Source organism: Streptomyces sp. DSM 106670, assembly GCF_055792845.1.
Map to the genome: position 1 here is coordinate 3126581 of NZ_CM147704.1, position 56999 is coordinate 3183579.

48 protein-coding genes and 1 tRNA gene (1 of these 49 cut by a window edge) are annotated in these 56999 nt (G+C 72.8%); 24 read left to right on the plus strand and 25 right to left on the minus strand.

All coding sequences use genetic code 11. The features are described 5' to 3' along the window. On the minus strand, positions 1-1116 hold the beginning of the coding sequence (gene mfd / locus ACSMXR_RS13800; RefSeq protein ID WP_473171974.1) for a transcription-repair coupling factor. The gene continues 2418 nt to the left of window position 1, outside the view; 1116 of the gene's 3534 nt are visible here — the first part of the coding sequence; it begins with the start codon at positions 1114-1116; its stop codon lies beyond the left edge, outside the window. A 446-nt stretch (positions 1117-1562) separates the two neighbouring features. Here mfd and ACSMXR_RS13805 point away from each other — a divergent pair, with 446 nt between their 5' ends. Continuing rightward, a complete protein-coding gene (locus ACSMXR_RS13805; protein ID WP_364884568.1) occupies positions 1563-2570 on the plus strand; it encodes a helix-turn-helix transcriptional regulator in 1008 nt (335 codons plus the stop codon). A gap of 140 nt (positions 2571-2710) precedes the next feature. On the opposite strand, the gene ACSMXR_RS13810 is transcribed toward ACSMXR_RS13805, so the two are convergent. Next, entirely contained in the window at positions 2711-2965 is a 255-nt protein-coding gene (locus tag ACSMXR_RS13810; RefSeq protein ID WP_376184107.1) for a hypothetical protein, read from the minus strand. Next, on the minus strand, positions 2962-4380 hold the full coding sequence (locus ACSMXR_RS13815; protein WP_473171975.1) for an amidohydrolase: 1419 nt from the start codon (positions 4378-4380) through the stop codon (positions 2962-2964). The genes ACSMXR_RS13810 and ACSMXR_RS13815 overlap by 4 nt, the downstream gene beginning before the upstream one ends. Positions 4381-4576: 196 nt before the next feature. Here ACSMXR_RS13815 and ACSMXR_RS13820 point away from each other — a divergent pair, with 196 nt between their 5' ends. Together ACSMXR_RS13820 and ACSMXR_RS13825 are read left to right on the plus strand one after the other, a co-directional pair. Beyond that, positions 4577-4753: a thiazolylpeptide-type bacteriocin gene (locus tag ACSMXR_RS13820; RefSeq protein WP_003968635.1), complete on the plus strand. Its 177-nt coding sequence runs from the start codon at positions 4577-4579 to the stop codon at positions 4751-4753. Between the two features lie 145 nt (positions 4754-4898). Further along, positions 4899-5075, plus strand: a complete 177-nt coding sequence (locus tag ACSMXR_RS13825; protein ID WP_218526155.1) for a thiazolylpeptide-type bacteriocin — start codon at positions 4899-4901, stop codon at positions 5073-5075. A 77-nt stretch (positions 5076-5152) separates the two neighbouring features. Here the strand turns inward: ACSMXR_RS13825 and ACSMXR_RS13830 are convergent, their stop codons facing one another. The 13 genes from ACSMXR_RS13830 to ACSMXR_RS13890 form a co-directional block, all read right to left on the minus strand. After that, positions 5153-7105 carry a TOMM precursor leader peptide-binding protein gene (locus ACSMXR_RS13830; RefSeq protein ID WP_473171976.1) on the minus strand — a complete coding sequence of 651 codons (1953 nt, stop codon included), beginning with the start codon at positions 7103-7105 and terminating at the stop codon, positions 5153-5155. Further along, positions 7102-7857, minus strand: coding sequence for an ABC transporter permease (locus tag ACSMXR_RS13835; RefSeq protein ID WP_137234309.1), 756 nt, complete (start codon positions 7855-7857; stop codon positions 7102-7104). The genes ACSMXR_RS13830 and ACSMXR_RS13835 overlap by 4 nt, the downstream gene beginning before the upstream one ends. 61 nt (positions 7858-7918) lie before the next feature. Further along, positions 7919-8929 carry an ABC transporter ATP-binding protein gene (locus ACSMXR_RS13840; protein WP_473171977.1) on the minus strand — a complete coding sequence of 337 codons (1011 nt, stop codon included), beginning with the start codon at positions 8927-8929 and terminating at the stop codon, positions 7919-7921. 61 nt (positions 8930-8990) lie between these two features. Next, the gene (locus ACSMXR_RS13845; protein WP_473171978.1) at positions 8991-10112 is read right to left on the minus strand and encodes a metalloprotease; all 1122 of its coding nucleotides are present in this window, start codon (positions 10110-10112) and stop codon (positions 8991-8993) included. After that, on the minus strand, positions 10109-11146 hold the full coding sequence (locus ACSMXR_RS13850) for a lantibiotic dehydratase C-terminal domain-containing protein (RefSeq protein ID WP_473171979.1): 1038 nt from the start codon (positions 11144-11146) through the stop codon (positions 10109-10111). The genes ACSMXR_RS13845 and ACSMXR_RS13850 overlap by 4 nt, the downstream gene beginning before the upstream one ends. Next, entirely contained in the window at positions 11143-13941 is a 2799-nt protein-coding gene (locus ACSMXR_RS13855; protein WP_473171980.1) for a lantibiotic dehydratase, read from the minus strand. The genes ACSMXR_RS13850 and ACSMXR_RS13855 overlap by 4 nt, the downstream gene beginning before the upstream one ends. Positions 13942-13954: 13 nt before the next feature. Further along, a complete protein-coding gene (locus ACSMXR_RS13860; protein WP_473171981.1) occupies positions 13955-15544 on the minus strand; it encodes a SagB family peptide dehydrogenase in 1590 nt (529 codons plus the stop codon). A gap of 82 nt (positions 15545-15626) precedes the next feature. Further along, complete coding sequence (locus ACSMXR_RS13865; RefSeq protein WP_473171982.1) at positions 15627-17717, minus strand: TOMM precursor leader peptide-binding protein; 2091 nt, start codon at positions 17715-17717, stop codon at positions 15627-15629. After that, positions 17707-19950: a TOMM precursor leader peptide-binding protein gene (locus tag ACSMXR_RS13870; protein ID WP_473171983.1), complete on the minus strand. Its 2244-nt coding sequence runs from the start codon at positions 19948-19950 to the stop codon at positions 17707-17709. The genes ACSMXR_RS13865 and ACSMXR_RS13870 overlap by 11 nt, the downstream gene beginning before the upstream one ends. Positions 19951-19954: 4 nt before the next feature. Continuing rightward, complete coding sequence (locus ACSMXR_RS13875; RefSeq protein ID WP_473172379.1) at positions 19955-21862, minus strand: AfsR/SARP family transcriptional regulator; 1908 nt, start codon at positions 21860-21862, stop codon at positions 19955-19957. Positions 21863-21876: 14 nt separating this feature from the next. Continuing rightward, the gene (locus tag ACSMXR_RS13880) at positions 21877-22125 is read right to left on the minus strand and encodes a hypothetical protein (protein WP_381851445.1); all 249 of its coding nucleotides are present in this window, start codon (positions 22123-22125) and stop codon (positions 21877-21879) included. 345 nt (positions 22126-22470) lie between these two features. Next, positions 22471-25056 carry an ABC transporter permease gene (locus ACSMXR_RS13885; protein WP_473171984.1) on the minus strand — a complete coding sequence of 862 codons (2586 nt, stop codon included), beginning with the start codon at positions 25054-25056 and terminating at the stop codon, positions 22471-22473. Further along, positions 25053-25841, minus strand: a complete 789-nt coding sequence (locus ACSMXR_RS13890; RefSeq protein WP_137234299.1) for an ABC transporter ATP-binding protein — start codon at positions 25839-25841, stop codon at positions 25053-25055. Before ACSMXR_RS13890 ends, ACSMXR_RS13885 begins: the two co-directional genes overlap by 4 nt. A gap of 473 nt (positions 25842-26314) precedes the next feature. Here ACSMXR_RS13890 and ACSMXR_RS13895 point away from each other — a divergent pair, with 473 nt between their 5' ends. The 9 genes from ACSMXR_RS13895 to ACSMXR_RS13935 all read left to right on the plus strand — a co-directional run bounded on the left by ACSMXR_RS13895 (position 26315) and on the right by ACSMXR_RS13935 (position 34574). After that, complete coding sequence (locus ACSMXR_RS13895; protein ID WP_473171985.1) at positions 26315-27961, plus strand: MFS transporter; 1647 nt, start codon at positions 26315-26317, stop codon at positions 27959-27961. Between the two features lie 23 nt (positions 27962-27984). Then, entirely contained in the window at positions 27985-28302 is a 318-nt protein-coding gene (locus ACSMXR_RS13900) for a hypothetical protein (protein WP_473171986.1), read from the plus strand. Positions 28303-28355: 53 nt separating this feature from the next. Further along, the gene (locus ACSMXR_RS13905) at positions 28356-28745 is read left to right on the plus strand and encodes a VOC family protein (RefSeq protein WP_218526144.1); all 390 of its coding nucleotides are present in this window, start codon (positions 28356-28358) and stop codon (positions 28743-28745) included. A 53-nt stretch (positions 28746-28798) separates the two neighbouring features. Next, complete coding sequence (locus ACSMXR_RS13910; protein ID WP_376184094.1) at positions 28799-29353, plus strand: ATP-binding protein; 555 nt, start codon at positions 28799-28801, stop codon at positions 29351-29353. Positions 29354-29877: 524 nt separating this feature from the next. Further along, a complete protein-coding gene (locus tag ACSMXR_RS13915) occupies positions 29878-31821 on the plus strand; it encodes an ATP-binding protein (protein ID WP_473171987.1) in 1944 nt (647 codons plus the stop codon). A gap of 129 nt (positions 31822-31950) precedes the next feature. Continuing rightward, positions 31951-32367: a roadblock/LC7 domain-containing protein gene (locus ACSMXR_RS13920; RefSeq protein ID WP_103508449.1), complete on the plus strand. Its 417-nt coding sequence runs from the start codon at positions 31951-31953 to the stop codon at positions 32365-32367. Next, positions 32364-32720 carry a DUF742 domain-containing protein gene (locus ACSMXR_RS13925; protein ID WP_381851458.1) on the plus strand — a complete coding sequence of 119 codons (357 nt, stop codon included), beginning with the start codon at positions 32364-32366 and terminating at the stop codon, positions 32718-32720. The genes ACSMXR_RS13920 and ACSMXR_RS13925 overlap by 4 nt, the downstream gene beginning before the upstream one ends. Beyond that, a complete protein-coding gene (locus ACSMXR_RS13930; RefSeq protein ID WP_103508447.1) occupies positions 32701-33315 on the plus strand; it encodes a GTP-binding protein in 615 nt (204 codons plus the stop codon). Before ACSMXR_RS13925 ends, ACSMXR_RS13930 begins: the two co-directional genes overlap by 20 nt. Further along, entirely contained in the window at positions 33312-34574 is a 1263-nt protein-coding gene (locus tag ACSMXR_RS13935) for a cytochrome P450 (RefSeq protein ID WP_473171988.1), read from the plus strand. The genes ACSMXR_RS13930 and ACSMXR_RS13935 overlap by 4 nt, the downstream gene beginning before the upstream one ends. 87 nt (positions 34575-34661) lie before the next feature. On the opposite strand, the gene ACSMXR_RS13940 is transcribed toward ACSMXR_RS13935, so the two are convergent. The 4 genes from ACSMXR_RS13940 to ACSMXR_RS13955 form a co-directional block, all read right to left on the minus strand. Continuing rightward, positions 34662-35813: a cytochrome P450 gene (locus ACSMXR_RS13940; RefSeq protein ID WP_473171989.1), complete on the minus strand. Its 1152-nt coding sequence runs from the start codon at positions 35811-35813 to the stop codon at positions 34662-34664. Positions 35814-35998: 185 nt separating this feature from the next. Then, positions 35999-36904: a cellulose-binding protein gene (locus ACSMXR_RS13945; protein WP_473171990.1), complete on the minus strand. Its 906-nt coding sequence runs from the start codon at positions 36902-36904 to the stop codon at positions 35999-36001. Between the two features lie 303 nt (positions 36905-37207). After that, on the minus strand, positions 37208-39802 hold the full coding sequence (locus ACSMXR_RS13950) for an SUKH-4 family immunity protein (RefSeq protein ID WP_473171991.1): 2595 nt from the start codon (positions 39800-39802) through the stop codon (positions 37208-37210). Positions 39803-39807: 5 nt separating this feature from the next. Then, positions 39808-40785 (minus strand): SMI1/KNR4 family protein, encoded by a 978-nt coding sequence (locus tag ACSMXR_RS13955; RefSeq protein WP_137234287.1) that lies wholly within the window; start codon positions 40783-40785, stop codon positions 39808-39810. A 235-nt stretch (positions 40786-41020) separates the two neighbouring features. Here ACSMXR_RS13955 and ACSMXR_RS13960 point away from each other — a divergent pair, with 235 nt between their 5' ends. Both ACSMXR_RS13960 and ACSMXR_RS13965 read left to right on the plus strand, forming a co-directional pair. Continuing rightward, positions 41021-41545 (plus strand): YwqJ-related putative deaminase, encoded by a 525-nt coding sequence (locus ACSMXR_RS13960; protein ID WP_030086269.1) that lies wholly within the window; start codon positions 41021-41023, stop codon positions 41543-41545. Between the two features lie 10 nt (positions 41546-41555). Beyond that, complete coding sequence (locus ACSMXR_RS13965) at positions 41556-42056, plus strand: SUKH-3 domain-containing protein (protein WP_137234286.1); 501 nt, start codon at positions 41556-41558, stop codon at positions 42054-42056. A gap of 188 nt (positions 42057-42244) precedes the next feature. Here ACSMXR_RS13965 and ACSMXR_RS13970 read toward each other — a convergent pair whose 3' ends face one another. Further along, positions 42245-43576: a sensor histidine kinase gene (locus ACSMXR_RS13970; protein ID WP_103507386.1), complete on the minus strand. Its 1332-nt coding sequence runs from the start codon at positions 43574-43576 to the stop codon at positions 42245-42247. Positions 43577-43732: 156 nt separating this feature from the next. Here ACSMXR_RS13970 and ACSMXR_RS13975 point away from each other — a divergent pair, with 156 nt between their 5' ends. From ACSMXR_RS13975 to ACSMXR_RS14005, 7 genes are all read left to right on the plus strand, one after another. Beyond that, the gene (locus ACSMXR_RS13975) at positions 43733-44626 is read left to right on the plus strand and encodes a hypothetical protein (RefSeq protein WP_473171992.1); all 894 of its coding nucleotides are present in this window, start codon (positions 43733-43735) and stop codon (positions 44624-44626) included. Further along, a tRNA-Gln gene (locus ACSMXR_RS13980) sits at positions 44627-44698 on the plus strand. 108 nt (positions 44699-44806) lie between these two features. After that, a complete protein-coding gene (gene glmU, locus ACSMXR_RS13985; protein ID WP_364884629.1) occupies positions 44807-46255 on the plus strand; it encodes a bifunctional UDP-N-acetylglucosamine diphosphorylase/glucosamine-1-phosphate N-acetyltransferase GlmU in 1449 nt (482 codons plus the stop codon). Between the two features lie 120 nt (positions 46256-46375). Next, on the plus strand, positions 46376-47353 hold the full coding sequence (locus ACSMXR_RS13990) for a ribose-phosphate diphosphokinase (RefSeq protein WP_007455203.1): 978 nt from the start codon (positions 46376-46378) through the stop codon (positions 47351-47353). Positions 47354-47562: 209 nt separating this feature from the next. Next, positions 47563-48153 (plus strand): 50S ribosomal protein L25/general stress protein Ctc, encoded by a 591-nt coding sequence (locus ACSMXR_RS13995; RefSeq protein ID WP_137234283.1) that lies wholly within the window; start codon positions 47563-47565, stop codon positions 48151-48153. A gap of 130 nt (positions 48154-48283) precedes the next feature. Then, positions 48284-48877: an aminoacyl-tRNA hydrolase gene (gene pth, locus ACSMXR_RS14000; RefSeq protein WP_473171993.1), complete on the plus strand. Its 594-nt coding sequence runs from the start codon at positions 48284-48286 to the stop codon at positions 48875-48877. Positions 48878-48999: 122 nt separating this feature from the next. Continuing rightward, positions 49000-49470, plus strand: a complete 471-nt coding sequence (locus ACSMXR_RS14005) for a hypothetical protein (protein ID WP_137234281.1) — start codon at positions 49000-49002, stop codon at positions 49468-49470. A 45-nt stretch (positions 49471-49515) separates the two neighbouring features. Here ACSMXR_RS14005 and ppc read toward each other — a convergent pair whose 3' ends face one another. Next, positions 49516-52245: a phosphoenolpyruvate carboxylase gene (gene ppc, locus ACSMXR_RS14010; RefSeq protein WP_030086285.1), complete on the minus strand. Its 2730-nt coding sequence runs from the start codon at positions 52243-52245 to the stop codon at positions 49516-49518. 402 nt (positions 52246-52647) lie between these two features. Between ppc and ACSMXR_RS14015 the strand changes: the two genes are divergently transcribed. Both ACSMXR_RS14015 and ACSMXR_RS14020 read left to right on the plus strand, forming a co-directional pair. Next, positions 52648-53643 (plus strand): acyl-CoA desaturase, encoded by a 996-nt coding sequence (locus ACSMXR_RS14015; protein WP_137234280.1) that lies wholly within the window; start codon positions 52648-52650, stop codon positions 53641-53643. After that, on the plus strand, positions 53640-54326 hold the full coding sequence (locus ACSMXR_RS14020) for a TetR/AcrR family transcriptional regulator (RefSeq protein WP_137234279.1): 687 nt from the start codon (positions 53640-53642) through the stop codon (positions 54324-54326). The genes ACSMXR_RS14015 and ACSMXR_RS14020 overlap by 4 nt, the downstream gene beginning before the upstream one ends. Positions 54327-54404: 78 nt before the next feature. Here the strand turns inward: ACSMXR_RS14020 and ACSMXR_RS14025 are convergent, their stop codons facing one another. Both ACSMXR_RS14025 and ACSMXR_RS14030 read right to left on the minus strand, forming a co-directional pair. Further along, the gene (locus ACSMXR_RS14025; RefSeq protein ID WP_137234278.1) at positions 54405-54782 is read right to left on the minus strand and encodes a VOC family protein; all 378 of its coding nucleotides are present in this window, start codon (positions 54780-54782) and stop codon (positions 54405-54407) included. Then, positions 54782-55591 (minus strand): trans-aconitate 2-methyltransferase, encoded by an 810-nt coding sequence (locus tag ACSMXR_RS14030; protein WP_364884635.1) that lies wholly within the window; start codon positions 55589-55591, stop codon positions 54782-54784. The genes ACSMXR_RS14025 and ACSMXR_RS14030 overlap by 1 nt, the downstream gene beginning before the upstream one ends. Positions 55592-55680: 89 nt before the next feature. Between ACSMXR_RS14030 and ACSMXR_RS14035 the strand changes: the two genes are divergently transcribed. Further along, a complete protein-coding gene (locus tag ACSMXR_RS14035) occupies positions 55681-56178 on the plus strand; it encodes a MarR family winged helix-turn-helix transcriptional regulator (protein ID WP_137234276.1) in 498 nt (165 codons plus the stop codon). Here the strand turns inward: ACSMXR_RS14035 and ACSMXR_RS14040 are convergent. Further along, a complete protein-coding gene (locus ACSMXR_RS14040; RefSeq protein WP_137234275.1) occupies positions 56134-56919 on the minus strand; it encodes a response regulator transcription factor in 786 nt (261 codons plus the stop codon). The genes ACSMXR_RS14035 and ACSMXR_RS14040 overlap by 45 nt on opposite strands. Positions 56920-56999: the final 80 nt, after the last annotated feature.

Consider the following 56999-nt stretch of genomic DNA (forward strand, 5'->3'; position numbering starts at 1 on the left):
GGCGGCCTCGGCCGCGAACGGCGAGATCGACCACCACATCATGTCCAGCTCACGGGCCCGGTCCCGGACGTCCGCGATGCCCCACAGCGAGGCCGCGCCCACGTCGATCGGGGCCTCGCCGCCGCCCGCGCTCGCCGCCCACGACGCCTGCAGGAACTCCTGGCTGGTGGCGACCAGGTCGGCGGCCCGGGTGCGGACCCGCTCCGGGTCGCAGACGATCGCCATCGCGTCCTTCGGCAGCACGTCGAGCAGCAGCTCCATGTCGTCGACCAGCACCGGGGCCAGCGACTCCATGCCCTCGACCGCGATGCCCTCGGCGATCTTGCCGAGCAGTTCGCCCAGCTCCGGGTGTTCCTCGGCGAGCGCGGCGGCCCGCTCGCGGACCTGGTCGGTCAGCAGCAGTTCGCGGCAGGGCGGGGCCCACAGCCCGTGCGCCGCGACCTCCAGCGACCGCTGGTCGGCGATCTTGAAGTAGCGGATCTCCTCGACCTCGTCGCCCCAGAACTCCACCCGAAGGGGGTGCTCCTCGGTCGGCGGGAAGACGTCCAGGATGCCACCGCGTACGGCGAACTCGCCGCGCTTCTCGACCAGTTCCACCCGGGAGTACGCGGCGGCCGCCAGCGCGTCCACCACCTCGCCCAGGTCCGCGCTCTGCCCGCCGGCCAGCGCCACGGGCTCCAGCTCGCCGAGCCCCTTGACCTGCGGCTGGAGCACGGAGCGGATCGGCGCGACGACGACGGACACCGGGCCGGTCTCCGGGTCGTCCGCGCGCGGATGCGCCAGGCGGCGCAGCACGGCGAGGCGGCGGCCCACGGTGTCCGAGCGGGGCGAGAGCCGCTCGTGCGGCAGGGTCTCCCAGGACGGGAACTCCGCGACCGTGTCCGGCGGCAGCAGCGTGCGCAGGGCGGCGGCCAGATCCTCGGCCTCCCGGCCCGTGGCGGTGACGGCCAGCACGGTCCGGCCGGTCTGCCGGGCCAGCGCGGCCACCGCGAACGGCCGCGCACCGGGCGGGCCCACCAGGTCGACATGCGCCCGGTGCCCGTCCCCGGCGGCCTTCACCGCCTCGGCGAGCGCCGGGTCCGTAACGACGACATCCAGCAGACCGTGCAGACTCATGAAGTTTCCGTCCGGGATCAGATCAGGGGCAACGCGAAGGGCCCGACACGTGGGACGCGCCGGGGGTTCCAGGTTACGACCCGGGGGTGACAGTCGCGCCCGCAACCGGCAGCCGGGCGGCCGTCGCCCGGATCCGCGGACCGGCCGCCCGGGTCGTGCCCGCTTCGCCGCCCGTGCCACGGGCCGCCCCGCCGCCCGTCGTGCCCACCCCGCCGCTCGTCGACGGTCGCGCACCGTTCATCTCCGTATCGCACACAGTTGTGCCGGGGATCCTCACAGGAGTGATCCCAGCGTCTAGTCTTTGCCCGACCCTTGCACAACAGGTGTTCCGAGAACGTCATACAGGCAGTACCGAGCACGGGCGGAGCGAGCAGCGGCCGGGACGGGCGGCGCGGGGCGATCCCCCTCGGTGCACGGTCCCACGGCATCAGGCATCGGGGGCGTACGTGGGCGAGAACGAGATGTCTGTCTTCGGGGTCCCGGAGGCCGAGGAAGAGATCTACCGGCACTTCCTGCGCAACCCCGGCACCCGCGCCGACGACCTCCACCTCCTGCTGCACTCGCGGCCCCAGGACGCCCGCGCCCGGATCGCCCGGCTCCAGGAGCTGGGGCTGCTGCACACCGAGGACGCGGAGCTGCGGATCTTCCCGGCGGACCCCGAGGTGGCGCTCGCCCGGCTGGTGGACGTACGGCTGGCCGCACTCCACCAGGAGCTGCAGCGCGTCACCCGGTCGCGGCACGTCATTGATGGTCTACGCGCGGAGCAGGGGGCCCGTACGCCCCCTCCGCAGGGCATCGAGCAGTTGGAGGGGCTGACCCAGATCCGTAACCGGATCGACGACCTCGCCTTCTTCGCCCGCGACGAGATCCTGTCCGTGGAGCCGTACACCCGGCTGTCGGCGGAGAACATCGCCCGCTCCCGTCCGCTGGACCTGCGCTGTCTGCGGCGCGGGGTGCGGATCCGCAACGTCGTCTCCAGCGTGGCGCTCCAGGACCCGCCGACCGCCGCCTATCTGCGGGAGCTGGCCGAGCACGGGGCGGCGATCCGGGTGACGGCGGACACCACGGAGCGGCTGCTCGTCTACGACCGCCGGGCGGCGCTCGTCCCGCTGGACCCGCGCGACACCTCGCGCGGCGCGCTCCTCGCCCACCGCAGCGGCCTGGTCTCCAACATCATCTCCCTGTTCGAACGGATCTGGGACCAGGCGGACGACCTGTCCCGGGCGGCCGACGGCACCGGGAGCGGTGAGGACGCGGACGCGCCCCGGCCCTCCGGCATCGAGCGGCGGGTGCTGGTGTCGATGTGCACGGTGGGCAAGGACGAGGCGGGCGCGCGGGAGCTGGGGGTGTCGGTGCGGACCTATCGGCGGCACGTCGCCGATCTGATGCAGACGCTCGGCGCGGCCAGCCGGGCGCAGGCCGCGCTGCTGGCCCGTGAGCGCGGCTGGATCTGACCGTCGGGACGGCCCCGGAGCCCCGTGGGTTCTGACCTCCGGGGCGGCCCCGGAGCCCCGTGGGTTCTGACCCGCCGGGTGGCCCCTGGGCCCCGTGGGTTCTGGCCTCCGGGGCGGCCTCTGCGCCCCGTGGGTTACGCCTACAGCTCCTCGGTCCAGCCGCGCAGGGCCGTGTCCGCCAGGACGCAGGACACCGCCCGCCGCACCGCCGACGCGTCCGTCGCCCCGGCCAGCTCGACCCGCAGGACCACCCGGTCCTGGTCCACCTCGGGGTGGCAGGACCAGTGGCCGGGGAGGAGGCCCAGCAGCCTGACGACGGTGGTCCAGCCGGTCGGGGCCGCCCGGTCGCGGCGTACGAGGACGACATCGGCGATCCCGGACCGCCCGGCCGTCATGACGCCGCCTCCCTGGCCCCGGCGGGCCCCGGGTCCAGCACCTGCCGGGCCGCCGCCGCCAGCGCCTCGATACCGACGGGCAGGGCGGCCCGGACGTCGGGGGCGAAGCCGGGGGCGTGGTTGGGCGGTACGGGTGCGCCTCCGGCGCGGGCGGTCCGCCAGGGTCCGGCCCCGGTGGTCCCGAGCATCCAGTACGCGACCGGGACCGCGCCCGCCGCTTCCGAACCGGCCGAACCGGCCGCGCCCGCCGAACCTCCCGGCCCGCCCGACGCGAAGTGCGGGACGTCCTCGGTGGCCGCCGAACCGGCGAGGTCCAGCACCCGGCCGGGCCCGAGCAGCGCCTCGTGGGCCCGGCGCACCCGAGCGGTCAGCGCCGGGTCGGGGCGCAGGACGGGCGAGCGGGCGGTGACGGTGAACTCGGGGGTGCGCGGGGCTCCGGACGCGGCGGCCTCGGCCCGGACGACGCGTTCGGCGGCGGCCGCCAGCCGGTCGAGCGCTTCCTCGGTGAACGCCCGGATGGTGAGCGAGAGTTCGGCGTGGTCCGGGGTGATGTTGCCGCGCTCGCCGGCCCGCACCGAGCCGACGGTGAGCACGGCCTGTTCGGCGGGCGCGGTCGCCTCGGCCGCCACCGTGCGCAGCCGCAGCACGGTGGCGGCGGCCATCAGGACCGGGTCGAGGTTGAGGTGCGGGGTCGCCGCGTGACCGCCCCGGCCGTGCAGGACCGCCTCGACGGCGACGCTCCCGGCCATCAGGGGCGGCCCGCCCGCCGGCGCGTGGGCGAGGGCCCCGGCGGGCAGCGGGGCGGCGTGCTGGGCGAGCACCGCGTCGGGCACGCCGAACCGCTCGTACAGCCGCCCCTCCGTCAGCATGGACCGGGCCCCGCGCAGCGTCTCCTCCTCCGGCTGGCCGACGACGAGGACCGTGCCCCGCCAGGTGTCCCGGGTGGCGGCGAGGTGCGCCACCACCCCGGCGACCGCCGCGATGTGCAGGTCGTGGCCGCAGGCGTGCATGACGCCGGGGGTGGTACTGGCGTACGGCAGTCCGGTGGCCTCGGTGACGGGCAGCGCGTCCAGCTCGGTGCGCAGCAGCACGGTGGGTCCCGGTCCGTTGCGCAGCACCCCGACGAGTCCGTGGCCGCCGCCCACGGAACGGGTGACCGTACAGCCGTGTCCGGCCAGCCGGGCGGCAAGGCGGTCGGCGGTGCGGTGTTCGTGGCCGGAGAGTTCGGGGTGGGCGTGCAGGTCGAGGTAGAGCTCGACGGCGGCCCGGAGCAGCGGGCGCGGCAGGGTCCCGCCTCCCGGCGGCCGGCCCCCCGGAGCCCTCCCGTCCCCCCGCACCGCCTCTCTCGCCGCCTCCGCTCCCGTCGCGTGCCCGTCGTCGTCCGCGTCCTTCGCCGTTCCCGCCGCTGTGACCACCGCGCACCTCATCTCTGCTCAACGAGCCTGCTCCGTACGGCTGTCACGTGCCGCGCCGTCGCCCTGTCAGCGGGTGCCAGCGATGTGACAGCGAAAACGCGGCCGATGTGACAGCGGCCACCCCTCCAATGGGTCCAGCACCCGGGCACCGGATCGGAACAGCCGGCCGGCCCCCCACGAGACCAGGGAGATCACCATGGCCCCCAAGACCGAACTCGCCACCCTCGCCGACGAGATCCTGGAGCTGGAGTCGGAGACCTTCGAGATCTCGGACTACTCCGACGCCTCGGAGGTCGTCCTCGCCGGTTCCACGTCGTGCTCCTCGACGTCGACCTGCTCCAGCACCACCAGCACCACCTCCTGCAGCGCCTGACAGCGCCGCTCGGCCGCACGTACGGCAGCCCCCTCCCGTGAGCCGGAAGGGGCCGCCGCACGTGCCGCACCCCTCGAACGGGTCCAGCACCCGGGCACCGGGCCGGAACAGCCGGCCCGACTCCCACGAGACCAGGGAGATCACCATGGCCCCCAAGACCGAACTCGCCACCCTCGCCGACGAGATCCTGGAGCTGGAGTCGGAGACCTTCGAGATCTCGGACTACTCCGACGCCTCGGAGGTCGTCCTCGCCGGTTCCACGTCGTGCTCCTCGACGTCGACCTGCTCCGCCACCACCAGCACCACCTCCTGCAGCGCCTGACGACGCCGCTCGGCCGCACGTACACCGGCCCCCTCCGTCGGTCGGAGGGGGCTGTCGCACGTGCGGCGCGGGCCCGGTCACGGGAACGGGTGCGGGACGGCCTTGATCTCCGCCTCCGGCAGCTCGTCGGCGCGCCGGCCCGCCGCCCGCAGCGCGGTCCGCAGCCGGGGCATGGTCAGCGCCCGCTGTCTGCTCCAGCCGAAGTCCAGCGGCAGCAGTCCGGGGACGATCGTGGAGACCGTGTGCAGGCCCATCCGGTGCTGCTCGGGGGTCGTCTGGTCGACGGCGATGACGTCGTACCCGGCCCCCGTCAGCCGGTCGCGCAGCAGCCGCAGATCGTCCAGCAGGTCGCCGGTGCGCGGGCGCAGCGGCTGCCAGTCGGCGAACGTCTCGTCCAGCGGGAGGACGGCGGCCGGTTCCAGGTACTCGGCGGCGTGCCGCACCATGGACGGCAGTCCGTAGAGCTGGGCGTGGTCCTTGAGGTGCAGGACCTTGGTGAAGTCCCGTTCCATCGCCTCCAGTTCGGCCCGGCGCTCGGTGACCTGGTAGGGCAGGTGCGGGATGTAGGTGAGGACTTCGGACAGGGCCGCCTCGACCGTGTCCGCCGGGTCGAAGCCGGCCGCCGCGCTGAAGGAGAGCGTGCCGTTGCCGCCGTCCCGGCGCACCGCGAGGGCGGTGACGACGGGGACCGCCAGGTCCATCCGCGTATCGAAGGCGTGCACGTCGTAGCCGTGCAGGGCGGCCCGGTCGAGCATCGAGCGGACGGCGGGGGTCGTCGCGGAGGCGAGGTCGATCGCGGTGAGGCGGGCACGGCCGTACCAGGCGAGGAGGAAGGCGTCCCGCTCGACGAGTTCGAGGAGCCCGAAGAGGATCGCCTCCTCCGGACTCCCCCCGGTGGCACAGCCGTTGGAGCACTCGAAGACGAAGTTGTCGGCGTCGACGCCCGCGCTGTAGTGGGCGAGCCGGGCCGGGACCAGGACCGGGGCGTCGTCGCGCAGCGAGTGGGCCCACACCCAGGGGATCGCCCGGTCCGGGTCGAAGGGGCTGACCAGGGGGTCGGTGGCGTACGTCTCCGGGGCGTAGAAGCCGCAGTCGGCGGGGTTCAGGGCCTGGCCGGAGAGGTTCGCGTAGCTGTCGACGACCGGGGTCGTGCCGCGTCGGCGGTGGGTGCCCGCGTACCGCTCCAGGCCCTCCAGGTGGGCGAGGGTGCGGCTGGTGGCGTACCGGTTGGCCTGGCCGCTCCAGGTGACGTCGTTGAGGCCCGCGTAGCCGCGTACGAAGTGGGTTCCGGCGACCGGGGCGGTGGTGGTGGAGGTCGGGTTGATCCAGATGTCCGAACCGAGCGTGCCGCAGACCGGGTTGGCGAGGGCGGCGGTCGGCAGCGGGTAGGAGTCCAGGGTGCGGAGCCGGTAGCCGTCGGGGTCCGGTTTGGGGGTGGGGCCCAGCTCCATGCGGGCGGCCTCCGCCGTGTCCGGGACCTCCTGCACACAGGCGGGGCAGAGCGGTTCGGGCAGCAGCGGGAAGGTGGCCGTGGCGAGGGTGACCAGGTCGACGCGGGTGACCTGGGGCAGCGCCCGGTCGGCGGGGCCGGCGTCGGTACCGGCGGTCCCTCCCCGGGCGACCGCCCCGTAGGTGGCCCAGACCGCGTCCACCGCGTACTCCGTGAGCACCGGCCAGTGCACGGCCCCGCGCGGCTCGTGCCCCAGCTCCAGGGCCTCGCGCTCGGACCGGCTGCGCAGCCGCTGCCAGCGCATCGCGAGGCACTGGCCGCAGGCGGTGGCGTCGGGCCCGCCGCCCCAGGGGCCGATGAGCACGGCCCGGGAGGTCAGCTGCACATTGGCGGCCGGCCGGGTGTCGGCGTACGGGTCCGGGTGGCCGAAGCCGAGGACGTCGGCGGCCCCGAGCGGGACGACGTAGGGCGCGGGAAGCGGTCCGTTCCCGAGCGTACGGGTGTGGCGGGCGGTCAGCGCGGACTGGAGGCGGGTGCGCGCCGCGTCCAGGGGGGTGGATGCGGTGGCCGTCGTCGTCATGACTTGTCGCTCCAGCGGAAGGTCTTCAGCGCCACCGCGCCGAGGACGAGGGCGAATCCGGCGAGGACGGCGCAGGCGACGCCGATGTCGCCCAGGGTGCCGCCGCCGGTCAGCGCGCCGGAGACCCCGTCGTTGAGATAGCGCAGCGGCAGGACGCGGGAGAGGCTCTGCATCCAGCCGGGCATGGCGTCCAGCGGGAAGAACGAGCCGGACAGGAACGCCATGGGAATCATCAGGCAGTTGGCGACGGCGGCGACCGCCTCGGGGGTCTTCGCGTAGCTGCCGACGATGACGCCGAGCGCGAGGAACGCGGTGATCCCGAGGACCAGCACCGGCAGGGCGAGCGGCCAGCGGCCGTCCAGCTGGAGCCCGAAGGAGGGCAGTAGGGCCACGGCCACGAAGAGGACCGCCTGGACGGCTCCGATGCCGAGCGCCAGGACGTATCGGGAGGCGAGGACGGCGGAGACGGGTGTGGGCGTCATCCGGATCAGCCGGAGGATGTCGTCGCGCCGCCACTGCATCAGGACGAAGCCGACGCCGAAGACGGCGGCGTTGCCGACGCCCCAGGACAGCACGCCGGGCGCGATGTAGTTGATGTAGGGCTTGCCGCTCTCCTCGACGGTCTGGCCGTGGAAGATCAGCCCGAAGACGACCAGGAAGATCAGCGGGAAGGCGAAGGTGAAGAAGAGGGTGGTGCGGTCGCGGGTGTAGGCCCGGTATCCGGCCTGGCTCAGCGCGGTGTAGGCGCTCATCGGGTGTCTCCGTATCGCTGGATCACTGCACGGGGGGGGTGGGAGGGCGGATCGGCCTGGACTACGGCTGCGGGGCCCCGGTGCCGGTGCTCGTACCGGCTCCGGCCCCGGCTCCGGCTCCGGCCCCTGCCTCCGTGCCGGTCAGCTCCAGGTACACGTCCTCCAGGCTGGCCGTCCTGGTCTGTACGCCCTGGAGTCCGGCGACGGCGTCGACGGCGGCCAGGACCTTGCCCGCGGCGAGGGTCTCCAGCACGATCGAGCCGCCCTCCTCGGTCACCCGGTCCACGTCCGGGATGGCGCGGGCCTGTTCGGGGGTGAGGCGGTCGGCCGGGACGAGGAGGCGGGTGGTCGGGCTGGAGGCGGCGATCAGCCGGCCGGGGCTGTCCAGCGCGGCGACCCGGCCCGCGACCATGATGGCGACCCGGTCGCAGAGCGCCTCGGCCTCGTCCAGGTGGTGCGTGGTGTAGACGATGGTGCGGCCCTGGCCCTTGAGGTCGCGCAGGACCTGCCAGAGCGAGCGGCGGGCCTGCGGGTCGAGGGCGGCGGTCGGCTCGTCCAGGAAGATCAGCTCGGGTTCGTGGACCAGGGCGGAGGCGATGGCGAGCCGCTGCCGCTGGCCGCCGGAGAGGTCGTCGACCCGGGTGTTCCCCTGTTCGGTGAGGCCGACGGAGGCGAGCGCCCGTTCGGCGGCGGCCGCGTCGCACCGGTAGAGGGCCGCCATGGTGGCCAGGTGTTCGCGGGCGGTCAGCCGGACGAAGAACGACGAGGTCTGGGTCTGCACGCCGAGCCGGGGCAGCAGGGCGGTGTTGCGCGGCCAGGGGCTCTCCCCCAGGACCGTCACCGTCCCGGAGTCGGCGCGCCGCTGGCCCTCCATGATCTCGACGAGCGTGGTCTTGCCCGCCCCGTTGGGCCCGAGCAGCCCGAAGAACTCCCCGCGTGCGACGGTCAGCGAGACCCCGTCGACGGCCCGGGTCGCGCCGTACGTCTTGTGGACGTCGGCGAGGGCGACGGCGGGCCCGGCGGACGGTCCCGCCGGGGGGTCGTGGGGGGTGCGGGGGGCGGTGGACGTCATGGGTCTCTCCTTGGGATGGAACACCGGGCGCGGATGGAACACCGGGCCTGGGCGCGGGACTTCAGGTCGTCAGCAAATGATGGGCGGCCGCGACGACCGCCGCGACGACCAGGGCGAGAACGAGCACCGTGACCGACACATAGGCGGGGTAGGCGATCCGGGCGCGGCGCGGGTAGGCGGCCGCTTCCGGGGCGCGGCGCAGGGCGAGCCGCAGATAGGCGCCGGCCGAGGCGGCGAGGCCGGTGGCCCCGGCGAGCTGGCCCGCGATCCGGTAGCCGTCCAGCGGTGGCAGCGGTACGAGCATGGCGAACGCCTGGACGCTGCCGAGGAGCAGCAGCGCGGCGAACGCCTCGTGGGTGGCGCTGTCCAGCGGCGCGAACAGCAACAGCGCGCAGAACGGGAGCAGGAAGAGCAGGTTCATCACCGCACCGGCGGCGGCCGTGGCGATGCGGTGCCGGCGGCTGCCGAAGTAGAGGTAGTCGTCGACCGTGCAGTACATGATGACGGCGGGCAGCCGCCACCGCAGCCCGATCTCGGCGACCCGCCCGCCGTAGTGCCGGGCCACCACCCCGTGCGCCAGCTCGTGGAGGGCGGTGCTCACCCAGAGCAGCACCGCCGTACCGGTCAGCAGCACCGGGTTCCCGAACAACTCCCTTACGGCGAGCAGCAGTTCTTCGGACCGGGCGACGACCACCGCCTCCATGGCGAGGATCAGCACCAGCAGCGGCACCATCGCCCAGGGCGCGAGCAGAAAGCCGACGGCCCGGTGCAGCCGGGCGGTGGTGGCGTCGGCGTCGGCCACCAGCGGGAGGGTGCCGCGCAGGAGGGTCCGCTTCTCCGGTACGGGGGCGGGGGCTCGGGCGCTCTTCGGCGCGGGGGCTCCGGCCAGCAGGCCCTTCGTCCCGAGCAGGGCCAGGAGCTGCTGCCAGTGGGCGTCCGCCAGCCGTCGCCCGTACTCCCCCGCGTACGCCTCACCGATCTCCGCGAGGCTCCGCGCGCCGTCCATGCGGGCGATGAGGAAGTGCTCCTTGGCCCCGACCTTGAAGGAGTTGCCGGTCTCGGCGTCCTTGATCAGGTGGACGGTCGCGGCCCCGTCCAGCAGCGCGTCGCTGAGCAGGACGCGGGGCCGCAGCTCGGGGCGGTAGGCGGCGAGCGAGCCGGGGGCGGCCCCGGATGCGCTCATGCGGACTCCTTGAGGACCCGGCCCAGGACGTGGCTGAGGTAGGCCTCGTCGCGGATGGTGACGTGCAGCCGGTTGTTGGTCATATGCATGTACGGGGACAGCAGCAGCGGCAGCGCCACGGCCGGGTCGGTGACCCGCTCGTCCCGCTCGCCGTCCCAGGACCGGAAGACCAGGTCGCCGTCCTCGGCCAGTTTCCTCGCGCGGTCGCGGAGTTCGGCGCAGTGCTCGGCCCAGCCGGCCAGCGAACCGGGCAGCGAGCGGGCGCTTCCGGGCGGGGCGGTGGCGGCCCGGACCCGGGCGAACCGGTCCCGCAGCCCGTCCGCCGTGCGGGCGTAGTTGCGGTCGTACTCGTCGGTGCCGATGAAGCCGGTGCCGGGAAAGGCGCGGTGCCAGAACTCGTAGTAGCTGTCCAGGTAGGCGGTCAGCTCGTCCCGGCCGGGCAGGAAGGTCGAGGACATCACCATCATCAACTGGGCGGCGGTGCCCAGCAGGACGGTGCGCAGATGGAGGTTCTTGGTGGCCAGCGCGTCGATCACCAGGTCGCTGGAGTGCCGGAAGTGCCACTCGGCCAGCTCGATCCCGGCCGGCCCGCCGTATTTCCCGAACTCCGGCTCGTAGGGCTCGCGGTGGCGGGAGTTGTTGGGGCGCAGGTTCATCCGGCCCCGGTCGTCCGTGTAGTGGCCGCGCTCGCTGCCGGGAAACTCGATCTCGAAGAGGGTGTTGTAGAAGTCGTTGAGGAACCCGGAGTCGACCTCGTACAGCGCGGGCCGCTCGGCGAGGAACGCGTCCACGGCCTCTTCGGTGCGGCGGGCCACCTCCGGTTCGGCGGCGGGCGAGGACGGCTTCAGGCGCAGCCGTACGTGGGGTCCCTCCAGCCAGTAGTTGATGAAGAAGTACCCGGCGAGCAGCCCGTCCGCCTCCAGCTCCGCGACCAGCGGGCGGACGCAGTTCAGGAGGAAGGGGCGGGGGTTGGCGGCGTAGAAGACGTGGGTGGCCTGCCAGGCTCCGGCCGTTCCGGTCATGAGCGGTGTCATACGGTCCTCCTGCGGACGGGTACGGCCGTCTCCACGGCCAGTTCGGCGACATGGCGGCCGTGGCCGGAGACGGTGGACAGCGCGTCCTCGTCCGGCAGCATCTCCCGGAACACCACGCTGGCCTCGGGGGACTTGACGAGCGCCTCGAAGGCGGACAGGGACAGCGGGCTGTCGAAGTCGAGGTACTGCGGTTTGGCCCCGGTCGCGCCCCGGGCCCCGGTGTCCGACACGTTCGCGAAGACCCGGTCGGGCAGACCGTGGGTGCGCCGGAAGGCGTGCCAGTCCAGGAACCAGCCGTCCTCCGGTGTGCCGGGGCGGTGCAGCGGCAGGACGGTGGCCGGGGCGCTCCAGCTGCGCCGGCTCAGGACGAGCGAGCCGTGCCGCACCCGGGGCCGCCCGGTGACCCCGCCGCGCGGCTCGCCCTCGGGGACGCCCGCCCACACGTTGAGCGGGGCCATCGAGGTCGGTGAGAGGAGGAGCAGGGTGCGGGGCAGTTCGGGCAGGGCGAGCGGGACCAGGTAGCCGAGGTAGACGGGGATCACCTCGCGGTCCAGGCGGGCGGAGCGCAGGACGAGCCGGTCGGTCTCCGGGTCGTGCACGAGATAGAGGTCGTCCAGCGCGATACGGAACTCCGGCTCCAGCGTGCCGCGTTCGCCCGGGCAGACGATCTCGTACGGGGTGAGCCGGCCGTGCAGGTTGAGGTTGCTGGTGACCGGGCCGCCGGTGACCTCGGCGAGGACCGCGCCTTCGGGCACGAGGGTCTCGGTGTCCGCGAGGAGCTGTTCGTCGAGGCCGTCGAAGAGCTGGGTGAACCGGGTGAACGAGAACGACACCCCGCCGTAGGACCGGTTGAGGACGACGAGCGGGTCGCCGGGCCGGTCGGCGATCTGCACGTGATGGCTCATCGGCGCGAACGCCGGTGCGATGCCGTCCAGTTCACCGGCTATCGCGTCCAGGAAGCTCTCGTCGAGCCGCACTTCGGCCGCGCCCGGTTCCGCCGCCTCCGCCGTCCGCCACAGCGCGGCCATCCGGTCGGTGAAGGTGCGGCGGGCGGTGTCCAGGGCGCGCAGCTTCTCCAGGCCGAGCCAGTTGACCTCGGGGACGTAGGCGCCGTCGGCGTCGTACGGGGTGCGGCCGGCGGAGAACGTCATGTACTGGTCGAAGAAGTCCTCGTGGAAGTCGTGGACCAGCTTCAGCAGGTCGTCGCAGCGCCCGCCGTGGCCGTACCGGGCGAGGAAGAAGCCCTGGAAGGTGATGCGCTGCGGGAGGGTGAGGTCGAAGGCGGGCAGCACTCGCTCCACCGCCGCCAGCGGTCCGGCGGCCAGGCACTGCCAGGCGTCGGGATCCAGCATCACGCCGGAGCCCGCCGCCTGCGGGAGGCCGGAGGAAGCCGGGGAGCCCGAGGAGCGCGGAAGGCCAGGAGAGCCCGCCGCCGCGTCCTCGTACAGCAGCGTCTGCGGGACCTTCGCCCGCTCCGCCCCCAGCTCCTCCTCCTGGACCGCCCGCAGCCCGGCCCGTACGGACTCCAGCAGGGCCCGCCGCTCGTCCGGGCCCGCCCCGGCGAACCGGTCGGCCCGGGCGGCGGGCTCCTCCAGCCGGTCCGCGAGCCGGTCGGCCCAGGGGCGGTCCAGGCCGCGCAGCGCATCCTGGAAGGCGCGGAGCGGGTCGATGTCATGGACCTCGGTGCGCAGGCACGGCACCTGGACCATGCCGACGTCCAGGAGCGCCCCGAGATACTGCTCGCACTCCTCGCGCGCCGCGCCCCGGTCCTGCTCCAGCCAGGCCGCCAGCTCGCCGTAGCGGAGGGTGCCGCGTTCCTCGAAGAGGCCGAGCAGCCGTTCCAGGGTGCCGCTGCGGCGCAGGAAGAACAGCCGGTCCTTCACCGCGTCGAAGGTGACGGCCGCATCCTCGTCGCCCGTGGTGACCCAGCGCCGGACGTAGCGGACCCGGTCGTCGTCGCGCCCCCAGCCGGAGGCGAGGGCGAGCGGCAGATCGGCGCGGCGGACCGGGTCGGCGATCACCGCGTCGGCGAGCCGGCCCAGCGCCACGACGTTGAGCCGGACCTGCGTCCGCCACTCCTCGCCGACCCGCACGCGCAGCCCGTCGGAGCCGCCGAACACACCGGGGGCGACGCCGGTGAAGGTGGAGAAGGGGCTGGTCTTGCAGGCGGTCCGGTAGACGTAGGAGAGCAGCGAACGCTCGATCTTGCGCTGTTTGCGGTCCGGCCGCGCCCCGGCGTCGCCGGCCGTCTTCCGCCGGTAGCCGTCGAGTTGGGCGTCCAGGGTCGGCGAGGCGAGCAACAGGCCCTTGCGCAGCCGCTCGTGACCGGCGATCCGGGCCAGTTCGGTGCGGCTGCGGCCGGCCTCGGCGGCCAGCAGCCCGGCCCCGGCGCTCCGCCGCTCGTCCAGGGCCCGGCGGCCGGTCAGCCAGTCGGCGAGGGCCCCGGCGGCGGCCGGGTCGAGGGCGCGGACCCGGGCGAGGGCGGCGTCGGCGGCCACCGGGTCCGGCAGCCGGTTGTTGAAGACGTCGCGGCGCAGTTTGAGCAGGGCGCGGCGCAGCGGTTCGTCGTCGCTGCCGCCGATCAGCCCGTGCAGCTGGTCCGCGGCCTTCTCGGCCAGCAGCGCCAACTGCTCCGTGGTGTCGAGGACTTCGTCGGCCCAGCGGCGGCTGTCGGGGCAGCGCAGGGCCTGGACGTCCTCGACCGGAAGTCCGGCGACGCGCAGCATGAACGCGGGCCGCCCATCGAGGGAGTTCGCCAGGTCCGCGGCGTTCGGGGTGTTCGCTGTGTCGGTCATCGTCGTCCCCCGCTCAGGCGATCTCGTAGCGGAAGTCGGCCGGGGCGGGGCGTTCGTTGCCGATCATCATGATCAGCAGGGGCGCCTCGTCCGTCCCTTCGAGCCCCAGCTCCTCGATGTAGGAGATGTTGTCGAAGCCGAGGGCGACTCCGCAGCCGAGGTCCACGGCCGCCGCGGCGGTGTAGACGGACTGGGCGACGGCCCCGATGGTGGCGTTGACCAGCCGGTAGCCCCGGTCTCCGACCGCGTCGAGGACGGCGGTGGTGCGGACGGTGGGCACCAGCACGGCTCCGGTCTGTTCCAGGTTGTAGTTGGCGAGGAAGTAGTTCTTCTGGAGGAACTCCCCCGGCCTGCCCTCCTTCACCCGCCGCAGGCTCCGTGCCTCGGGGTCGTAGGCGTACGAGCCGGGCTCGATGCCCTCGACATGGCCGACGAACGCGTACAGCTTCGCCAGCCGTACGTCACCGGTGTCGCCGCCGAGCCGCGATCCGGCGGCCGCCGCCGCCAGGCAGGCGGCCAGCTGGTCGGCGGTGACCGGCTTCCGGGCGTCGAACCGGCCGAAGCTGGAGCGGCGGGCGCGCAGGGCGGTGCGGACGTCGGCGTCCAGCGGCCGGGCGGCCGGCAGCGTGACCTCCGGCAGCCGCTCGTCGGCGGGGTGCGCGGCGGCCGGGGCCAGGGCGCCGGGGGCGGGCCGGGCGGTGGCGTCGGCGGAGGTGGCGGCCTGCATGCGGAGCAGCGCGTCGAAGGTGAGGACGGTACGGGAACGCTCGACGTCCTTGTGCCGGACGGAGACAGGGGCGGCGGGGGCCGGCGAGCGGCCCGAACTCGCGTCAGCACCAGCCCACTTGAGCGGCACGACGGCGAAGATGCCCTCCTCCCGCGGGTCGACCCCGAGCAGCTCCGCGATCCGTTCCTCGTCGAACCAGAGGGCCGGCTCGACGGCCAGCCCCCGGGCGGCCGCCCACATCCGCCAGGTCTGGACGCAGGCCCCGAGGTCCATGGAGACGGCGTGGAAGGAGAAGCTGTTGTACTTGAAGGAGTTCTGCCAGTACTTGATGCCCAGCACCAGGTACTGATCGGTCTCCGGCCCCGGTGCGCCTTCGCCCAGCGCGTCGCGGACCCGGCCGGAGACATCGCCCGTGAGCAGCCGCCGCATGGAGTGGTGCCGGGTGGAGTAGTAGTGCACGCCCGGCGGTACGGGTCCGCTCGGCCCGGACACCCAGTGGATGCTGACCGGGTACAGCCCGCCGCCGGAGGCGGAGCCGCGCGACCAGTTGGCCAGCGGGTAGAACGGCAGCGCGTTCAGGTCCGTGTTGGCCTGGACGCCGAGGCGGCGGCCGGTCAGCCCGTACGAGTCACGGAGCATGCCGGAGAGCGTGCCGAGGTCGAACTCCCCCTGGCCCGGGCTGCCTTCGGGGAACAGGCCCCGGTCGAGCGTCGCCCCGGGCGGGTAGGGGGCGTCCGGCAGCGGGAAGCCGTCCGTGCCCGGGTGGAACTTGGCCTTGCGGGGGCCGTCCTGCCAGTTCGGCACATAGTCCACGGGGTCCATCGGGACCCGGCCGCGGTGCATGATCGCGGCGGCGTATTCATGGGCGTATCCCATGGCGAGCTCCTTGGTCACGGCAAGAGGGAGCGGGAGGAGGAAGGGCGCGGCGGGCGCGGGCCGGGGGCGGGCAGGGGCGGGGTCACGGGAAGGGGTGCGGGGCCGGGTTGAGGTCGGCGTCGGTGAGGTCCGCCGCCCGCAGGCCCGCCTCGCGCAGGGCGGTGCGCAGCCGGGGCATGCGCAGGGCGCGCTGGCGGGTCCAGCCGAAGTCGATCGGCAGCAGTCCGGGCACGATCACGCTCACCGTGGTCAGGCCCAGGTCGCGCTGTTCCGGCATGGTCTGGTCGACGACGACCATGTCGAACCCGGCGGCGGAGACGGCGTCCACGCAGCGCGTGAGGTCCTCGCGGAGATCGTCGGAGACCGGAAGCACGGGCCGCGCGCCGGGCCCGTCCCCGTACAGCTCGTCGAAGGAGCGGAGGGGCGGGCGGACGCTTCCCGGGGCGCCGAGCAGGAAGTCGGCGTGGTCGCCCATCTCCGGGATCCCGTACGCCAGCGGGTGGTCGTGCAGCGCCTCGACCTTCGCGAAGTCGTACGTCATCGCGCGCAGCCGCTCCTCGTCGCGCTCGGTGCGGCCCTGGAGGTTGACGGCGTCGGTGGCGATCTCGCAGAGCGCCCCGGCGAGCGCCGCCTCCGGGTCGAGTCCGGCCCCCGCGCCGAAGCACATCCGGCCGGGTCCGCCGTCGGGGCGGACGGCGACGCCGGTGACGACGGGGATCGGGAAGGTGATCCGGGTGTCGAAGAACCGCGCCTCGTAGCCGTACATCTCCAGCCGGTCCACCATCTGCCGGGTGGCGGAACGGCGGCTGGTGCGCGGGTCGATCTCGGGCAGGGCGGCCCGCCCGTACCAGGAGAGCAGGAACGCGTCCCGCTCGACGACCTCCATCAGGCCGAAGAAGACGGCCTCCTCCAACGCACCGCCGCTGGCACAGCCGTTGGAGCTCTCCTGGACGAACCGGTTCTCCAGGCCCGGCGCGTGGTAGTACGTGAGCACCTCGGGGACCAGGACGGTGTGTCCGTCGCGCAGCGACCAGCCGCGCACCCAGGGGATCTCGCGGTCCGGGGTGAAGGGCGGGACGCGGGGGTTGGCGCGGTGGAAGTCGTCGGAGTAGAGGCCGCAGACGCGCGGGTCCACGACGGCCCGCCCCTCGGCGCGCAGGGCGTGCAGACTGGCCCGCACCTGGGCGCGTTTGGCGCGGGACCGCATGCCCGCGTACCGCTCCAGGCCCTCCAGGACCCCGATACGAAGGCTCTCGGCGAAGGTGTCGGCGTGCCCGCCCCAGAACGTCTCGCGCAGATACGGCCCCGAGCGCATGGAGAAGCAGCCGATGGTGGCGGAGGTGGACGTGGAGGAGACGTCCTGGACGACGGAGGGCCCGAGCGACCCGCAGACGGGGTTGGCGTACGGCGCGACGGGCAGCTCGTACGCCCCGATGTCCCGGACCCGGAAGCCGTCGGGCCGCAGCTTGGGCGCGGGCCGCAGGGTGAGGGCGGCCGAGGCGTCGCTGTCGGGCTCGGGCCGCCCGCAGCCGGGGCACTCCGGGTCGGGGACGAGCGGGTAGTGGCGGACGGCCAGGGTCTGGAGGTCGACGAGGTGGACGGCGGGGAAGGCTCCGGTGTCCGGTCCGCCGCCGGCCGCGCGGGCGGCGACGACACCGGCGAGGGCTTCGGCCGCGAAGGGGGTGACGTACGGGGACGGGCCCGCCGCCCGGGTTCCGGAGCCGAGCTCCAGCGCCTCGCGCAGCGCGACGGACCGCACGCCCTGCCAGCGCCGCTCCAGGCAGCGGGCGCAGGGGCGTTGCTCGGCTCCGGGCGGCGCGGGGAACGGGCCGACGACGGCGTGCCGCCCGTAGTAGCGCACGGGGACGGCGCGGGCGGGGTCCGCCACGGCCTCGTCGCCCGCGACGGCACCGGGGCCCGCCGCCGTTTCGTCGTCCGCGACGGCACCGGCGGGGTCCGCCGCCCCGTCGCCCGCGAACGCGTCGCGTACGCCGAGGGGTTGGACGTCCACCGGGGTGACGCCGGTCGCCTCCCCGCCGTGCCGGGCGAGCCCGTCGCGCAGGAGCGCCGCGAGCAGCCGGGTGGACTCGGCCAGGACGGGTGCGGAGTGTGTACGGGAGGGAGCGGGGGCCGCCGGGGTGACCGGGGCGTCCGGCAGGGTCTCAACGGCCATCGGGACCAGCCTCGCCGTCCACCGTGAGCAGCACCCGGGCCGTGGCGATCGGGCCGGACTCCAGGTCCGCCGGGGTCGTCGGCGCGTACAGGGCGTCGCGGCCCGCGGACCGCAGCGCCTCCAGCACCGCGTCGAACGTGGTCTCCGCCGCGTCCGCCGCCACCGACTCCCCGCCCACCGCGATCGCCCCGGGGGCCAGATCGGTCACCAGCGGGTCGCCCAGGTCGACGCTCGCCCCCGGGTCCTCGGCGGCGAGCTGCACCTGGCCGAGCAGGTCGCGCAGGGCGGACGCGGCAGCCGTACGCCGGGACAGCCCGGCCCCGACCGCCCAACGGGCCCCGGCCGCAGGGCCGTTCGCCTCGCGGGCCAGCACCACGTGTGCCGAGGTGCGGTCCGCCTCGCCCAGGTCCAGGAGGTCCACGGCGATGTCCAGGTTGGCGGCGGACTTCAGCAGGAACACCAGCTCCGGGTCGTCACCGCCGACCGCCAGCGGGCTCACCCGGCCCGTGCCCCGTACCGCGCGGAGCAGGGCGTCGTGGGCGAGCGCGGACAGCAGCCCCCGGCCCGCCGCCTCCGCCGCGCTGCCGCCCGCCCCCGCGCCCGCCGTGGTCGCCAGGTGCGCCCGGTCGTGGTTGTGCGGCCCGAACGGGCGCAGGGCGGCGGCCGGTACGCGTACCGGGTCCTTGCCGATCAGCGAGGTGGCGACCGCCCAGACGGCGGGCACGGCCCCGGTGCCGCCGCCGGTCGTCAGGGCGTCGGGCCCGAACGTCCGCAGCGCCCGCGCACCGTCCTCCGCCGCCGGGGCCAGCGGGACCACGTGCTCCACATACGCCTCGGCCGCCGCGTACAGGGCCCGGGTCCGCGCCCCGGCCAGATGGTGCACGTCGAACGCGGCGATCCGGCGGCGCTCGCCGCCCCCGAGCGCCACCTCGACCCGGCTGAGCTTCAGCGGGGTCTGGGTCAGTTCCTCGTCATCGTACCGGCGGAAGATCCCGGTGTACGGGCGGACCAGTGCCGTGCTGATCCGGTTGAGCTCCTCGACCAGGCCCTCCGCGTCGCGGGCGGTCTCCACGGTCGCGGTGACGGGCAGCGCGAGCGGGCCGGGCAGGGCCGCGGGGCCGTCGGCGGGGAGTGCGGCGCAGCGGACGCACCGGGGGTGGGGCCGGACCGGTTCGGCCATCACGTCCAGCGATTCCAGGTCCTGGACGAGGACCTGGCCGGCCGTCTCGGCGGGCAGTGCGCCGGTGGTCAGGCGGAAGATCTCGTAGCCGACGAGGTTGCCGGCCATCGCGGCGACCGGCCCGGACAGGGTGGCCCCGGCGGCCGGTACGGCCCCGGCCGCCTCGCTCCACAGCCCGGCCGCCGACTCCGCGTCGACGTTGCCGCCCAGCCGCAGCAGGGCGCAGGACCAGCAGCCGGTGGAGCCCGCGGTGGAGAGCGGGCCGACGATCAGGCGGCGGCCGAACAGCCAGGCGGGGATGAGGGTCACGCCCTCGGGCACCCCGGCGGCCAGCAGCCGGTGGGTGCGCGCTCCGGCGTCCGCGCCGGTGACCACGACGACGTCGTAGCCGTCCAGGGCGGCCCAGCCCGCGTCCGTCCCGGCGGTGAGCGTCCCGACGCGCGCCCCGTTGGCGGCGGCCTCGGCGGTGACGTCGTCGAAGGCCGCGACGGTGCCGATGCGCGCGCAGCCGTTGCGCACCAGGCTCAGCGCGCACCAGCGGGCCGTCTCGTCGTCGCCGAGGACGGCGACGCGGGTGGCGCGGTAGCGGGCGAAGCGGGCGGGGGCGTCGTCGGTGTAGTGGTCGACGTAGGCGATCTGCGCGGCGAACCGCTCGGCGGTCTCCTGGTCGAGGGCGTCCTCCGCCGCCTCGGCCTCGGGGATGTCGCGGGCGAAGCCGCGCGCGTACAGCGTCTTGACCAGTTCGGCGGCCATCGCCCGCTGCGCGGGCCCGAATCCGGCGCACAGGTCGGCCAGCCGGTGGTGCCCGGTGAGGTGCGGGACGACGAGGGAGGCGAAGCGGTAGGCGGTGCGGCCGGTGAGGTGGAAGCCGCCGTCGGCGTTGTGGAACAGCACCCCGCCGGGGGTCTCGGTGAACAGCACGTCGCGGCGGATGCGCGGCCGGGTGCCGGCGAGCGCGTCGAACGCGGTCGTCGCGGGCGTTGCGGGCGCCGATGGGGGCGTGGCGGGTGCGGCGGGCGTGGCAGGGGCTGTGGGGGCGGCGCTCTCGGCCATGGGGTCACACCTTCTCTGTGCGGCGGTCGCGGATCCGGGCGGTTCTTCGTACGTGGGCGCGGAGCAGGTCGTGGATGCGGTACGGGCCCGGCGGGCCGTCCTCCAGCAGTCCGGCGTCGGCGAGTTGCTCCCGTACGGCTTCGGGAACGGGGCCCTCGTCCTCGGGGCCCCGGTCGGCGAGCAGCTCCGGCGGGCCCTGGGCGAGATGGGCGAAGGCCTCCGACAGCCGGGGGTCGAGGCGGTCGAGCGCCCGGTCGAAGAGGCCGGTGACCGAGTGGTCCGGGGAGTCGGTCAGGGTGAGCCGGGCGAGCGGGTCGTCGCCCAGCCAGTCGACGGCGTCGGCGAGCCGCAGCCCCGGCCGGGTCAGCAGCCGGGCGGTGAGGATGCGCAGGGCGGCGGGGAAGTGGCCGCACAGGGCGGCGAGTCGACGGGCGGCGCGGGGCTCGGCCTCCACCCGCTCGGCGCCCAGGGTGGCCAGCAGCAGGGCGTACGACTCGGCGTCGGTGAAGGCGGTCAGCCGCTGCACCCAGCCGCCGTGGGTGGCGATGAGCCCGCCGAGCCCCATCCGGCTGGTGACCACGACGGCGGGCTCCGGCCCGTCGGCGGAGACCGGCGGGAGCAGCGGGCGCACCTGGTCGGCGTCGACCACGTCGTCCAGGATCAGCAGGACCCGCCCTTCGCCCGACTCCCGCAGCGCGAGCGCCACGTCGGCGGCCACCTCGTCGGCCGTGCGGGGTTCGCCGTCCGCGCGGGTCATCCGGACGAGCAACTGCCCGGCGGGGAAGGCGTCCCGGACGAGCCGGGCGACATGCTGGGCGAGCGCCGACTTGCCGATGCCGGGTGCGCCGGACACCAGGACGGTGAGCGGCCGGTGGTCCTCGGGGCCGGCGGCCGCGGGTGCGGTGAGGCGGGCGGCCAGGGCGGCGGTCTCGGCGGTCCGCCCGGTGAAGTGCGGCACGGCCGGCACGGGCCCGACGCCGGATGCGGCGGCCGGGGCGAGCGCCGCGCCACCGGCCGGGGCGATTGCGGACGCGCCGCCGGCCGGGACGGCGGCCGCCGGGGTCGTGACCGGAACGGCCATGGACGCGGTCGGGGCCACGGCGGGGGCGGCGGCCGGGAGCGGGACGGTCTCGCCCCGGATGACGCGGGAGGCCCCGGGCCCGGCGGAGCCCAGGTCCTCGCCGCGCAGGATGGACAGTTCGAGGCGGCGCAGCGAGGGCGAGGGGTCCACGCCCAGCTCCTCCAGCAGGAAGCCCTTGACCCTGCGGTACTCGGCGAGGGCCTGGGACTGGCGTCCGGTGCGGTAGAGGGCCTCGATGAGCTGTTCGTGGAAGCGTTCGTGCCCGGGATATACGCGCGTAGCGGTCCACAGGTCGACGAGCGCCTCACCGCAGCGCCCGAGCCCCAGCAGCAGGTCGCAGACCCGCTCGACCGCGCGCAGCCGCTCCTCCGCGAGCCGGGGCACCTCGTCGCGGTGCAGGACCTCGGACCGTACGTTGGCGAGCAGCGCGCCCTGCCAGAGCGCGAGGGCGTCCCTGAGCGCGTGGAGCTCCGCCTCCGGGTCCCGGTCCAGACCGGCGGCCCGGCGCACCTGGTCGCGGAAGCCGAGGAGGTCCAGGGTGGGCGGTGCGGCGGTGATCCGGTAGCCGCCGGGCACGGCTTCGATGGCGGTGCCGGTGACCCCGTGCTTGGCGAACAGCCGGCGCAGCCGCAGAACGCAGGTCTGGAGGGCGGCCCGGGCGGTGGCGGGCTGCTCCTCGCCCCACACCGCGCGCTGCAAGTACTCGGCGGAGACCGTGGAGTTGGCGTTCAGGAGGAGGGCGGCGAGCAGGTTCGCGGGCTTGGAGGGCTGGAGGACGACGGTGTCGGGTCCGTCCGCGAGGGCCAGCGGCCCCAGCAGCTGGAACCGCATCACGCTCGGCACCTCTAGTCCCAGCCGTTGACCAGCTTGCACACCCGAACGGGCGGGGAATCCGGGGGAAGTTGGCCGATGACGTCCGCCAACTCCGTACAGATCACGCGGGTGATGTCGTCGGCGGCGGGCGGGTGGCCGGTGGGCGTGGTGGCCGATGCGGTGCCGGTGGAGAGGGTGAGGGCGGCGAGGGCGATCCCGGTGACGAGGGCGGCGGCTCTGGCCGGGCGGCGCTGCTTCTGCGCGAGCGAAGACCTGGACACGTGTTCCCCTTCGACGGTGGCGTCGGAGCCGGGGGTTCCTCCCGGCACGGACGACGATGCCAGCGCGGAACGCGCCACGAGAGAGGCGGCGGTGTCAGCTTGCTGCACGGGGTCCCGCGGCCGTGTGCAGCAAGTTGACACGGTTCGCCGTGACCGTCCGGCCGGAGCGGGGAACGGGGGGCGAGGAAAGAGCCGTCGGCACCGGGGCCGGGGAACGGGTCGGCCCCGGGACGTTTGGAGGAACGTCCCGGGGCCTGCCGGTCATCCTACGGTGACGCCCGCAGGGTCATCGCCGTCGGGCCACGGTGACGCCCGAGGGGCTGCCGTCACCGGGCGGGACGGGGGTCATCCGTCCGTCGCGATGGCGTTGAGGACGTTCATCCGGCCCGCCCGGAAGGCCGGGACGAGAGCGGCGAACAGTCCGACGAGGGCGGAGCAGGCGAAGACCGTGAGGATCGTCGGCCACGGGATCTCCAGGACCTCCAGGCCCTCCAGCGCCAGCAGCTTCTGCGCCGCCGTGCCCCAGCCCATCCCGAGTCCGAGTCCGAGCAGCGCCCCGAAGAGGGCGATGACCACGGACTCCAGCCGGATCATGCGGCGCAGCTGGCGGCGGGAGAGCCCGATGGCGCGCATCAGGCCGATCTCGCGGGTCCGCTCGACCACGGACAGGGCGAGGGTGTTCACCACACCGAGCACCGCGACGATGATCGCCAGGGCGAGCAGACCGTAGACGATGTTCAGCAGCTGGCCGATCTGGTTCTTCAGGTCTTCCTTGAAGTCGGCCTGGTTCTGCACCTTGTAGACCGGGTATTCGGCCATCGCGCTCTTGAGGGCCGCGTACGCCTCCTTCTCCTTGCCCTCCTCCGCCTTGCCGAACATCGCCACGTTCTGCGGCATCTTGTCGGCGGGGACGTAGGAGGCCGCGGTGGTGAGGTTGGTGTACATCGCGCCGCGGTCGATGTTGGTGTCGTCGGAGGTGACGGCGGCGACCTTCAGCTTCGCCGTCCCACCCGCCTTGAACGCGACGGTGAGGGTGTCGCCGACCTTGACCCCGTGCTTCTCGGCGTAGTCCTCGCCGACGGACATGGCGTCCTTGCCGTACGCCTTCGAGAGGTCGCCGGAGAGCGCGGTGCGGCGGACGTCCTGCTGGTACGTCGGGTCGGCGGCGGTGATGCCGTCGTCCTCCGTCGTGCCGTTCGGGGCGGTGATCCTCGCCTTGACGAAGGTGTAGTCCGTCATGTGCTCCAGGCCCGGCACGGCGTTCAGCGCTTCGGCGGCCTGCGGCACGATCGGCCGCCCGGCGCCGCTGTCCTGGACGATGAAGTCCGCGCCGACCGACTTGTCGAGCTCCTCGGTGGCCGAGGCGACCATGGAGGACCCGACGACGGACAGGCAGGCCACCAGGGCGAGCCCGATCATCAGGGCGGCGCCGGTGGCTCCCGTACGCCGGGGGTTGCGCAGGGCGTTGCGCTCGGCCAGCCGGCCGACCGGGCCGAAGAGCCGCAGGACGACGACGCTCAGCCCGCGCACCACCACACCGGCCAGCAGCGGGCCGATCACGATGAAGCCGATGAGGGTCAGCAGCACGCCGAGGGCGAGGAACATCGAGCCCTCGGTGGCCTTGTCGGCCTGGGTGGTCGCCCACAGGGCGGTGCCGCCCGCCGCGGTCAGGAAGAGGCCGATACCGGCCCTGACCCAGCCGGACCGGCCGTCGGCAGGGGTCCCGGCGTCGCGCAGGGCGGCCATCGGGGAGACCTTGCCGGCCCGGCGGGCCGGGATGTACGCGGCGAGGACGGTGACGATGACGCCGAGCGCCAGGCCGAGCGCCGGGGTCGTCCAGGCGACGGTGAGGTCCCTGGTGGACAGCTCCATGCCGACGGCGCCCATCAGCTTCATCAGCCCGACGGCGAGGCCGACACCGGCCGCGACGCCGAGGACGGAGCCGACGATGCCGAGGAGGACGGCCTCCACCAGCACGGACCGGTTGACCTGCTTGCGGCTGGAGCCGATGGCCCGCATCAGGCCGATCTCGCGGGTCCGCTGGGCGACCAGCATCGAGAAGGTGTTGACGATGAGGAAGATGCCGACGAGGAAGGCGATTCCGGCGAAGCCGAGCATCGCGTACTTCATGACGTCCAGGAAGGCGCCCATCTCGTTCTTGTTGGCGTCGGCGGCCTCCTGCTGGGTCTGGAGCTTGTACGCGGTGGTGTCGCCGAGGGCGGCGGCCACGTTCTTCTTGAGCTGGGCGTCGCTGACGCCGCTCCCGGCCGTCACCAGGATCTGGTTGAAGACGTCGGGGGCGCCCAGCAGGTGCTTCTGCGCGGTGGCGGTGTCGAGGTAGACGACGGCCGCGCCCGGGTTGGTGACGGTGAAGGACGCGATGCCGCTGATCTTCGCCCGGAGGTCACCGGTGGCGGCGATGGTGCGCAGCTCGTCGCCGATCGCGAGCTTGTGCTTCTTCGCGGTGTCGGCGTCGACCATCACCTCGGTGGGACCGCGGGGCGCGTGCCCGGAGGTGATCTCCATCGAACGCAGGTCGTTCTCGGTCCAGTTGCTCGCGATGGTGGGGGCGCCGGTGTCGGAGCCCATGTTCTTGTTGTCGCGGTCGACGACGGTGACCGCCATGGAGAAGGCGGAGCCCTCGGCCCGCTCCACCCCGTCGGCCTTCTCGACCTGCTGGATCACGGAGGCGGGCAGCGAGACGGGCTTGCCGTTGTCGGGCTGCTCGCCGTCGTCGGCCGCGCTCTTCGGGCTGACGGTGACGTCGGGCGAGGAGATGGTGAAGAGCTTGTCGAACGTGGTGTTCATCGTGTCGGTGAAGACGAGCGTGCCGCAGACGAACGCCACGGACAGCAGCACCGCCACGGCGGAGAGAGCCATCCGGCCCTTGTGCGCGAGGAAGTTGCGCAGTGAGGTCTTCCAGATGGTCATGACGTCCGCCCACGGGCGTCGAAGTGCTTCATGCGGTCGAGGACCTGCTCGGCGGTCGGGTTCTGCATCTCGTCGACGATGGAGCCGTCGGCGAGATACAGCACCCGGTCCGCGTAGGAGGCGGCGACGGGGTCGTGGGTGACCATCACGATGGTCTGGCCCAGCTCGTCGACCGACTTGCGGAGGAAGGACAGGACTTCGGCCCCGGCCCGGGAGTCCAGGTTGCCGGTGGGCTCGTCGCCGAAGATGATCTCCGGCCGGGCGGCGAGCGCCCGGGCGACGGCGACGCGCTGCTGCTGACCGCCGGAGAGCTGGGTCGGGCGGTGCTTGAGGCGCTCGGCGAGGCCGACGGTCTCCACGACCTGCTGGAGCCAGGCGGCGTCGGGCCTGCGGCCCGCGATGTCCATCGGCAGCGTGATGTTCTCGATCGCGTTGAGCGTCGGAAGCAGGTTGAACGCCTGGAAGATGAACCCGATCCGGTCGCGCCGGAGTTGGGTGAGCTTCTTGTCCTTCAGCTGGGTGATCTCGGTCTCGTCGAGGAAGATCTCGCCCGACGTCACCGTGTCGAGCCCGGCCAGGCAGTGCATCAGGGTCGACTTGCCGGAGCCGGACGGGCCCATGATCGCCGTGAACTGCCCGCGGGCGATGTCCACGTCGACATGGTCGAGCGCGACGACCCGGGTCTCTCCGGTGCCGTACGCCTTCACGACCTGCCGCGCTCGCGCCGCGACGGCCGTACGCCCTCCAGTGCCCCCGTGCCTGGGAATGGTCACAGCCGTTGTCACGGTATTTCTCCTATGTCGGTCGATGGCTGGGCGTCGTCGGCTACGTTCCGAGTCTGGGTTCCGGACGGTGTCCGGCGCGATGGTGCTCAGCGCAGTCTTCGGGTGGGGTTTTCCCCACCCGCCCCCCTGCGGTGGGCCGTAGCGGCGACGTAAGAAGAGGTTAAGGAAATGCCCCCTGCCGCCACGTCCTCCGCCGGGAGGAACGGGCCCTGGCCCCTTTGCGGGGGCGCCCCCTAGGGGTCTCGTCCGCCGGGCGGAGGCGAGGTCAGGGGCACGGTTCGGCCCGGCGGGGCGGCGGGCGGCGCGGCGGCCGGAAGGGTCGGCGAACCGGAGCCGAGAGGTCCGCCGGAGACCCCTTCCGCACCCTGCCGTTCCGCCGCCCCCGCCCGGCGCCGTTCCGGTGGACCCTCCCCTTCCGGGGCTCCCGGATGAGACAGTGCCCCGGGAGATACGTGCATAGGGAAGGAAACCCGGTGAGCGGCACGGACGGCGGCGGAAAAAGCGGCACAGGCGATACGGGGGCGCAGGCGGGTGACAGCGCGGGCCCCGCCCCGGGCGGCCGGAGCGCCGCGCCGCCCGCCCTCACCACGCCCCGCGGCCGCCGCCCCGTCGTGGCGGCGCTCATGCTCGGCATGGCGCTGGCCGCCATCGACGGCACCATCGTGTCCACCGCCGTCCCGCAGATCGTCGGCGACCTCGGCGGCTTCACCGTCTTCTCCTGGCTCTTCTCCGGCTATCTGCTGGCCGTCACCGTCACCCTCCCCCTGTACGGGAAGCTCTCCGACACCTTCGGCCGCAAGCCGGTCCTGATCGCCGGGATCATCCTGTTCCTGGTCGGCTCGGTCCTCTGCGCGGCCGCCTGGAACATGGCGGCGCTCATCGCCTTCCGGATCGTCCAGGGCCTGGGCGGCGGCGCGCTCCAGGGCACCGTCCAGACCATCGCGGCCGACCTCTACCCGCTGAAGGAACGCCCGCGCATCCAGGCGAAGTTGTCCACGGTGTGGGCCACCTCGGCGGTGGCCGGACCGGTGGTGGGCGGGCTGCTCGCCGGATACGCGGACTGGCGGTGGATCTTCCTGATCAACCTCCCGGTCGGCGCGGTCGCCCTCTGGCTGGTCGTCCGCCACCTCCACGAACCGGCCCGCCCCCGCCCCGCCGCCCGGCCCAAGGTCGACTGGGCGGGCGCGCTGGCCGTCTTCGCGACCGGCGCCCTGCTGCTCACGGCGCTCGTGCAGGGCGGCGTCGCCTGGCCCTGGCTGTCGGCGCCCTCGCTCGGCCTGTTCGGGATCAGCGCGGTGCTGGCGGCGCTGACCGTCGTCATCGAGCGGCGGGCGGCGGAGCCGATCATCCCGGGCTGGGTGTGGCGGCGGCGCACCATCGCCTCGGTCAACCTGGCGCTCGGCGCGATGGGCCTGCTGATGGTCGCGCCGACCGTCTTCCTGCCCACGTACGCCCAGTCGGTGCTGGGCCTCGGCCCGATAGCCGCCGGGTTCGTGCTCTCGGTGATGACGCTGAGCTGGCCCGTATCGGCGGCCCTGTCCGACCGGGTCTACAACCGCATCGGCTTCCGGCTCACCGCGATCATCGGCATGAGCTGCGCCCTGCTGATCCTGCTGGCCTTCCCGCTCCTCCCCTATCCCGGCGCGCCCTGGCACCCCGCCCTGCTGATGCTGCTGCTCGGCGCGGCCCTCGGTCTGTTCCAGCTGCCGCTGATCGTGGGCGTGCAGTCGACGGTCGGCTGGGCGGAGCGCGGTACGACGACAGCCTCCGTCCTCTTCTGCCGCCAGGTCGGCCAGAGCATCGGCGCGGCGGTCTTCGGGGCCGTCGCCAACGGCGTCCTGGCCGCCCGCCTCCTGGACGCCCCGGTGACCGGCCTCCCCGACGACCTGGACGCGGTGTCGCGCGCCCTGGAGGACCCGGGCGCCCTCTCGGCGGCGGCGACGGACTATCTGCGCCGGGCGGTCGACGCGGCGGTGGACCACGTCTACATCGGGGCCGCCGGAGCCACGGCCCTGGCCCTGCTCGCCCTGATCACCCTCGCCCCGCGCCGCTTCCCGGTCATCACCGAGACCCCGGGTGACGCCGACGACCCGGAGCGGAGATCATTGACCGCTACGTGAACCCGCCGGACCCGAGGACGACGATGACACCGCTGCCTTTCGGCGACGACCGGGCCGACAGGCCCGCCGAGACCGCCAAACCCGGCCAGCTCGACCGGGAGGCGGTGGACCGCTTCTGCGGGATCTGGGCCGACACCGGCTACAACGACCCGGCGGACGAGCACTACGTCCTCTTCGACGGCTACACCCTCGACGAGGACCCCGAAGCCCGCGCCGAACTCCTGAGGCTGGTCGGAATCCTCGGGCTGGAGCACGTCGACAACCCTCCGGGCGCGGCGGCCGGCGAGGTGTGGGTCCGTACGGACCCCCGCATCGACGCCGAACTCGGGAACTGGGCATAGCCTGGGCACATCGTCAGCCGATCGCTCGGGCCGCAAGCACCGGAGAACACCTCATGAGGATCCACGTGACCAGCGTCTTCGTCCACGACCAGGACGAGGCCCTGCGCTTCTACACGGACGTGCTGGGCTTCGAGAAGAAGCACGACGTACCGCTCGGCGGCGAGAACCGCTGGCTGACCGTGGTCTCGCCGGACGACCCCGACGGCACCGAGCTTCTGCTGGAACCCGACAAGCACCCCGCCGTGAAGCCGTACACGACGGCCCTGTTCGCCGACGGCATCCCGGTCGCCTCCTTCCGCGTGGACGACGTCCACGCGGAGTTCGACCGGCTCGGCAAGCTCGGCGTCCGCTTCACCCAGGAGCCGCTGGACATGGGCCCCGTCGCCACCGCCGTCCTGGACGACACCTGCGGCAACCTGATCCAGATCATGCACAGCTCCTGATCCATCGGTATATCGGGTCGCGTGAGCCGGCCGACCGCTGGCACGCTGCCGCCATGGACCACGCGGAAGCACTCCTCATCGGAGGACGGGCCGGTGTCGGCAAGACGACGGTGGGGTGGGAGGTTTCGGCGCTCCTGCGCTCCGAGGCGGTCGCCCACACGGTCATCGACGGCGACTTCATGGGGCAGGTTCATCCGGCTCCGGAGGACGACCCCCGCCGCACGAAGATCACCGAGAGCAATCTGACCGCCGTGTGGGCGAACTTCGCCCGGCTCGGCCACCGACGCCTGATCTACACGAACACCATGAGCGTGCTGCCGGAGACGACGGGCATGTTCGAGCGCGCCATGGGGTCCGGGGTGGGGCTCGTCCGCGTCCTGCTCACCGCCTCCGACGCCACCGCCCGCGAGCGGCTGACAGGACGGGAACTCGGCTCGGAGCTGGAGCACGAGCTGCGGGCGAGCCTCCGCAAGGCACGGCTCCTGGACCAGCGGGCCCATGCGAACACCGTGCGCGTGGCGACGGACGGACGGCTCGTCACGGACATCGCGCGCGAGGTGGTCGCCGCCACCGGCTGGACCGGGCCCCGGCCCGCCGGCGGTCCGTGATCACGCCTGTTCCCGGACCGCGTCGGCGGGCGGGCCGGCCGCCACCGCCGCCGCCGCTCTACGTCGACTCCGCTTCAACATCGGTTCCGCTTCGAGGTCTTCCTGTTTACTGGTGTCATCACCCCTTTACCGGCCCCATTCCGGATCAATAGGCGGCACCCGGCACATGCGAATGACCCGACGAGGATTTTCGGATTGACTGAAAAAGATTCCTCCACTCGGGTCATTCCGCTCCACAGTCGGCACCGCCGACCGACGACGAGCAGCATGAAAGCGCCTGTCAGCACGGGATTCCGCTTCCCGATTACCACAACATCACTGGCCCACCGCCGCTTCTCGACAAAATCACTCTGCCTACGGACTATGCCGCTCACCGGATCATCCGGTGCATCAGGATGTCTACGATGAGGTCGCTCCTTGCCGGGAAACGGTCGGTTCCGCTTTCCCCCGAATCACCAAGGTGATCTGCACCTTCTCGGAGCGGCCGCACACCTTCTGCTCGGTAGAACTGAGGGACCGCATCCATGGCAAAACCCGTACCAGCCAGTCAGCGGCGGCAGTCGAACGCACCGAGGCCGGCGATAGCACCGCTTGTGACCGTGTTGTCGGTGAGCGCCGTCGCCGGAGCCGTAGCAGTGCTGCTGGCCCCTTCGGCGGCGCGCGGCTGGGCTGCGGTGGTGGTGACCGTCGCCTGGGTGGTTCTGGCCCTCGCGCTCGCCGCCGCCCACCAGGTCACGCGGCGGACGCTGCGCACGGCCGCGACGCAGACGGCCGAGGCCGAGCGGCTCAAGGCCTCGCTGACCGCCCTCGAAACGGACACGGCGCACACCGCGGACGTCGCACTGCCCGCGCTGATCAGACTGGTACGCGGCGGCTGGAAGGCGGCCGACGCCCTCGGTCAGGTTCCGCTGCCGCGCAGCCCGCGGCAGCGGAAGCTGCTGCACGTCCTCGCGACCACGGTCGAGGAGCAGGAGCGGCAGACCGCCGCGCTGCGGACCGAGAGCACCCGATTCCGCGCGGAGGCCGAGGCGTTGGCCGCGCAGCTCCGCGAGGAGCTGCACACCCTGACCACCGAGGTCGAGCGCTTCGGCCGCGAGACGCTGCCGACCGTCACCACCAAGCTCCGTGAGGGCGAGTCCGGCGCCGGCGTGCGGGCCGAGGTGCAGCTGCCCGAACAGCCGGTCCTGCGCGGGCCGTTCGAGGACGTGATCCGGGAGCTCGCGCTCAGCGAGCGCCGCGCTCTCGCGGCCACGACCGCGTCGGCCAAGGCGCTCAGCCGCGTCCAGGCGAAATCCGTCAGCATGCTGGCTGACCTGCGCGGCATGCAGGAACGTCACAGCGAAGAGGTGTTCGGCGATCTGCTGAAACTGGACCACAGCACCTCGCAGCTCGGCCTGATGACGGACCGGCTGGCGCTGCTGATGGGCGGGCGGCCAAGCCGCGCCTGGAACAAGCCGATCGTCATGGAGAGCATCCTGCGCGGCGCGGTCGGCCGGATCGCCGCCTACCAGCGCGTGCGGCTGCACTGCTCCTCCAGCGTCTCCATCTCCGGCTTCGCCGCCGAAGGCGTCATGCACCTGCTCGCCGAACTGATGGACAACGCCGCCAACTTCTCGCCGCCCATCGACGAGGTGCACGTCTACGTCGAGGAGCGCGGCACCGGCATCGTTGTCACCATCGAGGACAGCGGTCTGAAGATGGCGGACGCGGCGATGCGGCGGGCGGCGGACTCCGTCGCCGGGCGGATGACCGACCTGGCGACCCTCCAGGGCACGCGCCTGGGCCTCGCGGTCGTGGGGCGGCTCGCTCTCAAGCACCGGATCAGCGTCAACTACCGGCCGTCCTCGCGCGGCGGCACCGGTGTGGTCGTCCTGCTGCCGAGGCATCTGATCGCGCAGGAACCCCGCGAGAACCAGCAGGCGCTGGGCCACCACGCGGCCGCCACGCCCGCAGCGGCGACATCAGCTCCTGCCCCCGCCACGACCGCCACCGCCCCGGCACCGGCTCCCGCGCCCGTGTCGCCGTCCGTGGCGCCGCCCGTGCCGGGAGCCGTGCCCGAGACCGGTCCGGAACCCGTCGCGCCCGCCGCGCACGCCGCCGTACCGCCGTCACCGGCCCCGCTGCCCGCGCCATCGCCCACGCCCGTCACGGCGGAGGAGCACTTCGTGGTCCGGCCGCGGCGCGAGCCCGAGTCCGAGCGCGGTGCCGCCCGGCCGGCGGCGACCGGCTCCACCCCCGGCGGCCTGCCCGTACGCACACCCGGCCGCACCATGGCGGAGGCGGACCGGGAGCGCGGCCGTCATCGCGGCGCGCCCGCCTCTCCGGCGGTGCCGCGCGGTGACACTCCACGGACCTCGCCGCCCCGCAGCGCGGGCGACCAGTTCGGCGCCTTCCACCGCGGCCGGAAGTCCCCGGGCGCGTCCGGAGGGCCGGACAGCCCGACCGCACCGCCGCCCTCCGCTCCGTAACCCGGAACGCACCTCCGTACGGTGTCCGGCCCACCGGACGCGATCCGCTCGCCAGCTCGCTCGAACATCCGAGATTGGAGGTACGGGCCCTCGGCCGGTCCCCCCGGCGCCACGGTCCCGTCACTCATCATGCAGACCACAGACAACAGCCTCACCTGGCTCCTGCAGAGGCTGCTGGAGCAGACCCCGGGAACGCGGCACGCCCTGGCCCTGTCGCGCGACGGGCTCAAGCTCTGCTGGACCGAGCACCTCACCCTCGACCAGGCCGATCAACTGGCGGCGATCTGCTCGGGCATGCAGGCGCTCGCGCAGGGCGCGTCCATCGAGTTCGGTGACGGATCCGGCGGCGTACGGCACTCGATGACGGAGTTCCACGGCGGCCTGCTCTTCATCGTCGAGGCCGGTGAGGGCGCGCACCTCGCCGTCGTCGCCACCGAGGACGCCGACCCCACCGTGGTGGGCCACCAGATGACGCAGATGGTCGAGCAGATCGGCGAACACCTGCGCGCCGCACCACGCGGCGAGGCGCGAGGGAGCGGGTCATGACCCTGCGCCCCGTCGACACCGGCGACCCCGACCGGCTCTACACGGTCACCGGTGGACGCAGCCGCTCCGCGGACTCCTTCGACCTGGTGACCCTCGTGGTCAGCGAGTCCCGGCCGACCGCCGGAATGCAGTCGGAGCACGCGCGGATCCTCGAACTGTGCCGCCACCCGACCGCCGTCGTCGAGATCGCCGCCGAACTCTCGCTGCCCGTCACCGTGGTGCGCATCCTGCTCGACGACCTGCACGCCATGGGCCGCATCACCGCCCGCCATCCGCGTACGGCCGCATCGCCCAGCGCGCTCCCCGACTCCGAACTGCTGAAGGAGGTGCTCCATGGGCTCCGTAAGCTCTGAGCTGCCGGGCGAGCGCACACCGCTGGCCGACGCCGCGGAAACCGGCCTGAAGATAGTCGTCGTCGGAGGATTCGGCGTCGGCAAGACCACGCTCGTCCGCTCGGTGAGCGAGATCCGGCCGCTGAACACCGAAGAGGTCATGACCCAGGCGGGCGTCGGCGTCGACGAGACGGACGGCGTAGACGCCAAGACGACCACCACGGTCGCCTTCGACTTCGGCCGCATCAGCCTCAACGAGCGCATCGTGCTGTATCTGTTCGGCGCTCCGGGCCAGGAGCGCTTCTGGTTCCTGTGGGACCGGCTGTTCTCCGGCACGCTCGGCGCGGTGGTCCTCGTGGACACCCGGCGGATGGACGACTCGTGGTACGCGATCGACCGGCTGGAACACCACGGCACCCCGTTCGTGGTGGCGGTCAACCGCTTCGACGACGACCACGCCCACTCGCTCGACGAGATCCGCAAGGCCCTGGCGCTGCCCGAGCACATCCCGATGATCGACTGCGACGCCCGGGTGCGGCGGTCCAGCAAGAACGTACTGATCACGCTCGTCGACCATCTGCGCACGATGGCCATCGCCCGGGAGACGACACCATGAGCACGTCCAGCCCTTCCTTCGATACCGGTGCCAACACCGGCTGCCCGGTCGCCCCCGGTGCGGTGCGGCTCTCCGGCGCCTCCTACCAGCAGACGCCCACGGAGCTCTACCGCTCGCTGCGGCGGGAGCACGGCGCGGTGGCGCCGGTCCTGCTCGACGGCGACGTTCCGGCCTGGCTGGTGCTCGGCTACGCCGAACTGTCCTACGTCACCACCCACGACGAGCTGTTCGCCCGGGACTCGCGTCGCTGGAACCAGTGGGACAGCATCCCGCCGGACTGGCCTCTGCTGCCGTACGTCGGCTACCAGCCGTCGGTGCTGTTCACCGAGGGCGACGAGCACCGGCGCCGGGCCGGGGTCATCACCGAAGCGCTGGAAGGCATCGACCAGTTCGAGCTGGCCCGCGACTGCCGGCGCATCGCCGACCAGCTCATCGCGGAGTTCGCCGGAAGCGGCCGCGCCGAGCTGATGAGCGACTACGTCCACGCGCTGCCGATGCGGGCCGTGGTCCAGATGTGCGGCATGCCGGTCTCGGGCGCGGACACCCAGCAGCTGGTGGACGATCTGCGGATCTCGCTCGACGCCGGTGAGGGCGACGACCCGGTGGCGGCGTACGGACGCGTCGGCGAGCGGCTGCGCCAGCTGGTCAAGGACAAGCGGGCGGACCCCGGGCCCGATGTCACCTCGCGGATGGTGACGCACCCGGCGGGCCTCGCGGACGAGGAGATCGTCCAGGACCTGATCTCGGTGATCGCCGCGGCCCAGCAGCCCACCGCGAACTGGATCTGCAACACGCTGCGGCTGCTGCTGACCGACGAACGCTTCGCGGTGAACGTCTCCGGCGGCCGGCTCAGCGTCGGCGAGGCGCTCAACGAGGTGCTGTGGCTGGACACTCCGACGCAGAACTTCATCGGCCGCTGGGCCGTACGGGACACCCAGCTCGGCGGGCGGCACATCCGGGCGGGCGACTGCCTGGTCCTGGGGCTCGCCGCGGCCAACACCGACCCGGAGATCTGGCCGGAGTCGTACGTCGGCGCGGAGAACTCCGCCCATCTGTCGTTCAGCGGCGGCGAACACCGCTGCCCCTACCCCGCCCCGCTGCTGGCCGATGTGATGGCCCGTACGGCGGTGGAGACGCTGCTGGAACAGCTGCCGGACCTGATGCTGGCGGTGGAGCCGGCGGAGCTCGCCTGGCGGCCGTCGATCTGGATGCGCGGACTGTCGGCGCTGCCGGTGCAGTTCAGCCCGATGGCGCAGTAGCAGTAGCGGCAGCCTTAGAGGCAGCGGCAAACGTGGTGTGGGCGGCCGGAGTTCACGTCTCCGGCCGCCCACGATCGACGGTTCCGGTCAGCCGGACACCGGTGTGAAGCGGACCGGCAGGCTCTGCGGGCCCCGGGTGAAGACACCGTGCTCGACCGGTTCGAAGCCGTCGGCCGGCCGCAGATCCGGCATGGCGTCCAGCAACTGGTCCACGCCGACCTCGACTTCGGCCTTGGCCAGCAGAGCGCCGACGCAGAAGTGCCGGCCGAGCGCGAAGGCCAGGTGGTCGGCCGCCGCCGAGAAGGCGTTCGTGGCGGTCAGGTCATCACGGAAGATGTCGAAGACATCGGGGTTCCCGTAGCGGTCCTCGTCACGGTTGGCGGCGCCGATCAGGCAGGTCACGGTGGCGCCCGCCGGTATGGTGCCGCCGCTCACCTCCACCTCCGTCGCCGACTGGCGCATGATCATGTGCACCGGCGGCGTGTAGCGCAGCGTCTCGGCGAAGGCGCGGTCTATCAGGCTCCGGTCGGCGCGGACCGCCGCCAACTGCTCCGGGTGGGCGAGGAGGTTGGCGAAGATGCCGGCGATGGCCTTGTCGGTGGTCTCGCCGCCGGCCGCCAGCAGCAGACTGCAGAACGCCTTGACGTCCTCGTCGCTCATCCGGACCCCGTCGACCTCCGCCGTGCACAGCGCCGACAGCAGGTCGTCGCCGGGCGCCTCGCGCCGCTTCCGGATGATCGGCAGCATGTACTCGGCGAACTCGACGCGGGTACGTTCACCCGCCCGCGCCACGTCCTGATCGCCGGAGAGATTACCGAGAAAAGCGATGACGGCCGTATACCAGCCGTGAAATCGCCCATGGTCGGATTTGTCGAGACCGAGCATGTCCGCAATGACGTTCACGGGAAAGCGGGTGGCGTAGTCGGCGACCAGGTCGACGGAGCCGGAGTCGCGGAACCCGTCGATCAATTCGCGCGAATTGCGCTCGATGACCGGTAAGAACTTGTCCCGCAGGTCGCTGCCCCGGAAGGCGGGCGCGACCAGCGCCCGGCGGACGGCGTGTTCACGCCCGCTGAGCTGGAGTATCGTCCGCCCGTGCACGGGCTCGATCTGCCAGTCGTAGTTCTCGGTGGTGAATTCACCGGCTTTGTCCTTGAAGACGCGCTCGACGTCCTCGTAACGCGAGATGACGTAACTCCGGGTGGCCTCGTGCCACAGGAGCGGCGTGTCATGACGCATGAGGCGATATGCCTCGTACGGGTCTCTCTCGAACTCGGGTGACAGAATGTCCGGCGCTGGGACCGACATGAACACTCCCTTGGGCTGCGAACGAGAACGGATAACTGGCCAGACCAATCAGCTCTCGCGAACAGGTATTCGTCAAGGGTTGCCGTCCGTTGCACACCGGACCGGCGGAAGAGCGCTCAGCTCTCGTCGTCCGGCCCCGCCGCCACCCGTCCGGTCAGCGCCGCCAGCGAGCTGCGTACGTGCGCCATGTGCGCCTGGACCTCTTCACGGCCCTCCTCGTGCTCGCGCAGGATCCGCTCCGTCTCCCGGACCACCCGCTCCTCCCGGACCCGGGCCTCCGACAGGATCTCCGCCGCCCGCGCCTCCGCGTCCTCCTGGCCGTGCCGGGCCGCCTCCTGTGCGGCGGCGAGGTCGCGGCCCGCCTCCGCGAGCAGCGCCTCGACCCGCTCGGTCAGCTCGGTGTGCCGGGCCTCCGACTCCGCCTCGGCCGAAGCGATTTCGGCCTCCGCCGCCTGGTGCCGCTCCGCGTGCTCCTGGTCCTGGTGGGCCAGCACGCTCGCCGTACGGCTCCGGGTCTGCGCCATCGCCGCCTCGGCGGCCCCGCGCACCTGCTCGGCCTCCTCACGGGCCGCGGCGAGGATGCCCTCCGCCTCCCGGACCGCCGCGGCGACCCGTTCCTCCGCCGCCGCCACGGCAGCCGCGCGCACCGCGTCCGCCGCCTCCCGCGCCGCCTCCCCTGCCGCCCGGCCTCCGGCGTCGGCCGCGTCCGCCAGTTCCTGGCCCGCCGCCTCCGCGTCCGCCCGCAGCGACGCGGCCTGCTCCCGCGCCAGCCCGAGAATCCGCTGGGCCCGCTCCCCCAGCTCCGCGTAGTCCGGCTCGGGCAGCGCCGCCGCGGTCTCCGCCAGCCGGGCCGCCTCGCCCGCCAGCTCCTCCGCCAGCGCCGTCAGCCGCGAGACCTCCCCGAGCGCGCTGTCCCGCTCGGCGGTCCGGGCGGCCACCGCCCGGTCCACCTGCTCCGGACGGTAGCCACGCCCCCGCACGCCGACGACGTCGAACGACGCGGACACCGGTCCAGCACTCATAGCCTGAAGCCCCTCTACGACATACGGACACACGGACGCACGGACGCACGGATGCACGCGGGCCGCCCCGCGATACGTCAAGGATGCGGCAATTGGTGCCGGAAGTCGGAATCGATCAGCGGCATTCAGGCCGGAAGCGACCGGCATCACAGATCCGGGCGAACCGGTGGTCATCGGCCCGTGCTCATCGGCCGGGCGGCCGGGCACACGACGAGGCGCCCGGCCCCTCTCCGGGTCCGGGCGCCTCGTACACGCTCGCCGTTCAGTACCGCGTACGGCACCGCTCACGGCACCGCGTACGGCTCAGATCAGGCCGTCCCACATCTGCTCCAGCAGCACCGACCACCAGCTCTCCGGCGACGCCAGCGCCGCCGGGTCGAGCGCCACCAGCTGTGCCTGGAAGTCGACGGTCCAGCGGCCCGCCTGCTCCGGGTTCAGCCCGAACCTCAGCCGCCACATCCGGCCCAGCAGCGCCATCGACCGCACGAACTCCGGCAGCCCGGTGTTCACGAACTGCGGCGGCACCGACTGCCCGCCGGGCCCCGCCTCCACCGGAACGGCCACAATGTTCGCCGTCCCGTACTGGACGCAGAGCGCCTTGCCGAAGTCCGTGCCCATCACCAGGTACGCCCCCGCGTCCGGCGCGGCCTGCACCTGACGCTGCGCCGCCAGCTCGCCCAGCGTCGGCACCACCGGCTGCCCCGGCTGCGCCCAGAAGAACGGCCCGAAATCGGCGGGCAGCCCCGCCCAGACCAGCGTCTGCGCGACGATCTCGGGCACCCCCTGACGGGACACCGCCCGCTGGTCGAACCGCAGGATGCCCTGCGGACCGAACGCCTGCACCAGCTCCTCGGCCACCGCCTCCGGCGGCAGCGCGGGCGCGGGCGGCAGCTGCGGCAGCGGCGCCCGCACCGGCGCGGGCCGCGCCGGTCCGTCCGCGACCTGGTGCAGCTCGCCCTGGTGCGTCAGCAGATGCTGCATGCCCTGCTGCCGGCTGGCGTGATCCGTGCCGTACGGGGCGACGCTGGTGATCCGCACCTGCGGCCAGGTCTCCCGGATCATCCGGGCGCAGTAGCCGCCCGGCAGCTCGCAGGACTCCAGCTCGGTGTGCAGCTCGATGACCTGCTGCGGCGGCACGTTCATCGCCCGCAGCTCGTGCAGCATCTGCCACTCGGGGTGCGGGGTGCCCGGCGCCGAGCGGCGGATCAGCTGCTGCTCGCTGCCGTCCGGAGCCCGGTACCGCAGCACGGCCTGGTAGCCGGGGCCCACGGTCGGCTGACCGGTGGGCTGCTGCGGATAGCCGTACGCCGGGGGCGGCGGGGTGTGCGGACCGGGCGGGCCCGGCGGCTGCGGTACGGGACCGGGGGCGCCGACGGGCGAGGCGCCCGGGGCACCGGGCGGGCCGGGAGGACCGGGCGGACCGACCTGGCCCGGACTCGCGAACATCGTCTCCGCGTGGTGCACCCCGCCACCCGGAGGCGGCGTGGCACCGGGCGGCGGACCCGGCGGGCCGGGCGGCCGCGGAGCACCGGGAGCACCGGGCGGACCGGGAGGCTGCGGGGCGCCGGGTGCGCCGGGCGGACCCGGCGGCCTGGGCGTACCCGGGCCCGGCAGACCCGCGCCGATGCTGCTTCCGTCGGCGAGCATCGTCGCGGCGTGGTGCACCCCGCCACCCGGCGGCGGCGTGGCGCCCGGCGGCGGACCGGGCGGCCCGGGCGGCGGAGTGGAGCCCGGGGGCGGCGTCGCGCCGGGAGCACCGGGCGGACCGGGCGGACCCGGAGGCGCGGGCGGTCCGGGCGGGCCGAGCTGGGAGACGAGCTGCGTCGGGACGTACCCGCCCGCCGGGGCCCCGGGCGCCCCCGGGCCCGAAGGCGGCGGCGTGGCACCCGGCGGCATACCGGGAATCCCGGGCGCACCGGGCGGCGGCGGGGTCGACGGACCGCCGCCACGCGCTCCGCGCGGCGGCACCACGGCCTTGCTGGTGGCCGCGTCGGCGATGTCACCGGCCCCGTCCGACGCACCCTGCTCCGGCCGGAGCGCCGGCGCCACCTGCGTACGCGGCAGCTGGCTGCCTCCGGACATCAGCGCGGTGGGCGCCTCCGCCGGGACGACCGGCGGCGGGGCCTCCTCGTCGTCCGTCCCGGACAGCGGCGGCGCGAACACCGTCGCGGGCAGCGGGACGGCCGCGTCGTCGGAGTCGGAGTTGGTGTCCGTACCCGCCCAGGGGGTCGCCCCGGCGGGCACACCGTCGGAGGCCGTGGGCTCGTAGGCGTCGCCACCACCGGCGGCGGGCCACGACGCGGCGGAGCCCCCGGCGGAAGAGGGGGAAGGAGGAGAGGAGGGCGGCGGTGTCGCGGACGTGGCGACCGGACCGGGAACAGGGGTCTCGCCCGATGCCGCCGAGGACGGCGACGGGGACGGCTCGCCCGCCCGCGCACCCGGGTTCGCGCCCGAGTCCGCATGCGACACCGACTCCGACTCCGAATCCGGCCCCGAATCCCGCCGCTCCGCGCGGTGATCCGGAATCCCCAGCTTGTCAGCCGCCTCCTGGAGCCACTCCGGCGGAGTCAGCAGGAACGACGTCTGGTTCAGATCCACCCGCTGCGGCGGCTCCGGAGCGGGCGTCGGCGCACCGGCCGGTGCGCCGTACTCCTCCTCGTACCGCCGGATCACCTCGCCCACCGGCAGCCCCGGCCACAACGTGGCCTCGCCGCTGTCCCGGGCGATCACCAGCCGCTGACGGCCGCCGTCCGAGACCGGGCCCTCGGGCCGGTCCTCGGCCCACACCACGAAACCCAGCTCGAACTCACGGACCCGCACCTCACGGTGCTGATACGCGGGCACGTCACCGTTGACCCACTCGTCCGCCCGCTCCTGCGCCTGCGCGAAAGTCACCACCGCGCTCACCCCTCCACCGGGACGGCGCGCGCGAAGCCGCCGTCCACCATCAGGTTCGCCACGGTCTCCAGCTCCGGCGGATTGCCCGCCAGCCGCTGCAGGAAGGCGTCGAAGTCCGTACCGCAGGGCAGCAACAGCCGCTCCACACGCTCCTGGACACTCCAGCCGTCCTGGTCCCGGGCATCGTCGTACGGGCAGAACCACACCGAACCGACGTCCTGGCCGCGCACCTTCACCGCCAGAATCCCGCCCTGGACGAACGCGACGCCCAGATAGTCCTTGGTGAAGTGGTCCCGCAGGCACTTGTTCACGTACACCAGGTCGTTCATCGCGGCCTCGTCACGCACCGTGAAGAACGGCTGGTCCACCAGCAGCCCCAGCTCCGCGTCCAACGCCGCGCCCACCGGGGCCGAACCGCCGGCCGCCTTGAGGAAGGAACGGTACGCACCGGGCAGCCGGTAGCCGAGGTCCTCCTCGACGCCCTGCACCTGCTGTTCGCTCACCGCGACCGCGCCCTTGCGCAGCCGGAAGTGCGCCGGACGGGTCTCCTGCAACGGGCGGGTGCCCCGCCGGTTCTGGTCCACGTCCGTACCCGCCAGGCCGCCGTGATGACGCAGCAGCGCCTTCACCTCGACCGGCACCAGCTCCATCCGCCGGCCGCCCGGCACGTGGTGCCAGGTCCAGCCGTGCGGGGTCGCCACCGCGGGAATCGTGTCCCACAGGTCGTGACCGCTCGCCGCCATCGCCGCGTTCGCCGACACGTAGTCGGTCAGGCGCAGCTCGTCGATGCCGAAGCCCGGAGGCGGATCGGCGATCTCCGCGGCGGCGCGCGCGTACGGCGAAAGAACCGGGTGGCCGCTCCCGTCCATCCGCACCCCTGCGGGGTGGCGGGCCGCCCGGACCGGGTCCGGGAAGTTCACGACCTGCCCGGCATAGGCGGCGTTCGGTGGCGCGGCTTGCTGCCCGAGCCGACCTGTCGTCATGGCTGATGCCCCCTGCTGCGTCCGGTGTTCCGCACAGCCTAAGCGGTGGGGCAACAGGGGGTCCCGTCCCGCCGGTTCCGTCACGAACGGTCACATTCGCGTGACGGTGAGGCGACGGTCTCGCACCTTCGGGCGACACGCAGACACGTTTCCCCGCCCCAGCTTCCCCACCACCTGGCACATTTGGCAGGCTGTCCCCGCAACTCGGGGGATTGCAGGGAGGGACGTCAACACGATGCATTCGACACAAACCGTCACATCAGGGGATCCGCGACTCACCTGGAGCAGCACCGAGACCAGCCGTACGCCACGACTGATCCACCGCCGCGACGGGATCCTTCCCGCGGTGGCCGCCGCCCTGTCCGTACGCGGCGAGACGCTCACCTGCACCGCGGGCAAGGGGGACCAGCCGCCGGTGCTCCACCCGCTCGTCCAGGACTTCCTCGACACCCTCACCAGCGGCCAGCGCGAACGCTTCACCGGGCGCTGCCCCGAAGCGATACTCCTCTCCCGTCAGCTCACCGCCGCCGAGAGCGGGCGCTCCAAACGCGCCCAGCGAAAACCCCTGACCAACGGGGAAGCGCGCCGTGCGCTCAAACACTCACGGCTCACCGCCCGCCGTATCCGCGAGGACGGCGATCCGCTCCACGGCAGCTACGCACCACCCTGCCGATCCTGTTCGGCACTCCTGTCCCACTTCGGCGTACGCCCCGTCGACCTCACCTCCACCGGCGCCGCGACCACCGCCGAGAAGGGCTGACCGCCCACCGATGCACGACCGTCAGCAGCACACCTCCACCACCCGCTTCCCCGTCGCCGTCGACGCCGCCCTGCGCGAGGCGGGCTGGCAGCCCGGGCGCTGGGACATCCGCCAGGCGGAGGAATGGGCCGACGCGCTGCGCTCCCACGCCTCTCCGGCCGGCCACCGGCACGCGGTCTTTCCGGCGGCGGTGGAGGCCTGGGCGGAGTTCGGCGGCCTCCACATCACGGCGTCCGCGCCGGGCCGGCAGATCGCGCCGGCCTCGGTACGGATCGACCCGCTGAGCGGGCTGCACCTGGCCCGGACGCTGGGCGACCTCGGCCGCGCCCTGGAGACGGAGGTCAGCCCGCTGGGGGCGGAGGGGGAGGAGCAGGCGGTCCTGGCGATCGATACGGAGGGCCGGGTGTACAGCATCGACCACACGGGGGACTGGTTCCTGGGCCAGGACATCGACGAGGCCCTGGCCACACTGGTAACGGGCACGCAACCGTCCCGCCTGTCTTCGCCCTGAGCCACGTGCTTCCAGCCCGTCCGGCGCGTGAGGGCGGAACCGGCCACCACTCAGCCCGTCCGGCGTTTGAGGACGGAACCGTCGCTCGGGACGAACGGGCACCATCGCTTGCCGGCCGGGCAAAGGGTGCCGCTACCCCACCACCAGGCTTCCGTCCTCAAACGCCGGACGGGCTGGGAGGGGCGGCCTCACGCTCCGGACAGGCCGGGGTGGGTGGCGGGGAGCACCGCTGAGACCCGGAAGCCCCCCGCGTCCGTAGGACCGGACACGAACACACCCCCCAGCCCCTGCACCCGCTCCCGCATCCCCACCAACCCGTTCCCCCCACTCGGCAGCCCCGCATCCGCCGCCGCCGAGTCCGAGGGCCCGTTCTCCACCTGCATCGCGACCTCGGCGTCCCGGTGCGCCAGCCGCACCCACGTCTTCGCGCCCGCCGCATGCTTGTGCACGTTCGTCAGCGCCTCCTGCACCACCCGGAACGCGGTCTGCTCGACCTCCGGCGGATACGGCCGCACCTCACCGTCCACCGACATCTCGACGGTCATCCCCGCCTGCCGCGACTGCGCGACCAGCGCCTCCAGCTCGTCCAGCCGGGGCCCGTCCTCCGAGGCGGCGGCAGCGGCGGCCGCGGCCACCTGCTTCACCGACGCCAGCGGAACCGCACCCGCCGCGGCCGGCGCGGTCAGCGCGTCCCCGGTCCGCAGCACCCCGAGCATCTCGCGCAGCTCCGTGAGCGCCTGCCGGCCCATGTCGCCGACCAGCGCCGCGTTGCGCACCGCCTTCGCCGGGTCCTTCGGCGCGACGGCCTGGAGCGCCGCGGCGTGGACCACCATCAGGCTCACCCGGTGGGCGACCACGTCGTGCATCTCCCGGGCGATCCGGGTCCGCTCCTCCGTACGCGCCCACTCGGCTCGCTCCTCGGCCCGGTCCGCGAGCAGCGACAGCTCCCGCTCCAGCGAATCGGCCCGCTCCCGCAGGCTCTCCATCAGGCGGCGTCTGGCCCCTATGTAGAGGCCGAACAGCACGGACGGGGCCGTGAGCCCCACCGCCATGAAGACGGACATCAGCGGGACGTACCAGTCCCCCGGCCCGAAGTCGGCCTGTTCGGCGACGCTCTGGCGCAGCCGTACGTAGGTGACGATGAACGTCCCCACCAGCGCCATCCCGGCCAGGACGACGGTGATCCGGCGCGGCACCTCGGACGCGGCCAGGGTGTAGAGGCCCACGAGGGCCATCAGGAAGCCCATCTCGGCGGGCGTCATGGCGATCGTCACGAGCACCACGGCGATCGGCCACCGCCGGCGTACCAGCAGCACCGAACCGGCAAGAAGCCCGAACACCACGCCCACCGGCACCGGAATCCCGGTGTTCCGGGCGAACTCCACCCCCTCCAGGCCACACTCCAGCGCCGAAACCAGCGCCAGTCCCACGTCCAGGGCGACACTGCGTCGCCGCTCCCACCACCAGTAGCCGCGGGTGGTCGATCCCGCCGCTTCCCGGTCTGCCCCCGTTGCGGTCATGGCATCCAGCCTACGGGCGGACGCATCTCATTTTCGGGTGACCGGCAACAGCACGTTCCGCATTCGAACAAGCACGAAACGCATGCCGATCGCCTGAAATGGCGAATCGACCACGCTTTCGACCCGGACGTTCGGATTCCGGACAACGATCCGCGTATGACGGAGACCACAGGCAAGTACGCCGACTTCGAGGGCTTACGCGAGCGGGCGGTGGCGCTGCGGAGGGAGGGGCTCAGCCGCCGCCGGATCCGCGACCTGCTCCACGTCGACAACAACGACATCCTCAACCGGCTCCTGCAAGGCGAGCCCGCACCGGAGTGGACGAAGCGCCCGAACGCCAAGGACGATCTGCGCGCGAAGGCCCGCGAGCTTCGGCTCCAGGGCATGACCTACGACCGGATCCAGGTGGAGCTGGGCTGCTCGAAGAGTTCGATCTCGCTGTGGGTACGGGACCTGCCGAAGCCGGAGCGCAGCCGTAGCACCATCGAACAGGCTCGCCTCGCGGGGCGCATGCGCTGGGACCATGAACTGGCGGTCCGAGACACCGAACGGCAGCGGACGAAATCTGCCGCGCGGAAGGAGACCGCGACCATGTCGGACCGTGAGCTCTTCTTTGCCGGAATCGCCCTGTACTGGGCGGAGGGCAGTAAGGACAAGACCTACGACCGGCGTGAGAACGTCACTTTCATCAACAGCGATCCGGATGTCATAGCCGTCTATCTGGCCTGGCTGGATCTGCTGGACGTATCCCGCGACCGCCTCGCCTACCGGGTGATGATCCACGAAACTGCCGACGTCCCAGCCGCCGAGAGCTACTGGGCCGACCTCGTCGGCATCGACGTTTCCGCTCTCCGCAAGACGACGCTCAAGAAGCACAACCCGAAGACGGTCCGGAAGAACGTGGGCGATTCGTACCGAGGGTGCTTGGTCATCCGCGTCGCCAAGGGTGCGACCCTCTACCGCCGCATCGAAGGGTGGTGGTCGGGGATCGCGGCAGGTGCCACCTCTCGGCTCATGAGCGGTGATCGACCCGGTAGGGTTGAGGCGTGATCCGCCGTGGGGTAGCGGCATCCCGCAGGCCTTTGGAGCCTTGAGACGCTGGTTCGAATCCAGCCGGCGGAGCTCACGCATCGGGCCCCGACCACACCGGTCGGGGCCCGCCCCCGTTTCCACCGGAAACACCCCCGGTATCCTGCGGATGACCACCACCCGAAGCCGAAGGGCACATCCGTGAGCGCAACCAGCCCGGCAGCCGTCGTCGTCCTCGCAGCGGGTGAGGGCACCCGCATGAAGTCGAAGACTCCCAAGGTTCTGCACGAGATCTCCGGGCGCTCGCTCGTCGGACATGTCGTCGCCGCCGCCCGTGAGCTGGACCCCCAGCACCTCGTCGTGGTCGTCGGACATGCCAGTGAGCAGGTCACCGCGCATCTGAACGCCGGCGACGCCCCCGTGCGCACCGCCTTCCAGGCCGAGCAGAACGGCACCGGGCACGCCGTCCGCATGGGGCTCGAAGAGCTCGGTGGGGCCGTTGACGGGACCGTGATCGTCGTCTGCGGCGACACCCCGCTGCTGTCCGGCGAGACGCTCGGCGCGCTCGCCGCCACCCACACCGCCGACGCCAACGCGGTCACCGTGCTCACCGCCGAGGTTCCGGACTCCACCGGTTACGGGCGCATCGTGCGCGACCCCGCCACCGGCGCGGTCACCGAGATCGTCGAGCACAAGGACGCCACCGACGAGCAGCGGGCCATCTCGGAGATCAACTCCGGGGTGTTCGCGTTCGACGGGCGGCTGCTGGGCGACGCCCTGGGCAAGGTGCGTACCGACAACAGCCAGGGCGAGGAGTACCTCACCGATGTGCTCTCCATCCTGCGCGAGGCCGGGCACCGGGTCGGGGCGTCCGTGGCGGGCGACCACCGCGAGATCCTCGGCATCAACAACCGGCTCCAGCTGGCCGAGGCGCGCCGGCTGCTGAACGAGCGGCTGCTGGAGCGGGCGATGCTCGCCGGTGTGACGATCGTCGACCCGGCGTCCACGCTGATCGACGCGACCGTGACGTACGAGCGGGACGCGGTCGTGCATCCGGGGACCCAGCTGCTGGGGACGACGCATCTCGCGGAGGACTCCGAGGTGGGGCCGAACTCGCGGATCGAGGACACCCTCGTCGGCGCCGGCGCCCGGATCGACAACACCGTGACGCTCTCGGCCGAGGTCGGGCCCGGGGCGTCCGTGGGGCCGTACGCCTACCTGCGGCCGGGCACCCGGCTGGGCACGAAGGCCAAGGCCGGTACGTACGTGGAGATGAAGAACGCCACGATCGGGGAAGGGACCAAGGTCCCGCACCTCAGCTACGTCGGTGACGCGACCATCGGCGATCACACCAACATCGGTGCGGCGAGCGTCTTCGTGAACTACGACGGCGTCGCCAAGCACCACACGACGATCGGCTCCCACTGCCGTACCGGCTCCGACAATATGTTTGTGGCGCCTGTCACGGTCGGGGACGGGGTCTACACCGCCGCCGGGTCGGTCATCACGAAGGACGTGCCCGCCGGTTCGCTGGCCGTGGCGCGGGGCCAGCAGCGGAATATCGAGGGTTGGGTGGCCCGGAAGCGTCCGGGCAGCGCCGCCGCTCAGGCCGCTCAGGCATCCGCGCAGGAGACCGACGGCCAAAGCTGACCGGAAACAGGTGCGCCGGTGACGGCGTACCGTGATAGATGCTCACCCCATTTCGGCTGGCTCGTTGCACATCGGGACCTATGCGTGCAGCGCCAGATACACGTCTGAGGAGACTGTGCTGTGACCGGGATCAAGACGACCGGCGAGAAGAAACTGATGCTCTTCTCCGGCCGCGCCCACCCCGAGCTGGCCGAGGAGGTCGCCCATCAGCTGGGAGTCGGACTCGTGCCGACGAAGGCCTTCGATTTCGCCAACGGTGAGATCTATGTGCGGTTCCAGGAGTCGGCACGTGGCGCGGACTGCTTCCTGATCCAGAGCCACACGGCTCCGATCAACAAGTGGATCATGGAGCAGCTCATCATGCTGGACGCGCTGAAGCGCGCCTCGGCCCGCTCCATCACGGTGATCGTGCCGTTCTACGGCTACGCCCGCCAGGACAAGAAGCACCGCGGCCGTGAGCCGATCTCGGCCCGTCTGGTGGCGGACCTGATGAAGACGGCGGGCGCGGACCGGATCCTCACCGTCGATCTGCACACGGACCAGATCCAGGGCTTCTTCGACGGCCCGGTGGACCACCTGTTCGCGCTGCCGATCCTGGCGGACTACGTGGGCGCGAAGGTCGACCGTTCCAAGCTGACGATCGTGTCGCCGGACGCGGGCCGCGTGCGGGTCGCCGACCGCTGGTGCGACCGGCTGGACGCGCCGCTGGCGATCGTGCACAAGCGCCGTGACAAGGACGTGCCGAACCAGGTCTCCGTGCACGAGGTCGTCGGCAACGTCGAGGGCCGCGTCTGTGTGCTGGTCGACGACATGATCGACACCGGTGGCACGATCTGCGCCGCCGCCGACGCCCTGTTCGCGCACGGTGCGGAGGACGTCATCGTGACGGCGACGCACGGGGTGCTGTCGGGTCCGGCGGCGGACCGGCTGAAGAACTCGAAGGTGAGCGAGTTCGTCTTCACGGACACGCTGCCGACCCCGGGTGAGCTGGAGCTGGACAAGATCACGGTGCTGTCGATCGCGCCGACGATCGCGCGTGCGGTGCGTGAGGTGTTCGAGGACGGTTCGGTGACGAGCCTCTTCGAGGAGCAGGGCTGACAGCAGTGACGATCATCCTCTGGTGATCCACTTTGGGGTGCGGCCTCCCCGCCGGGTAGACTCAGCGAGTTGCTCGGCGAGGGAGGCCGTACCCATGTGTACGGCGGTCCGTTATCGACGCGCTCTTCGTAGCAGGTCTGTCGTGGGCCGGGTGACCGTTCGAGTTCCGTCACCCCCGACGGCTCTCCGTACCTGACGAGGAGTGCACCATGGCCGAGATCAAGCTCGCCACCGAGGTCCGTACCGAGTTCGGCAAGGGCGCCGCCCGCCGCGTCCGTCGCGCCAACCGCGTTCCCGCGGTCGTCTACGGCCACGGCGCCGAGCCGGTCCACGTCACCCTGCCGGGCCACGAGCTGCTGCTCGCGCTGCGTACGGCCAACGTGCTGATCGGTCTGGAGATCGACGGCAAGGACGCGCTGGTCATCCCGAAGGCCGTGCAGCGTCACCCCCTCCGGAGCACCATCGAGCACGTCGACCTGCTGACCGTGAAGCGCGGCGAGAAGGTCAACGTCGAGATCGCGGTGCACGCCGAGGGCGACCTGGCGCCGGGCGCCAACCTGCTGGAGTTCGTCCAGAACACGCTGCTGGTCGAGGCCGAGGCCACCCACATCCCCGAGTCCGTGACGGTCTCCGTCGCGGGCCTGGACGCCGGTGACTCCATCCAGGCCAAGGACATCGCGCTGCCGAAGGGCTCCGTGCTCGCCGGTGACGAGGACGCCATCGTGATCCAGGTCGTCGCCGCGCAGGCCGAGGAGCCGGCCGCGGACGAGGCCGGCGAGGGCGAGTCCGCCGAGGCCTGAGCCTCGCGCTCCACCCGCACCACTTCTGTTCCACCTGCTTGACTGACGGGGTGGTGGCTCCCTTCCGGGGGCCGCCGCCCCGTTTGCCTGTGCCGTAAGCCGTAGCCGTAACCGAGGAGACCGAGCGCTGATGTCCGACGCCACCGACCCCTGGCTCATCGTGGGCCTGGGCAATCCGGGTCCCGACTACGCGGCGAACCGGCACAACGTCGGGTTCATGGTCGCCGATCTGCTGGCGACCCGGATCGGCGGGAAGTTCAAGCGGGCGCAGAAGGCGCAGGCGCAGGTTCTGGAGGGGCGGATCGGTCCGCCGGGTCCGGCGAGCCGGCGGGTGATCCTGGTGAAGCCGATGTCGTACATGAATCTGTCGGGCGGGCCGGTGACGGCGCTGCGGGACTTCTACAAGGTGCCGACGGACCATGTCGTGGCGGTGCACGACGAGTTGGACGTGGACTACGGGGCGCTGCGGCTGAAGCTGGGCGGCGGGGACAACGGGCACAACGGACTGAAGTCGATGACGAAGGCGATGGGTCCGGACTATCACCGGGTGCGGTTCGGGATCGGGCGGCCGCCGGGGCGGATGCAGGTCGCGGATTTCGTGCTGAAGGACTTCTCGTCGACGGAGCGCAAGGAACTGGAGTTCCTGGTGGACCGGTCGGCGGACGCGGTGGAGTGTCTGCTGGCGGAGGGTCTGGAGCGGGCGCAGAGCGCGTACAACTCCTGAGGGCGGTGCCCGGTTCGTCGTACTCCTCCGCCGCGTACAACTCCTGACATTCCTGGTGCTGGTGGGGCGTTTTTCGGCCATAGGTTGACCGGGGGTGCGGGTCTGGCCAAGGATCGGCCCCCATGAAGCGGAGCTCTTCCCAGCGTGCGGCGGTCGCGGGCCGTCGGGCGGCCATGGGGCTGGTGGTCCTGGTGCTGCTGGTCGCGGGTGCGTGGTCGTCGTGGGACACCGCGCACCACATCGTTCTGGCCAAGGGCCGTGACCACGGGACCGTGACGGTGACGGGGTGCGGCGAGGACACGTGCACCGGGTCGTACGAGCCGGACTCGGTGTCGCGGGAGCGTCCGCGGGTGACGCTGGACGCGTCCGTCGCGGCGCGGAAGGGGGATCGTTTCCCCGTGGTGGTGAAGCCCGGTACCGATGCGGTGGTCCGCACGGGGCTGCCGGGCTTTCTGCATGCCTGGGTGCCGTTGGGCGGGGCGCTGGTGCTGGCCGCGTTCGTGATCGGCGGCGGGCTGCGGCTGACGCGTACGGCGTGGGGTGTGGGAACGGCGGGGGCGGCCCTGCTGGTGGCGACGTTCGTCGCGCTGTAGCAGGGCCGCCCCGAGGTGTTCCGTACGGTCGGCCGGTGTTGACGGTCAGCCGGTGTTGCGCAGGCCCGCCGCGACTCCGTTGACGGTGAGCAGCAGGGCGCGGGAGAGCAGCGGGTCGGGCTCCTCGCCGCGTTCGGCGGCCTGGCGCTGGCGGGCCAGCAGCGAGACCTGGAGGTAGGAGATCGGGTCCAGGTAGGCGTCGCGGATGGCGAAGGTCTGCTGGAGCACCGGGCTGGTGCCGAGCAGTTCGGTGGATCCGGTGACCTTGAGGACTTCGCTCACCGTGAGCGCGTGCTCGGCCTCGATGGCGTCGAAGACGTGCTTCAGCTCGTCGGGGACGAGCGTGTCGACGTAGTGCCGGGCGATGCGCAGATCGGTCTTGGCGAGCGTCATCTCCACGTTGGAGAGGAAGTTCCGGAAGAAGTGCCAGTGCTCGTGCATCTCTTCGAGGACGGTGTCGAGTCCGGCTTCGCGCAGGGCCTTGAGGCCGGAGCCGACGCCGTACCAGCCGGGCACGATCTGGCGGGACTGGGTCCAGCCGAAGACCCACGGGATGGCGCGCAGGCCGTCGAGCGAGACGCCGGAGCCGGGGCGGCGGGAGGGCCGCGAGCCCAGGTGCAGGTCGGCGAGCTGGTCCACCGGGGTGGAGGCGAGGAAGTACGCGGGCAGGTCCGGGTCCTCGACGAGCTTGCGGTAGGCGCCGTGGGCCGCGTCGGAGACGGTGTCCATGGCCGCGTCCCAGCGGGCGAGGGCCTCGTCGGACTGGCGGGGTGCGGTGTGCAGGGCGGAGGCCTGGAGGGTGGCCGCGACGGTCAGTTCCAGGTTCTCGCGGGCGAGGGCGGGGATGAGGTACTTGTCGGAGATGACCTCGCCCTGCTCGGTCACCTTGATCTCGCCCTCCAGCGTGCCCCAGGGCTGGGCGAGGATCGCGTCGTGCGAGGGGCCGCCGCCGCGGCCGACGGTGCCGCCGCGGCCGTGGAAGAGGCGCAGGCGTACGCCGTAGCGGTGGGCGACGTCGCGGAGCCGGCGCTGGGCGCGGTGGATCTCCCACTGGGAGGTGGTGATGCCGCCGAACTTGGAGGAGTCGCTGTAGCCGAGCATGACCTCCTGGACGTCGCCGCGCAGCGAGACGAGGCGGCGGTAGGAGGGGTCGGCGAGCATCGCGTCGAGGATGACGTCGGCGGCCTTGAGCTCGTCGGTGGTCTCCAGGAGCGGCACGATGCCGATCTTGGCCCAGCCGGCGTGCAGGTCGATGAGTCCGGCCTCGCGGGCGAGGACGGCGGCGGCGAAGACGTCGTCGGCGCCCTGGCACATCGAGATGATGTAGGACTCGATGACCTCGGGGCCGAAGCGTTCGAAGGCCTGCTTGATGGTGTGGAAGACGCCGAGGGTCTTCTCGCCTGCCGCGTCGAGCGGGGCCGGGGTGGGGGCCAGCGGGCGGCGCGAGCGCAGTTCCTTGGCGAGGAGCTTCTGCCGGTAGTCGCGGGGCATGTCGGCGTAGCGCCAGGACTCCTCGCCGAGCCGGTCGAAGAGCTGGCCGAGGGCGTGGTGGTGGGCGTCGGCGTGTTCGCGTACGTCCATGGTGGCGAGCTGGAGGCCGAAGGCGGCCAGGGTGCGGATGGTGCGGTCCATCCGGCCGTCGGCGAAGAGGCCGCCGCGGTGCTCGCGCAGGGAGGTCTGGATGAGCTCCAGGTCGGCGAGGAGCTCGGCGGTGCCGAGGTAGTCGCAGCCGGGGCGGTGGGGGGTGCCTTCGGCGAGGCGCTCGCGGGTGTTGACGAGCTTCTGCCGGATACAGGTGGCCTTGAGGCGGTAGGGCTCCTCGGCGTTCAGCCGCTTGTAGCGGGGGCTGATGCCGGGGAGGCGTTCCAGGTCGGCCTGGAGGGAGGTGAGGAGTTCCTCGGTGGCTCCGGCGTAGCGGATGGAGTTGGAGAGGAGGCCGCGGAGGTGGTCGATCATCTCCAGGGCGTCGGTGATGCCGTGCTCGTGCTGGAGGATCAGGACGTCCCAGGTGACGGCGGGCGTCACGTTGGGGTTGCCGTCGCGGTCGCCGCCGATCCAGGTGCCGAAGGTGAGGGGGCGGGTGCCGGCGGGGAGTTCGACGCCGACGCGGTCCAGTTCGGCGGCGAGGTCTTCCAGGACGTCGCCGACGGCGTTGGCGTGCAGCTCGTCGAGGTAGTAGATGGCGTTGCGGGCCTCGTCGGCGGGCTCCGGGCGGACGACGCGGAGCTCGTCGGTCTGCCAGATGAGGTCGATGTTCTCGGCGAGCCGGAGGTCCAGGCGACGGCGGTCGGCCTCGATGGCCGGGGTCTCCAGGAGGGCCGCGATGCGGCGCAGCTTGTTGAGGACGGAGCGGCGGGCGGCCTCGGTGGGGTGCGCGGTGAAGACGGGGCGGACGTTGAGGTTCTTGACCGTCTCGCGCAGGTGCTCGGGGTCGGCGTCCTTGAGCCGGTCGGCGGTGCGGGCCAGCAGGCCGCCCTCGGCCGAGCGGCGGTCGCGCATCTCGTGGGCGCGGTGGACCTGCTCGGTGACGTTGGCGAGGTGGAAGTAGGTGGAGAAGGCGCGCACGAGCTGGGCGGCGGTCTCCAGGTCCGTGTCGCCGAGGAGCTCGGCGGCGGCCTCGCCGTCGGTGCGGGTCAGGGCGCGGACCCGCTCGACGAGGTCGAGGAGCTCCTGGCCCTCCTGGCGTACGAGGGTCTCGCCGAGGAGGTCGCCGAGGCGGCGGATGTCGGCGCGCAGCGCGGGGCTGGCGGCAGGGGTCTGGTCGGCACTGCTCACAGTGTGCGGCTCCTTGCAGTGAATGAGGAGGTGCGTTCGCTTCGCCGTCCCCATGTGTCCGGTGGTGGGGGCGGGTGGCGGGGTCCGGGGCCCTGCGGCTGGCAGCGGTGCTGTCGCCACGCCCCGACGAGCGGGTGCGGACCGCGCTGTCCGACGCTCCCAGGATAGGTGTCGTCGCAGGCGGCGTGTCCGTGGCCCCGGCGGGGGTCGCGGTCGCCGCCCGGGAGACACCCGGGCGGTTGTCCCCTACCCCGGGGGCGGGCGGGTTACCGCGTGGGACGGGTTGGAGCGGCCTCTCGTGTTGTGGGGCCCGTCACTGCCATACTTACCAAGCCGTAGGTTACGGAACCGTAGCCACGGCCGTCCTGGTACCGCTCCCCTCACCCTCCGAGGTACTCCCCCATGCCGAGCACTCCCCATGCTCCCCAGGTGATCGACGAGACCGAGCCGCCCGGGGCGGCCGATGCCTCGCTGCCTCCCGCCACGCTGGGCGGCGACAAGAAGCGGTCGATCGAGCAGTTCGCGCTGCTGGCGTTCATCGTGGTGCCGTTCGTGGCGCTGGTCGCGGCGGTGCCGCTGGCGTGGGGGTGGGGGGTGAGCTGGCTGGATGTGGGTCTGCTGGTGGCGATGTACTTCATCGGCTGCCACGGGATCACGATCGGCTTCCACCGGTACTTCACGCACGGTTCGTTCAAGGCGAAGCGGCCGCTGCGGATCGCGCTGGCCGTGATGGGTTCGCTGGCGGTGGAGGGGCCCCTGGTGCGGTGGGTGGCCGATCACCGCAAGCACCACCGGTTCTCGGACGCGGAGGGCGACCCGCATTCGCCGTGGCGGTTCGGCGAGACGCTGCCGGCCCTGATGAAGGGGCTGTGGTGGGCGCACATCGCATGGATGTTCGACGAGGAGCAGACGCCGCAGCAGAAGTACGCCCCCGATCTGATCAAGGACCCGGCGATCCGGGCGATCTCGCGCCACTTCCTGACCTTCACGATCGTCTCGCTGGCGATTCCGCCGCTGGTCGGCGGTCTGGTGACGATGTCGTGGTGGGGTGCGGCGACGGCGTTCTTCTGGGGTTCGCTGGTGCGGGTGGCGCTGTTGCACCATGTGACCTGGTCGATCAACTCGATCTGTCACGCGGTGGGCAAGCGGCCCTTCAAGTCCCGTGACCGGTCGGGGAACGTGTGGTGGCTGGCGGTGCTGTCGTGCGGCGAGTCGTGGCACAACCTGCACCACGCGGACCCGACGAGCGCGCGGCACGGGGTGATGCGGGGGCAGATCGATTCCAGCGCCCGGCTGATCCGCTGGTTCGAGAAGCTGGGCTGGGCCACGGACGTACGGTGGCCGGATGCCGCGCGTATCGACTCCCGGCGCACGTCCGTACCGGCCGACGCGGCATGATTGACGACGTGGCGACCGACTCCAGTACGAGCAGCGAGAAGAGCAGTCCTTCCCCCTCCCGGCGGGCCCGGCGGGTCCGGATGACGGGCAAGGAGCGCCGTGAGCAGCTGCTGGACATCGGGCGCGCCCTGTTCGCCGACAAGGGCTTCGAGGGCACGTCGGTGGAGGAGATCGCGGCGCGCGCCGGGGTGTCCAAGCCGGTGGTGTACGAGCACTTCGGCGGCAAGGAGGGCCTGTACGCGGTGGTGGTCGACCGCGAGATGCGCCAGCTGCTGGACATGGTGACGGGGGCGCTCACGGCGGGCCATCCGCGTGAGCTGCTGGAGCAGGCGGCGTTCGCGCTGCTGGACTACATCGAGTCGTACACGGACGGTTTCCGGATCCTGGTGCGGGATTCGCCGGTGGCGCAGTCGACGGGCACGTTCGCCTCGCTGATCAGCGATATCGCCACGCAGGTGGAGGACATTCTGGGCCTGGAGTTCAAGGCCCGGGGCTTCGATCCGAAGCTGGCCCCGCTGTACGCGCAGGCGCTGGTGGGCATGGTGGCGCTGACGGGCCAGTGGTGGCTGGACGTCCGCAAGCCGAAGAAGGCGGAGGTCGCCGCCCATCTGGTGAATCTGTGCTGGCACGGGCTGGAGAACCTGGAGTCGAAGCCGCGGCTGATAGGGCACCGGAAGAGCTGAGCAGCTGCCGGAGGCCCGCCGGACCGGACCGACGGGCCCGGCCGGCAGGCCTCCGGGCCGGTCATGCGTCCGGGCCGGTCATGCGTCCGGCTCCAGGAACTCCAGCCGGTTGCCGGCCGGGTCGTGGGCGTAGAAGCGGCGGTGGCCGGGCAGGTGGTCGTCCCAGGTGACGTCGGCGCCGTGGGACTCCAGGCGGGCCGCGTACGCCACGATTCCGTTCACCCGCAGGCCCGGGTGGGCCTTCTTCGCGGGGCGGAAGTCCTCCTCGACGCCCAGGTGGAGCTGGACCGGTCCGGCGGCGAACCAGCAGCCGCCGCGGGCGGCGAGCACCGGGGGTTTCGGGATCTCGGTCATGCCCAGGGCCTCGGTGTAGAAGGCGCGCAGGGCGTCCTCGGAGCCGGGCGGGGCGGCGAGCTGTACGTGGTCGACGGCGGCGAGGCCCACGGCGGCGGTCATCATTTCTCCTTGCGGGCGACGGCGAAGATGCGGCGGAACGGGAAGACCGTGCCGTACGGGCCCGGCGGATAGGCCTCGCGGAGCAGGTCGCGGTAGTCGGCGAGGAACGCGTCGCGGGCGGCCGGGTCGTCGGCGAGGGCGGTGAGGACGGGGCGCAGGGCGGTGCCCTTGACCCAGTCGAGGACCGCGTCGTCGCCGTGCAGGGTCTGGAGGTAGGTGGTCTCCCAGACGTCGGCCGTGCAGCCCAGGTCGCGGAGGCGGGTGAGGTAGTCGGCGGGGTCCAGGACGGATGCGGTGCGGTCGCCGACGCCGTGGAGGCGGGGGCGCCAGCGGTCGGATTCGCGGAGGCGGGCCAGGAGGGTGTGGCTGGGGGCGGTGAAGTTGCCGGGGACCTGGAAGGCGAGGGTGCCGCCGGGGGCGAGGGCGTCCAGCCAGCGGGGGAAGTGGTCGGCGTGGCCGGGGATCCACTGGAGCGCGGAGGTGGAGACGATCAGGCCGTACGTCTCGGTGGGCTGCCAGGTCGCGGCGTCGGCCTCGGCGAAGTCGAGCAGGGGCGGCCGGGCGTGGGCGGCGGCTTCGGCGAGCATCTCGCGCGAGGTGTCGTAGCCGGTGATCCGGGCTTCCGGCCAGCGGTCCGCGAGGAGCGTGGTGACGTTGCCCGCGCCGCAGCCGAGGTCGGCGATGCGGGGTGCGGGGTGGCCGGGGAGGTCGCCGATGCGGGCCAGGAGGTCCTGGAAGGGGCGGGTGCGATGGTCCGCGTGGCGCAGGTACTGCCGCGGATCCCAGGTGGGTTCGGGAGTGGGCGTCATGGGCATCAGGATCACGCCGAGACTATCTTGATGTCAAGACACTTGAATTCAAGAGACTTCATGTCGAGGGACCCTCTACACTGATCGACATGGAGGACGAGGTCGACCGTTTGGTCGCTGCATGGCGCCGGGAGCGCCCCGACCTCGACGTGGAACCACTCGAGGTGCTCAGTCGCGTCTCCCGTCTGGCTCGCCACCTCGACCGGGCCCGCCGCACAGCCTTCGCCGAGCACCACCTGGAGCCGTGGGAGTTCGACGTCCTGACGTCGCTGCGCCGGGCCGGCGCCCCGTACCAGCTCTCCCCCGGGCAGCTCCTCACCCAGACCCTGGTCACCTCGGGCACGATGACCAACCGCATCGACCGGCTGACCAAGAAGAACCTCGTCGAGCGGCTGCCCGACCCGAGCGACCGGCGCGGCGTCCTCGTCCGGCTCACCGCCGAGGGCCGTGACAAGGCCGATCAGTCGCTGGCCGGACTGCTCGCCCAGGAGCGGGCCATCCTCGGCGAGCTCTCCCGCCACCAGCGCGCCGAACTGGCCGGACTACTGCGCCAGTTGACCGCCCCGTTCGACAACATCCCCACCTAGCGGGCGCATCGCCGGCTCGGCCGGGCCGACCCCTGCCCGGCGGGCCAGCGCCACCGCCGCGAGCGTCGAGTGCACGCCGAGCTTGCCCAGCACGTTCTGCATATGGGTGCGCACCGTGTGCGGGGACAGGAACAGCCGCTCGGCCACCGCCTTGCGGCCCAGCCCCGCCACCATGCAGCGCAGCACCTCGCGCTCGCGGGGCGTCAGCGACTCCACCAGCCGCTCGCTGTCGGTGCGGTGCTTGCGGGCGGTGGTCAGCTCCCGCAGTACGCCGGTGAGCAGGGCGGGCGGCAGATGCGTCTCGTCGCGCAGCACGCCCCGGATCACCGACAGCAGCCGTTGCAGCGAGCAGTCCTTGGCCACCCAGCCCGAGGCCCCCGCCTGGAGCGCCCGCGCGGCGGCCCGCGGGTCGTCCTTCTCGGCCAGCACCACCGACCGTACGGCGGGCCGGTTCGAGCGGACCCCGGCGACCAGCGCGATGCCGTCGACGGCGGGCGCCTCCGCCTGCCGGGGCCCCGGCACGGCGGGCGCGTCCCCGGCGGCCTGGGCGCCCAGCTCGGCGTCCACCAGCAGCACGTCGTAACCGCGCCCCTCGGCGGCCGCGCGCTCCAGGGCGCGCAGCGCGGCCGGGCCGCTGCCCGCGGCGGAGACGTCGACGTCCGGTTCGGCCGCGAGGGCGGCCGCGAGCGACTCGGCGAAGATGCGGTGGTCGTCGACCACCAGAACCCGGATACGCGCCACAGAACCCCCATCTGTGGGGGCGGACAGCTGCGGGTACGGCGTCCGGGGCTCCACTGCGGCCTGCCACGCCCGACGACCGC

Coding starts and splice junctions, on each gene's coding strand:
- ACSMXR_RS13840 (WP_473171977.1), bottom strand. CDS start 8,929: ATGACGTCCACCGCCCCCCGCACCCCCCACGACCCCCCGGCGGGACCG.
- ACSMXR_RS13810 (WP_376184107.1), bottom strand. CDS start 2,965: ATGACGGCCGGGCGGTCCGGGATCGCCGATGTCGTCCTCGTACGCCGC.
- ACSMXR_RS13975 (WP_473171992.1), top strand. CDS start 43,733: ATGACGGAGACCACAGGCAAGTACGCCGACTTCGAGGGCTTACGCGAG.
- ACSMXR_RS13965 (WP_137234286.1), top strand. CDS start 41,556: ATGCACGACCGTCAGCAGCACACCTCCACCACCCGCTTCCCCGTCGCC.
- ACSMXR_RS14020 (WP_137234279.1), top strand. CDS start 53,640: ATGATTGACGACGTGGCGACCGACTCCAGTACGAGCAGCGAGAAGAGC.
- ACSMXR_RS13865 (WP_473171982.1), bottom strand. CDS start 17,717: ATGGCCGTTGAGACCCTGCCGGACGCCCCGGTCACCCCGGCGGCCCCC.
- ACSMXR_RS13870 (WP_473171983.1), bottom strand. CDS start 19,950: ATGGCCGAGAGCGCCGCCCCCACAGCCCCTGCCACGCCCGCCGCACCC.
- ACSMXR_RS13970 (WP_103507386.1), bottom strand. CDS start 43,576: ATGACCGCAACGGGGGCAGACCGGGAAGCGGCGGGATCGACCACCCGC.
- ACSMXR_RS13920 (WP_103508449.1), top strand. CDS start 31,951: ATGCAGACCACAGACAACAGCCTCACCTGGCTCCTGCAGAGGCTGCTG.
- ACSMXR_RS14005 (WP_137234281.1), top strand. CDS start 49,000: ATGAAGCGGAGCTCTTCCCAGCGTGCGGCGGTCGCGGGCCGTCGGGCG.
- ACSMXR_RS13850 (WP_473171979.1), bottom strand. CDS start 11,146: ATGACACCGCTCATGACCGGAACGGCCGGAGCCTGGCAGGCCACCCAC.
- ACSMXR_RS13855 (WP_473171980.1), bottom strand. CDS start 13,941: ATGACCGACACAGCGAACACCCCGAACGCCGCGGACCTGGCGAACTCC.
- ACSMXR_RS13960 (WP_030086269.1), top strand. CDS start 41,021: ATGCATTCGACACAAACCGTCACATCAGGGGATCCGCGACTCACCTGG.
- ACSMXR_RS13935 (WP_473171988.1), top strand. CDS start 33,312: ATGAGCACGTCCAGCCCTTCCTTCGATACCGGTGCCAACACCGGCTGC.
- ACSMXR_RS14030 (WP_364884635.1), bottom strand. CDS start 55,591: ATGACGCCCACTCCCGAACCCACCTGGGATCCGCGGCAGTACCTGCGC.
- ACSMXR_RS13820 (WP_003968635.1), top strand. CDS start 4,577: ATGGCCCCCAAGACCGAACTCGCCACCCTCGCCGACGAGATCCTGGAG.
- ACSMXR_RS13930 (WP_103508447.1), top strand. CDS start 32,701: ATGGGCTCCGTAAGCTCTGAGCTGCCGGGCGAGCGCACACCGCTGGCC.
- ACSMXR_RS13845 (WP_473171978.1), bottom strand. CDS start 10,112: ATGAGCGCATCCGGGGCCGCCCCCGGCTCGCTCGCCGCCTACCGCCCC.
- ACSMXR_RS13830 (WP_473171976.1), bottom strand. CDS start 7,105: ATGACGACGACGGCCACCGCATCCACCCCCCTGGACGCGGCGCGCACC.
- ACSMXR_RS14035 (WP_137234276.1), top strand. CDS start 55,681: ATGGAGGACGAGGTCGACCGTTTGGTCGCTGCATGGCGCCGGGAGCGC.
- ACSMXR_RS13955 (WP_137234287.1), bottom strand. CDS start 40,785: ATGACGACAGGTCGGCTCGGGCAGCAAGCCGCGCCACCGAACGCCGCC.
- ACSMXR_RS13900 (WP_473171986.1), top strand. CDS start 27,985: ATGACACCGCTGCCTTTCGGCGACGACCGGGCCGACAGGCCCGCCGAG.
- ACSMXR_RS13910 (WP_376184094.1), top strand. CDS start 28,799: ATGGACCACGCGGAAGCACTCCTCATCGGAGGACGGGCCGGTGTCGGC.
- ACSMXR_RS13995 (WP_137234283.1), top strand. CDS start 47,563: ATGGCCGAGATCAAGCTCGCCACCGAGGTCCGTACCGAGTTCGGCAAG.
- ACSMXR_RS14025 (WP_137234278.1), bottom strand. CDS start 54,782: ATGACCGCCGCCGTGGGCCTCGCCGCCGTCGACCACGTACAGCTCGCC.
- pth (WP_473171993.1), top strand. CDS start 48,284: ATGTCCGACGCCACCGACCCCTGGCTCATCGTGGGCCTGGGCAATCCG.
- ACSMXR_RS13940 (WP_473171989.1), bottom strand. CDS start 35,813: ATGCGTCATGACACGCCGCTCCTGTGGCACGAGGCCACCCGGAGTTAC.
- ACSMXR_RS13825 (WP_218526155.1), top strand. CDS start 4,899: ATGGCCCCCAAGACCGAACTCGCCACCCTCGCCGACGAGATCCTGGAG.
- ACSMXR_RS14015 (WP_137234280.1), top strand. CDS start 52,648: ATGCCGAGCACTCCCCATGCTCCCCAGGTGATCGACGAGACCGAGCCG.
- ACSMXR_RS13905 (WP_218526144.1), top strand. CDS start 28,356: ATGAGGATCCACGTGACCAGCGTCTTCGTCCACGACCAGGACGAGGCC.
- ACSMXR_RS13875 (WP_473172379.1), bottom strand. CDS start 21,862: ATGCGGTTCCAGCTGCTGGGGCCGCTGGCCCTCGCGGACGGACCCGAC.
- ACSMXR_RS13945 (WP_473171990.1), bottom strand. CDS start 36,904: ATGAGTGCTGGACCGGTGTCCGCGTCGTTCGACGTCGTCGGCGTGCGG.
- ACSMXR_RS13885 (WP_473171984.1), bottom strand. CDS start 25,056: ATGACCATCTGGAAGACCTCACTGCGCAACTTCCTCGCGCACAAGGGC.
- ACSMXR_RS13860 (WP_473171981.1), bottom strand. CDS start 15,544: ATGGGATACGCCCATGAATACGCCGCCGCGATCATGCACCGCGGCCGG.
- ACSMXR_RS13835 (WP_137234309.1), bottom strand. CDS start 7,857: ATGAGCGCCTACACCGCGCTGAGCCAGGCCGGATACCGGGCCTACACC.
- ACSMXR_RS13915 (WP_473171987.1), top strand. CDS start 29,878: ATGGCAAAACCCGTACCAGCCAGTCAGCGGCGGCAGTCGAACGCACCG.
- ACSMXR_RS13925 (WP_381851458.1), top strand. CDS start 32,364: ATGACCCTGCGCCCCGTCGACACCGGCGACCCCGACCGGCTCTACACG.